Annotated in this window: 51 protein-coding genes and 4 pseudogenes (1 of these 55 cut by a window edge); 31 read left to right on the forward strand and 24 right to left on the reverse strand. The window is 64.5% G+C overall.

Translation table 11 applies throughout. From position 1 onward, the window contains the following. Positions 1-189 precede the first annotated feature (189 nt). A complete protein-coding gene (locus AB0M74_RS00005; RefSeq protein ID WP_364899863.1) occupies positions 190-387 on the forward strand; it encodes a hypothetical protein in 198 nt (65 codons plus the stop codon). A gap of 361 nt (positions 388-748) precedes the next feature. Here the strand turns inward: AB0M74_RS00005 and AB0M74_RS00010 are convergent, their stop codons facing one another. The 3 genes and pseudogenes from AB0M74_RS00010 to AB0M74_RS00020 all read right to left on the reverse strand — a co-directional run. Next, positions 749-892, reverse strand: coding sequence for a hypothetical protein (locus tag AB0M74_RS00010; protein ID WP_364899865.1), 144 nt, complete (start codon positions 890-892; stop codon positions 749-751). Positions 893-1,024: 132 nt separating this feature from the next. Beyond that, entirely contained in the window at positions 1,025-2,305 is a 1,281-nt protein-coding gene (locus tag AB0M74_RS00015; RefSeq protein WP_364899867.1) for a GNAT family N-acetyltransferase, read from the reverse strand. A gap of 671 nt (positions 2,306-2,976) precedes the next feature. Continuing rightward, positions 2,977-3,063, reverse strand: a pseudogene (locus tag AB0M74_RS00020) (CsbD family protein); the annotation flags it as partial. Between the two features lie 633 nt (positions 3,064-3,696). Between AB0M74_RS00020 and AB0M74_RS00025 the strand changes: the two are divergent. The 9 genes and pseudogenes from AB0M74_RS00025 to AB0M74_RS00065 all read left to right on the forward strand — a co-directional run. After that, positions 3,697-3,873 (forward strand): annotated as a pseudogene (locus AB0M74_RS00025) (IS110 family transposase); the annotation flags it as partial. A 291-nt stretch (positions 3,874-4,164) separates the two neighbouring features. Further along, positions 4,165-5,193: an MBL fold metallo-hydrolase gene (locus tag AB0M74_RS00030; protein ID WP_364899869.1), complete on the forward strand. Its 1,029-nt coding sequence runs from the start codon at positions 4,165-4,167 to the stop codon at positions 5,191-5,193. Positions 5,194-5,575: 382 nt separating this feature from the next. Then, positions 5,576-6,454: a GNAT family N-acetyltransferase gene (locus AB0M74_RS00035; RefSeq protein ID WP_364899871.1), complete on the forward strand. Its 879-nt coding sequence runs from the start codon at positions 5,576-5,578 to the stop codon at positions 6,452-6,454. A 1,618-nt stretch (positions 6,455-8,072) separates the two neighbouring features. Further along, positions 8,073-8,654, forward strand: a complete 582-nt coding sequence (locus tag AB0M74_RS00040) for a TetR/AcrR family transcriptional regulator (protein WP_364899873.1) — start codon at positions 8,073-8,075, stop codon at positions 8,652-8,654. Positions 8,655-8,691: 37 nt separating this feature from the next. Beyond that, positions 8,692-9,465 (forward strand): MBL fold metallo-hydrolase, encoded by a 774-nt coding sequence (locus AB0M74_RS00045; protein ID WP_364901885.1) that lies wholly within the window; start codon positions 8,692-8,694, stop codon positions 9,463-9,465. Between the two features lie 26 nt (positions 9,466-9,491). Continuing rightward, entirely contained in the window at positions 9,492-10,301 is an 810-nt protein-coding gene (locus AB0M74_RS00050) for an alpha/beta hydrolase (RefSeq protein ID WP_364899875.1), read from the forward strand. 116 nt (positions 10,302-10,417) lie between these two features. Next, positions 10,418-11,293, forward strand: coding sequence for a 2-hydroxyacid dehydrogenase (locus tag AB0M74_RS00055; protein WP_364899877.1), 876 nt, complete (start codon positions 10,418-10,420; stop codon positions 11,291-11,293). Between the two features lie 511 nt (positions 11,294-11,804). Continuing rightward, positions 11,805-12,215: a RidA family protein gene (locus AB0M74_RS00060; protein ID WP_364899879.1), complete on the forward strand. Its 411-nt coding sequence runs from the start codon at positions 11,805-11,807 to the stop codon at positions 12,213-12,215. A 215-nt stretch (positions 12,216-12,430) separates the two neighbouring features. Next, positions 12,431-12,592: a hypothetical protein gene (locus AB0M74_RS00065; RefSeq protein WP_364899881.1), complete on the forward strand. Its 162-nt coding sequence runs from the start codon at positions 12,431-12,433 to the stop codon at positions 12,590-12,592. Between the two features lie 238 nt (positions 12,593-12,830). On the opposite strand, the gene AB0M74_RS00070 is transcribed toward AB0M74_RS00065, so the two are convergent. Genes AB0M74_RS00070 through AB0M74_RS00095 form a run of 6 tightly spaced genes read right to left on the reverse strand, consistent with a single transcriptional unit; the run spans position 12,831 to position 19,114 of the window. Continuing rightward, complete coding sequence (locus AB0M74_RS00070) at positions 12,831-13,286, reverse strand: MaoC family dehydratase (RefSeq protein WP_364899883.1); 456 nt, start codon at positions 13,284-13,286, stop codon at positions 12,831-12,833. Then, complete coding sequence (locus AB0M74_RS00075; RefSeq protein WP_364899885.1) at positions 13,283-14,776, reverse strand: long-chain fatty acid--CoA ligase; 1,494 nt, start codon at positions 14,774-14,776, stop codon at positions 13,283-13,285. Before AB0M74_RS00075 ends, AB0M74_RS00070 begins: the two co-directional genes overlap by 4 nt. Before the next feature lie 47 nt (positions 14,777-14,823). Then, a complete protein-coding gene (pcaF, locus tag AB0M74_RS00080; RefSeq protein WP_364899887.1) occupies positions 14,824-16,023 on the reverse strand; it encodes a 3-oxoadipyl-CoA thiolase in 1,200 nt (399 codons plus the stop codon). After that, positions 16,020-17,177 (reverse strand): acyl-CoA dehydrogenase family protein, encoded by a 1,158-nt coding sequence (locus AB0M74_RS00085; RefSeq protein WP_364899889.1) that lies wholly within the window; start codon positions 17,175-17,177, stop codon positions 16,020-16,022. Before AB0M74_RS00085 ends, pcaF begins: the two co-directional genes overlap by 4 nt. Before the next feature lie 15 nt (positions 17,178-17,192). Next, positions 17,193-17,945, reverse strand: coding sequence for a 3-oxoacyl-ACP reductase FabG (gene fabG / locus AB0M74_RS00090; protein WP_364899890.1), 753 nt, complete (start codon positions 17,943-17,945; stop codon positions 17,193-17,195). A gap of 17 nt (positions 17,946-17,962) precedes the next feature. Continuing rightward, entirely contained in the window at positions 17,963-19,114 is a 1,152-nt protein-coding gene (locus tag AB0M74_RS00095; protein WP_364899892.1) for an acyl-CoA dehydrogenase family protein, read from the reverse strand. 127 nt (positions 19,115-19,241) lie between these two features. Here AB0M74_RS00095 and AB0M74_RS00100 point away from each other — a divergent pair, with 127 nt between their 5' ends. Then, the gene (locus AB0M74_RS00100; RefSeq protein WP_364899894.1) at positions 19,242-19,877 is read left to right on the forward strand and encodes a TetR family transcriptional regulator; all 636 of its coding nucleotides are present in this window, start codon (positions 19,242-19,244) and stop codon (positions 19,875-19,877) included. Between the two features lie 286 nt (positions 19,878-20,163). Next, entirely contained in the window at positions 20,164-20,499 is a 336-nt protein-coding gene (locus tag AB0M74_RS00105; RefSeq protein ID WP_364899896.1) for a hypothetical protein, read from the forward strand. 64 nt (positions 20,500-20,563) lie between these two features. Here AB0M74_RS00105 and AB0M74_RS00110 read toward each other — a convergent pair. The 3 genes and pseudogenes from AB0M74_RS00110 to AB0M74_RS00120 all read right to left on the reverse strand — a co-directional run bounded on the left by AB0M74_RS00110 (position 20,564) and on the right by AB0M74_RS00120 (position 23,110). Beyond that, positions 20,564-21,807: pseudogene (locus AB0M74_RS00110) on the reverse strand (transposase). After that, entirely contained in the window at positions 21,801-22,085 is a 285-nt protein-coding gene (locus tag AB0M74_RS00115) for a hypothetical protein (RefSeq protein WP_364899898.1), read from the reverse strand. Before AB0M74_RS00115 ends, AB0M74_RS00110 begins: the two are co-directional and overlap by 7 nt. Before the next feature lie 38 nt (positions 22,086-22,123). Then, positions 22,124-23,110, reverse strand: coding sequence for an AraC family transcriptional regulator (locus AB0M74_RS00120; RefSeq protein WP_364899900.1), 987 nt, complete (start codon positions 23,108-23,110; stop codon positions 22,124-22,126). A gap of 172 nt (positions 23,111-23,282) precedes the next feature. On the opposite strand from AB0M74_RS00120, the gene AB0M74_RS00125 reads away from it, so the two are divergent. The 7 genes from AB0M74_RS00125 (at position 23,283) to AB0M74_RS00155 (ending at position 29,579) form a co-directional block, all read left to right on the forward strand. Continuing rightward, positions 23,283-23,633, forward strand: a complete 351-nt coding sequence (locus AB0M74_RS00125; RefSeq protein WP_364901887.1) for a carboxymuconolactone decarboxylase family protein — start codon at positions 23,283-23,285, stop codon at positions 23,631-23,633. Between the two features lie 47 nt (positions 23,634-23,680). Then, positions 23,681-24,730 carry a 3-keto-5-aminohexanoate cleavage protein gene (locus tag AB0M74_RS00130; RefSeq protein WP_364899902.1) on the forward strand — a complete coding sequence of 350 codons (1,050 nt, stop codon included), beginning with the start codon at positions 23,681-23,683 and terminating at the stop codon, positions 24,728-24,730. A 125-nt stretch (positions 24,731-24,855) separates the two neighbouring features. Beyond that, the gene (locus AB0M74_RS00135; protein WP_364899904.1) at positions 24,856-26,190 is read left to right on the forward strand and encodes an MFS transporter; all 1,335 of its coding nucleotides are present in this window, start codon (positions 24,856-24,858) and stop codon (positions 26,188-26,190) included. A gap of 67 nt (positions 26,191-26,257) precedes the next feature. Beyond that, entirely contained in the window at positions 26,258-27,811 is a 1,554-nt protein-coding gene (locus AB0M74_RS00140) for a long-chain fatty acid--CoA ligase (protein WP_364899906.1), read from the forward strand. Positions 27,812-27,874: 63 nt separating this feature from the next. Then, complete coding sequence (locus AB0M74_RS00145) at positions 27,875-28,156, forward strand: hypothetical protein (RefSeq protein ID WP_364899908.1); 282 nt, start codon at positions 27,875-27,877, stop codon at positions 28,154-28,156. 49 nt (positions 28,157-28,205) lie between these two features. Further along, entirely contained in the window at positions 28,206-28,805 is a 600-nt protein-coding gene (locus AB0M74_RS00150) for an alpha/beta fold hydrolase (protein ID WP_364899910.1), read from the forward strand. A gap of 12 nt (positions 28,806-28,817) precedes the next feature. Continuing rightward, positions 28,818-29,579: a hypothetical protein gene (locus AB0M74_RS00155; RefSeq protein ID WP_364899912.1), complete on the forward strand. Its 762-nt coding sequence runs from the start codon at positions 28,818-28,820 to the stop codon at positions 29,577-29,579. A gap of 819 nt (positions 29,580-30,398) precedes the next feature. Here AB0M74_RS00155 and AB0M74_RS00160 read toward each other — a convergent pair. Continuing rightward, a complete protein-coding gene (locus tag AB0M74_RS00160; protein ID WP_364899913.1) occupies positions 30,399-31,778 on the reverse strand; it encodes a hypothetical protein in 1,380 nt (459 codons plus the stop codon). Between the two features lie 80 nt (positions 31,779-31,858). On the opposite strand from AB0M74_RS00160, the gene AB0M74_RS00165 reads away from it, so the two are divergent. The 6 genes from AB0M74_RS00165 (at position 31,859) to AB0M74_RS00190 (ending at position 39,818) form a co-directional block, all read left to right on the forward strand. Then, the gene (locus tag AB0M74_RS00165) at positions 31,859-32,314 is read left to right on the forward strand and encodes a hypothetical protein (protein ID WP_228003231.1); all 456 of its coding nucleotides are present in this window, start codon (positions 31,859-31,861) and stop codon (positions 32,312-32,314) included. A gap of 465 nt (positions 32,315-32,779) precedes the next feature. Further along, a complete protein-coding gene (locus AB0M74_RS00170) occupies positions 32,780-33,037 on the forward strand; it encodes a transposase (protein WP_364899916.1) in 258 nt (85 codons plus the stop codon). Positions 33,038-33,832: 795 nt separating this feature from the next. After that, positions 33,833-34,081 (forward strand): Tn3 family transposase, encoded by a 249-nt coding sequence (locus AB0M74_RS00175; protein ID WP_364899917.1) that lies wholly within the window; start codon positions 33,833-33,835, stop codon positions 34,079-34,081. Positions 34,082-34,498: 417 nt separating this feature from the next. Beyond that, a complete protein-coding gene (locus tag AB0M74_RS00180) occupies positions 34,499-34,888 on the forward strand; it encodes a hypothetical protein (RefSeq protein ID WP_364899919.1) in 390 nt (129 codons plus the stop codon). A gap of 1 nt (position 34,889) precedes the next feature. Then, on the forward strand, positions 34,890-37,574 hold the full coding sequence (locus AB0M74_RS00185) for a DUF4132 domain-containing protein (protein WP_364899921.1): 2,685 nt from the start codon (positions 34,890-34,892) through the stop codon (positions 37,572-37,574). Positions 37,575-38,405: 831 nt separating this feature from the next. Continuing rightward, positions 38,406-39,818 carry a PQQ-binding-like beta-propeller repeat protein gene (locus AB0M74_RS00190; protein WP_364899923.1) on the forward strand — a complete coding sequence of 471 codons (1,413 nt, stop codon included), beginning with the start codon at positions 38,406-38,408 and terminating at the stop codon, positions 39,816-39,818. Positions 39,819-41,075: 1,257 nt separating this feature from the next. Here AB0M74_RS00190 and AB0M74_RS00195 read toward each other — a convergent pair. The 6 genes from AB0M74_RS00195 to cynR form a co-directional block, all read right to left on the reverse strand. Next, a complete protein-coding gene (locus AB0M74_RS00195; protein ID WP_364899925.1) occupies positions 41,076-42,143 on the reverse strand; it encodes a hypothetical protein in 1,068 nt (355 codons plus the stop codon). A 354-nt stretch (positions 42,144-42,497) separates the two neighbouring features. Next, complete coding sequence (locus AB0M74_RS00200; protein ID WP_364899927.1) at positions 42,498-43,058, reverse strand: heme-binding protein; 561 nt, start codon at positions 43,056-43,058, stop codon at positions 42,498-42,500. A gap of 143 nt (positions 43,059-43,201) precedes the next feature. Further along, a complete protein-coding gene (locus AB0M74_RS00205) occupies positions 43,202-43,702 on the reverse strand; it encodes a nucleoside deaminase (RefSeq protein WP_364899929.1) in 501 nt (166 codons plus the stop codon). A 146-nt stretch (positions 43,703-43,848) separates the two neighbouring features. Next, positions 43,849-44,319 (reverse strand): cyanase, encoded by a 471-nt coding sequence (gene cynS / locus AB0M74_RS00210; RefSeq protein ID WP_364899931.1) that lies wholly within the window; start codon positions 44,317-44,319, stop codon positions 43,849-43,851. Between the two features lie 107 nt (positions 44,320-44,426). Continuing rightward, positions 44,427-45,017 (reverse strand): carbonic anhydrase, encoded by a 591-nt coding sequence (locus tag AB0M74_RS00215; RefSeq protein WP_364899933.1) that lies wholly within the window; start codon positions 45,015-45,017, stop codon positions 44,427-44,429. 138 nt (positions 45,018-45,155) lie between these two features. Then, the gene (cynR, locus tag AB0M74_RS00220) at positions 45,156-46,040 is read right to left on the reverse strand and encodes a transcriptional regulator CynR (protein ID WP_364899934.1); all 885 of its coding nucleotides are present in this window, start codon (positions 46,038-46,040) and stop codon (positions 45,156-45,158) included. A 106-nt stretch (positions 46,041-46,146) separates the two neighbouring features. On the opposite strand from cynR, the gene AB0M74_RS00225 reads away from it, so the two are divergent. The 3 genes from AB0M74_RS00225 to AB0M74_RS00235 all read left to right on the forward strand — a co-directional run bounded on the left by AB0M74_RS00225 (position 46,147) and on the right by AB0M74_RS00235 (position 48,722). Next, a complete protein-coding gene (locus tag AB0M74_RS00225; RefSeq protein WP_364899936.1) occupies positions 46,147-46,923 on the forward strand; it encodes an ankyrin repeat domain-containing protein in 777 nt (258 codons plus the stop codon). Positions 46,924-46,937: 14 nt separating this feature from the next. Beyond that, positions 46,938-47,411: a nucleoside deaminase gene (locus AB0M74_RS00230; protein ID WP_364899938.1), complete on the forward strand. Its 474-nt coding sequence runs from the start codon at positions 46,938-46,940 to the stop codon at positions 47,409-47,411. A 417-nt stretch (positions 47,412-47,828) separates the two neighbouring features. After that, a complete protein-coding gene (locus AB0M74_RS00235) occupies positions 47,829-48,722 on the forward strand; it encodes a class I SAM-dependent methyltransferase (RefSeq protein WP_364899940.1) in 894 nt (297 codons plus the stop codon). Positions 48,723-49,058: 336 nt separating this feature from the next. Here the strand turns inward: AB0M74_RS00235 and AB0M74_RS00240 are convergent, their stop codons facing one another. The 5 genes from AB0M74_RS00240 to AB0M74_RS00260 form a co-directional block, all read right to left on the reverse strand. Continuing rightward, positions 49,059-50,465: a selenium-binding protein SBP56-related protein gene (locus AB0M74_RS00240; RefSeq protein ID WP_364899942.1), complete on the reverse strand. Its 1,407-nt coding sequence runs from the start codon at positions 50,463-50,465 to the stop codon at positions 49,059-49,061. A 63-nt stretch (positions 50,466-50,528) separates the two neighbouring features. Beyond that, a complete protein-coding gene (locus AB0M74_RS00245; protein ID WP_364899943.1) occupies positions 50,529-50,996 on the reverse strand; it encodes a hypothetical protein in 468 nt (155 codons plus the stop codon). An 85-nt stretch (positions 50,997-51,081) separates the two neighbouring features. Next, positions 51,082-51,996 carry an SDR family NAD(P)-dependent oxidoreductase gene (locus AB0M74_RS00250; RefSeq protein ID WP_364899945.1) on the reverse strand — a complete coding sequence of 305 codons (915 nt, stop codon included), beginning with the start codon at positions 51,994-51,996 and terminating at the stop codon, positions 51,082-51,084. A 277-nt stretch (positions 51,997-52,273) separates the two neighbouring features. Further along, a complete protein-coding gene (locus tag AB0M74_RS00255) occupies positions 52,274-53,005 on the reverse strand; it encodes a hypothetical protein (RefSeq protein ID WP_364899947.1) in 732 nt (243 codons plus the stop codon). Continuing rightward, complete coding sequence (locus AB0M74_RS00260) at positions 53,002-53,754, reverse strand: GntR family transcriptional regulator (RefSeq protein ID WP_364899949.1); 753 nt, start codon at positions 53,752-53,754, stop codon at positions 53,002-53,004. The genes AB0M74_RS00255 and AB0M74_RS00260 overlap by 4 nt, the downstream gene beginning before the upstream one ends. 531 nt (positions 53,755-54,285) lie before the next feature. Here AB0M74_RS00260 and AB0M74_RS00265 point away from each other — a divergent pair. From AB0M74_RS00265 to AB0M74_RS00275, 3 genes and pseudogenes are all read left to right on the forward strand, one after another. Then, positions 54,286-54,516: a hypothetical protein gene (locus AB0M74_RS00265; protein WP_364899951.1), complete on the forward strand. Its 231-nt coding sequence runs from the start codon at positions 54,286-54,288 to the stop codon at positions 54,514-54,516. A 359-nt stretch (positions 54,517-54,875) separates the two neighbouring features. Then, positions 54,876-56,822, forward strand: coding sequence for a glycoside hydrolase family 15 protein (locus tag AB0M74_RS00270; protein ID WP_364899953.1), 1,947 nt, complete (start codon positions 54,876-54,878; stop codon positions 56,820-56,822). A 182-nt stretch (positions 56,823-57,004) separates the two neighbouring features. After that, positions 57,005-57,088: pseudogene (locus tag AB0M74_RS00275) on the forward strand (DUF4158 domain-containing protein); its annotated part runs 127 nt beyond the window's last position; the annotation flags it as partial.

Here is a 57,088-nt window from a genome sequence, read left to right on the forward strand (position 1 = left end):
CAGCTGATCACCGAACCGGGCCAAATCCTCCTGAAACGACACGATCGCCGCAACCTCTCAAATCGAGAGTGTTGCGACGATCGCGTGAACCCGCCGGGGGCATGGCGGGGCGGTTGCATTGACGGGCTCCTGCATCCTGCAACCGTAGGTAACGGTTTGATAAATGTCAGCGATGGGTAGCCCGCAGATATGACAGCGATACAGAACCAGCCAACCCGGATCATGGGCGTGGAATGGGGTACCGCAACCTTGGCGTTGATGGCCTGCCTGATATTCACCCTCGGAATCGCGGCACTGACCAACTCGATCGTTCTCGCGGTCGGCTCAGGGACGCTCTTCGGCGCTGGGGTCGTGTTGACCTCGAAGATTCTGCCCGCCGAACGCTGAGCACGCGCCCAACGATCTGCCGGAAAAGAATATCGGCCCGAGCCTCGTAGCTGGCTTTTTCCTCATGCGTCTCGACCACGCACCAGATGTTTCGCCGCAGGCCTCATCACCGATCACGGGACTATTACGATGGCCGTGTACATGGCATGCGAATTGGGAACACACGCCGATATTCAGGTGAGGTGGTTCCGCTGGACGGTGAGGCTCCAGCAATGAGCGAACCTCACCACAGCGATCGCGGGGGCTTGGGCGAAGCCGATCCGCTCTCCAACATCCCGTTTCCCCTGGGACGCTGACGAGCGTACACCAAAGCCGTTGTGCGCGGGCTGGTTTCGGCGAAGGCAACGTCAGTGATCGGTGACTACAGCGGGTAGGTCCACGGCTCGAGCACCGACGGCAGGCAGATCGTGTCGGCCAGCGGATCGATCCGCAGGAAGGTCAGAAACTCCTCGAGGGTGTGACCGGTCGCGAGAATGTCGGCCAGCAGTTTCTGGGCAGCGTCCAAACCGTCATCGCCGCCGGGCCCCGCGATCCGTCGCTACTGTCCCACGCTCCCCTCAGCCGGCCTCGAAGGCCGGTGCGGCGGACGCGGCATGCTGCTCCGGGGCGTGCGTCGGACGGAGTTGGTATCCGTCTTTCAGATGCGCAGGTTGTGCTCGATGTCCTCGTGGAAGCTGGAGAGCGCCTGGTCGGTCAGGGTGGGCCGGGTGTCGGCAACGGCCGCCAGGAAGTCGTCGGTGCCAGCTGGCTGACCGCTGCGATGGGTCACCTCGCGCTCGAAGGCGCGTTGAGCTCCCTTGCGGGCTGCGAATTCGATATCTGCTGGGGTGAACATCTCGCTGGCCTGCACAAGTGCGTCGAGGTCCACCGCCTCCCCGGCCGGGCCCAGGTAGCGCCTCCAGATGGCCTCGCGAGCCGCCGGGTCGGGCGGGCCGACCGGAATGATGTAGTCGAACCGTCCGGGCCGCAAGAACGCGGGGTCGAGGGTTCGCAACGAGTTGGTGGCGCAGATCAGCAGCCGGTCGGTGTGGTCCCGAAATGCGGGGATCAGTTTGAGAAGTTCGTTGGTGACGCCGTGGCCGGGGTCGAGGGCGACGCCGGAACGTGCGGCGGCGATCTCCTCGACCTCGTCGATGAACAGCAGTACGCTCTCCAGCTCGGCCAGGTCCGAGAAGGCGTCGCGCAGCGACGCAGCGAGGCCGCCGGCCCCGTCGGATGCCAACCTGGAGGGGAACAACTCCACGAACGGCCATCCCAGGCGGGACGCCACGGCTTTGGCGAAACTGGTCTTGCCGGTGCCGGGTGGCCCGAACAGGATCACCGCCTTCGGTGGCGTCACGCCGTACCGATCGGCGACGTCGGGCTCTGCCAACGGCAGCACGATCCGTTTCTCGATGGTCTCCTTTGCCTCCCGCATGCCGACGAGGTCCTCCCACAGGCCCCGTGGCAGGATCCGGCCGCCGAGTTCGGCCAGCAGTCCCGCGTCTCCCGCACCCAGGTGCTGGACCTTCTCATGGAAGACCAGTCCGCCGACTTGGTGGTACCCGGAGTTCTCCAATGCCGTTGCCCCGGTCGCCCCGGGTGCGAGCACCGCGCTGATGCGGCGCACTCCAGATCCACGCAGACGCCGCTCGATGTCCGCGATCAGCGTGCTGCCAAGACCTCGGTTGCGCCACGAGCCCGACAGCGCGATGAGCACGATCCACGCACGCTCCCCGTCCACACGTGCCACGGCAAGGCCCACCACCTGCTCTGCGACGAGCGCGACAACGGCGGGCTGACCGTTCCTGGCCGCAGACACGACCTCGGACAGGGGGAACACCGGCTGTGGCAGGTCGGACTGGCGGTTCTGGTCCCACAGCTGGATGGCTTGATCCAGGTCGTCATCGTGGAAGTCCCGCAGGCGCCAGACCGGCACGCGCACCCACTTTCCGGCCCACCGGCGAAGCGGCGGGTCACAACCCGTCGGGATGCCCGGCGGCGCGCCTCTCCGGCCCGCGCCGTGGTATCCATCATTCTCCCCCGCCAGCCGGTCATCCAGCAAGCCGAGCGAGCCCCTCCTGCAGTGCAACGCAGCACTGGCGTTCCGCGAAGGCCTCGTCGTCCGCGGGCCGGACGATGCGCCGCCCCGCTCGAGGCGGTCGCACCGACCGTATCCGAGACTGAACCGGAAGGGGGCGGTCCAGTGCCTTGGAGCGACGTGATGTGGACGCCTCCACAGCACGCTCGAATGGTGATTCGTTGCCCCATCGGCAATCCCGAACGTACCTGGCATAGTCGCGCCTACGGTCGGATCGATGGGAGTTAGGTGAAGGATTAGGGGATTGGTCAACTTCAGGTACGAATCAGCCGATTCGTACGGCGGATGTGCCCACCGAGATCCCCGGAGAAATCCGTGGCTTCGGACGCGTTTCGAGTGGGCGCCGGTGTGAGATCGTTGTTCGATCATCGCGACCTAGCACCGGAACCGCACCCACCTTCTGGCGGTTCCCGATCAGCCGATGCCCTGCGTGCGAGTATGCCGAGTGCGGACCGAGCGGATGACCCCGGAGGGTCACCCGCTCGGTGTCGACTCTGGCAAGCGTCGAGTCAGTGGCGGAATGCGTCTTTGACCTTCTCGCCCGCATCCTTCAGGTCGGACTTGGCCTGATCGGCCTTACCTTCGTGCTGCTGCTCCTCGTGGCGATCGGTTCGCCCGCTCGTGCCCTGCCAATCCGAGAGTACCGTCCGGTATGCATCTGAATGTGATGCTGTCAGGGGTATGGGGGTAGCGGTGGATCCGTACAGAGTCCGGCGCTTAACTCGAAATATGTTGTAGGACGCGGTGGTTCGATTCGCCTATCTCCCGTTCGTTCCGATACGGATATATTGGTGGCGCGCGCGTTCGCCCGCCCCGAACGGTGATCACGATCCAGTAGAAACGGGTTGATCAGTGGAACTTGCCCGCGCGACCGCGACGACGCCGAATACTTCGGTCGGGACTCGGCCTGCCCGTGACAGCATTCACGACTGGATCGCCACCCGATCCGGACTATCGCGGCTGGGCGCGTGTTCTGATCGACCAAGGGAGTTCACCGTCAATGTCACTCGCCTGTGACAGCGCCTGGATATGCGTGGCCTGTGGCCAGATCACCTGCCAGCGGCCGTCACGAAGCTCGTAGATGTCGGTGTGCCAATATCGCTGATTCCGAAATCGGCGGCGATCTGCTTGAGCTGGTGGCCCGGTTCCCGGTTACGGGCGACCCGGACGACGGCTTCGCGGAACTCTTTGGGGGTAGGGCTTGGGCACGGTTTACATCCTTCCAGCAGTCCGCGTTCACCGCGCTACACGACCCCGCCAGCCGCACCCACTACGACCGCAAACGCGCCGAGAGCAAGAAGCACAACGCCGCCCTCATCTGCCTGGCCCGACGACGCTGCGATGTCCTCTTCGCGATGCTCAAAACCAAACAGCCCTACCGGACACCGGAACCCGTTGCGGCTTGACGAAAACCATAGGGACACCCCGCCACAGACCCAGAGGCCGTCGGCGAGTCCCTGCGAATGCGGAGAGTGACAGTCGAACCTTTCCGATTCAATTCCTGTGCCGAGCCGGGCGTATCTGGTTGCGGACGTGCGGACTGCACCCCCTTCACTTGACTTGAACCGCGCTTCAAGTGTCAGGTTGACTCCCATGGAGATTCGCCGCCATGCCACGCAGCGTCGTACGCAAGACGGCATCCATCGTGACATGTCTCAGACAAAGGTCACGTCCCTGATCGCTGAGGAGGCTTTCCCATGACGGAATCGACAGACTGGACCGATGCCGAACTGGGTCGGGCCAAGCCCCTCCCGACGCTGCTCGCGTGCTGCGGCGCGCTCGCGGCAACGCCTGCCCGCATGTTCCGGCCCCGTCGCCCCGATAAAGGCGTCCTGGCGAGCATCAGCGACGCGGGTCTGCCGTTTGCCCGTGCTTCGGTCCGTCTTACCGCCCTTACTCAAACCGGGCAGACAGCCCCGACCGCCCTCATCGCCGAAGGCGTACGCGATCCTCGACACTTGCGTCTGGGGATGACGACCTTCCTCGTCGAGCATCCGAAGGCTCGATTCCTGGTCGATCCAGCGGTGTGCGCCGACGTTCACGAACGAGTGCTGCCCCAGCTGGCCAAGCCGTTGCAAAGGTTCGTTGCTCCGGAGAAGCCCGTCATCGGACTGGCCGACATGCTCGGCCGGGTAGACGTGGATGTCGCCGACATCGACTTCGCGTTGCCCACTCACCTGCACTGGGACCACGTGTCGGGTCTGCTGGAACTTCCGGCTTCGATCCCCGTGTCCACCAACGCCGTCGAACACGACTGGGCGCTGGCAGGACCGGTGGCGCCGCTCGGGGTCGCTCGAGGTCCTCTCCTCGGGCGCACCTTCCAACTGTACGAACTGGACGGCCCCCCGGTGTCAACCTTCACACGCAGCCACGACGTTTTCGGTGACGGGTCGGTCGTCCTCGTGGACCTTCCCGGGCACACCCCGGGAAGCGTCGGTGTTCTCCTTGCGGTTGACGACGGCAGCCGGGTTCTCCTGGCAGGCGACTCGATCTGGCACGGACTGCAAGCCACGCTCCTTCGCGGCACGGCGCCGTTCCTCGGCCGAATCATCGACCACGACCACGAGGGCGCGGCATTCGACACGATCCACCGCCTCCACGTCCTCACGAACGAAGTCACCGTTGTCGCCAGCCATGATCATGGCGCGGCCAGCCGACTCCCCAGATGGTATTCGGGCGTTTCAGCGGATTCGAACAACGAGCCGCCCGCTGGGCCGCAGAGGTGAAAATATGGCCAACACAATGAAATGGGCAGCTCCGGGGGTGTCTCAACCTGGAGCAATAATCAAGACCTGTGGCTGATCGGGAGGGAGTGCCTTCCCGATTATCTGAAGTCACTTGTTTCGATCAAATTCAGCCCGCTAACACCGGCGGGAAGATATCCCGCGCTCGGGATAGTTCAGGATTTCGTCGACTTCAACGCGAGCGGCATTGTTCGATGGCCGTTCGTTCTCGAAAGAGATCGTTTGCGGCGGTAGTTGCCGGCGGCGTTATTGCCAGCCGAGATCGCTGCCTACATCGAGCGGTTCACCTAACAAATCGGCGAGCAGGGCCTTCGGGAATTTCACCGCGAAATCCTGGCGGGAACACATGAAACAGAGTCGATCCTTGGATAACAAAATCGTACAGCTATTCCAGAAGCTCAAAAAGATCGTGGCCGATATGTTCGACCGGAAAACCAAGATGGAGGCCGAATCCGTCGAACGTTTCAGCGAGGCAGCCAAGCTGGCGGCGAAAAGGCTTGATGAGAACGATATTCGGGCCGCAGGCCGGATCACCTATGCCGCAGAGCCCGAATCGGTGCGGACGATGCGCTCGTCCGGTACACCGTCTCGATCCACGATCGGTGATCCCCACAACCGACTGCCGTCGGAATATCTGGATCTGACGCCGGACGAAGTCGGACCCGCAATTGTCGGACCCGCACAGGCGACGCACGGGCCGGGGATCGCTCGTGCGCATGTGCTGGCATCGCGCGCCGCCTACCTCGAACTCCTGGAGGCAATAAGGCGTGGTGATGTCCTGCTGGCCGACTTGGACCCGCGGATGATCGCAAACTGGTCAAAGAACCTCGATGATTTCCTGCTGGCCGACTTGGGCCCGCGGAAGATCGTGGACTGGTCCCGGCTGGCCATGGCGGGAGAGCCGGGGCTGTGGACAGCTTGCACGGCCGACAATACGGTTGCGGGATTAATTTGGGTGTCGACACGTGACGATGGCGCCGGAATGGTGAATGCATGGTACGTGCATCCGAATTGGCACGGCACCGGAGTCGGCCGAGATTTGATGCGGACGGCGCTCGGCCGGCTAGGGAACGTCGATGTCTACACTCAAACAACCATGGGCACCACGGCGGTCGCGCGCTATGAGCGGTATGGATTCAAAATATTCGGGGAACGGGGAGATACACCGCCACCGCTGCGACACGCAGGGTTGTGCGCACCCCAGGTGACCTTGAAGCTCTCTTCAAAAGCGGCCGGACAGTAACTCAGCCGACTTCTCAGGAATGGCTCGCAACCGATCAGGTGATAGGTAGTGCTGAGAGCGCCTTGCCGGGTCCCACCGCAATGCCATTTATTGAACGCCCGTGCGTTGGCCAAGTAGATTTAACGCGGACGGCCCTCCCTGATGCAAAAGAAATGACATGGCAGCCGTTTCCGCTACCGAATTCAAGTCACGCGATCTCAGAATAGAGCACCGAACCGTGCCAAACGATTTTCACCTGCACTATCTGCGCATTCTCGTCGACCCGACTCTGCCATATACCTTTGCTCTTCTCCGTCGGGCTCGCCACCATCTAGCGCGTCCTTTACCGCGCCGGATCCCAGTTCGCCGAGCAGTGACCAAACCGGGGATCAAACCGTACGTCTGGTCGGTGGTGATGTAGTGACCGGGCGGGTGGCCAAGTTGTTGCTCGAACTGCCCAGCGGCTGGCGGACTTGGGTCTCACGTTGGCCGAGGGTGCGGAGCAGATGCCTCGCCAGTCCGCTGGCGGACTCAGGCGGGTCAGCCACGGACCCTCCGTGGCCGACCGGGAAGGCAAAGATGAGATCGAACGTGCAGCCGGTGACCTCACCTCACCGAGCGCCACACTCGCGCGACAAGGCCACGCCACGCATCCACCGTCGTCGGCGACGACAGCGGACGCGCACCACAGCCTGCAAGCGAACCTGGTGGGGTCGCCCCCGTCGGCCAGGGTAATGAAAGCTGGCGCCGCAACCCCCTGTCGCTCGACTTCAGCGAAACGGCAACGGTCATGCTCCCCATCCCCAACTTCAATGGATGGAGCGGGGGCGTCCTCACTGCGAACAAGATCGACAGGAACGCCATAGAAATGTATGGCTTTGGGTCGTGCCACCAGCTGGCTGCCACGCTGCACCACATGACCGGTTGGCCCATCGTGACCATCGACCGACAGATCAAAGGGAAATGGGTCGCCGACCACAGCGCTGTGCGCACCCCGACCGGAGACCTGCTCGACATCTTCGGCCACAGAAGACTGGACACCGTCATGGACCAACTCAAAGAGTCAGTGACAAAGCTCGGAGACGGGCCGGTCAGACATCGGGTCGTGCCTGTGGAACGCATGCCCGGTGATGTGCTGTCCGACATCGACCATCTACGCGGCGACCCCCTCTGGTGGGCCGCCGAGTACGATATGGCCGCTGTCGCGGTAAACAACCATTTCGCGCGATGTGTACTGCGCGACAATGGATATCCCCACCTCGCAGGTCATACAAACCCGTGTGGACCAAGCAGCCATCCAAGACCTGCGGCACCTCACCATCTCGAACGCGAAGCCCAACTAGTTGTAGTCCCACGCCGACCCGCGATCAGCCTCCGGTCCCCATCATCGAGGTCGAAGAACCACTCCAGCTCAACGTGGCAGCCCGAACCGACCGGCGCCGCCCTCGTCGGTCACGACGACATGAAATCACCTACAGCTCAACACCGCTCGATGTTCCGCGCGGAGCGCCGGATCGGGCGGAGCCGCTCCTCAACCCCGTGAGCCCGCGAGCTACGGCCCACATTCGCCAAGCGGCGTCCTCAAAATAGGTAGACTGGTCTATTGCATCAGTAGACCAGTCGGTCTACTGTGCTGAACATGGCAATTGACACCAAGCAAAGGGTCCTGGAGGCGGCTGCCGACTTGTTTCAGCGGCAGGGTTACAACGCGACCGGATTGAACCAGGTACTCGCGCAGAGCGATGCCCCCAAGGGTTCGCTCTACTTTCATTTTCCTGGGGGTAAGGAGCAACTGGCGGTGGAAGCGGTGGCCTTGGCAGGCAACCGGCTAGGAGAGGACCTTCGCCTCGCGTTGGCGGATGCCCCTGACGCGCGGACGGGCATCCTACGGATCTTCGACCTGCTAGCGCGCAACCTTGAAAGTTCCCAGTTTCAAGAAGGCTGCCCTGTGGCAACGGTGGCGTTGGAATCCGCCGCCGAGAGTCAACCGATTCGGACCGCTTGCGACGGTGTTTACACCCGTTGGATGGACGGCCTCGTCGGTTATTTGCGTTCACAGGCGGTTTCGAGCCCGCAGTCAGAGCGGCTTGGCGCGCTCATCCTGTCGTCGTTGCAGGGGGCCCTGCTCCTTGCCCGTGTCAAGCACGACGTCACGTGGGTGCAGACAGTCGGCACCGAGATGGCCGATCTCGTAGCCAAAACCATCGACGAAAGCGAATGACATGAAGATTCACCACCTAAATTGCGGTTCCGTGCGGATGATCGAGCCCACTTACGAAGGTCTCGAATCCGCACACGCGGTAAACCACTGTCTTCTCCTCGAGACCGATTCGGATGGTTTGGTACTCATCGAGACCGGTTTGGGTCTCGACGACGTGCACGACCCGAATACAGTGCTGGGGTCCGCGTGGGTCGAGATGTCCCAGCCGGTGCTTTCCGAAGAAGAGACCGCCATCCGCCAAGTGGAGAGACGCGGGTTCTCGGCCGACGACGTAAGACACATCTTCCTTACGCACCTCGACATCGACCACTGCGGCGGCCTGCCCGACTTTCCTGATGCGCAGGTACACGTTCTGGGCGCTGAGAAGGAAGCAGCATTCGCCGAAGCGCCGAGTTTTCGGTATCGCCCCGGGCACTGGGCGCATGGACCGAACTGGGTGTCCTATGCCCCAGAATCCAACGACGAGTGGTTCGGCTTCACCGCTCAGCGGGCACAAGGACTGTCCAGCGAAATATTGATGATTCCACTTGGTGGTCACACCGCCGGTCATGCCGGCGTCGCCGTCCGCACAGGTGATGAATGGATCCTGCATTGCGGTGACGCCTACTACTACCACCGCGAAGTGGAAGTGGACCATCATCCACACCCCTTGCTCGACTTTGTGCAGACTACCGCCGAGGTTCATCACGACCTTCGGCTCGGCACCCAAGCGCGGCTGCGCGAACTGGTTCGCGACCACGGCGATCAAGTCACGCTCATCTCCGCTCACGACCCCTGGGAGTTGCAGCGTCTTCAGGCCAATGGGCGATGACACAGATCAAGCCGGAGAGAGACATCGTGAACAACGAAACAGCCAGCAACGGTATGGCGTCAGTCAATGGCACCGAGATCTACTACGAAGTTCGCGGGGACGGGCCGCCGATCCTCTGCATCTCCGGTGGATTCGGCGACGCAGGCGCATGGGAGACCGTCGCCACGATGCTTGCCGATAGCCACACAGTGATCAGCTATGACCGGCGCGGGCATTCGCGCAGCCCTCGCCCGGAGGGATGGACAACGACCTCGATAGACGAGCAGGCAGCAGATGCCGCAGGTCTGATCGATGCGTTGGGACTCGGGCCAGCGGTGGTTTACGCGAACAGCTTGGGCGGCGCCATCGGGCTGACATTGGTGCTGCGCCATCCGCACCTGGTCCGGCTCGTGATCCTCCACGAACCATTTCTGGCGTCACTGCTTCCGGATCCTGCGCAAGCACACGCCCCATTGCGGCAGGTAGCAGCACCATATATAGCGGAAGGTGACCTGCGCGGGGCGGCAGACGCGTTGCTGAGAACACTGAATGGCGAGGCCTACGGCGCTATGTCCGTCGACCAAGTCGAACGAATGCTGGGCAACGCCGAAACTCTATTGGGCATCGACAGAGGCTTGGCGACACTGACTGTGGACATCACAGAGCCGACCGTCCCGCTGACCATCGCTCACGGAACGGAGTCCCCGGAGTTCCTCGTTGTCGGCGCCCGCCGGCTTGCAGAATTGCTCAGCAAGGGTCTCGTTACCCTTCCCGGTGCGCACGTTCCGCAGATCACCCATCCGCAGGCGGTTGCGGACACCATCCGCCAAGCCGTTAGCGCGGCGGGGCCGGCGTGAACCAGATGCAGAATGGGCCGTCCGTATCCAGATCGAGCTCGGGGCGCTTCGAGGCTCAGAAAGGTGCTGGCATCGATGCGATCACCGTTCTGGTTCCAGATGAATACGGGCGGCAGGTGTTGTCGCGCATCAACGGGGTTCGGGCATTGCGTTTCGACCACGGCCAACCGCTGCCAGTGGACGCCGAAGATGCCGAGGTGCTCGTTCCGCGGTTTCTCGCCCACCCTTCCGAGACAGTCGAGTTGATATGCGGCTTGCCAAGGCTACGGCTGATTCAGCTGCTGACTGCCGGCGCAGAGGATTGGATCGGTCGACTGCCCGCGGGTGTGGAGCTGTCCAACGCTCGGGGAGCTCATGGGGGCAGTGTCGCGGAGTGGGTTTTAGCAGTGTTGTTGACGTTCTACTGGGACTTGACGGCGTTCGCCGACGCGCAGAGCAAACATCGCTGGGCGCATCACCAGACAGACGGTTTGCGAGGTAAACGGATTCTGGTTGTAGGCGCAGGTGATTTGGGTACGACCTTGCAACGGAGGCTGGAGGTGTTCGATGTCACCGTGACCTTGGTCGGCACCGTGGCCCGTGACCAGGTGCGCGCAGTGGACGAGTTGCCCGAGCTGCTCGGTCGATATGACGTCGTAGTGTTGATGGTGCCGGTGACTTCGGAAACGGTGGGCATGGTGGACGCTGAGTTCCTCGCCAGGATGGCTGACGGTGCCGTGCTGGTGAACGCCGCGCGTGGAACTTTGGTGGACACAGACGCATTGGTCGCGGAGCTGTCCTCCGGACGGCTGCGTGCTGCGCTGGATGTGGCCGATCCGGAGCCGTTGCCGTCCGATCATCCACTGTGGACAGCGCCGGGTCTGCTGCTGACACCGCATATCGGCGGTAGCAGTCGCGGCAACTTCGACCGCGCTTACGCCATCGTGGCCGATGAGATCACCCGATTTGCGGCGGGCGAGAGCCCTAAGAATCTCGTGCGTGGCGAATATTGATCGAAGAGTCGACCCGTATCGGCCGGTGGCGAGATTCGCTGCGACGTCAGCCGGTAACCACAGCACATCTACGGCGAGCCCGATGACCCGGGTGCTGAATTGGTGCCGGACCGACTTACCAGTGTCCGTTGCCGCGGCCAGCTGGAGAGTTCACCGAGACAATGAAGACTGTCGTGCTGCCCGCCTCGTTCGGGCGCCACCGGGAAGTCCAGCCGGATCGCTTCGAGCATGCTGTCCCCGGACATTCCACTGAACGCTGCGTACCTGCCATCTGGACCGTTGTGCACCGGCACTTCAGCGCTTCGGAACACATGATAAGCCGCCTGAGGCTCTTCCCCGACGATCTGCCCCAGCGACAACCAGATCTGTACGACCCCGCGCAGGCAAGCCAAATTGCGAGGCCCATCAAACGCACGGCTGCCAAGCCGAGCACTTCACCGAAAGATATTGCAACCATGAGAGTTTCGATACGGCAAAGACTTGCAGACCTGGGTATGAATATGCCGCTGTCATGATTCCACGTGGCGGATATGCCGCGACGACCGAAGTCGGAGAGTTGCTGTTCATCTCGGGCCAACTTGCTGTCACCGACGGGCAACTTGTGGCTTCCGGCATCGTCGGCGCCGATATCGATCTTGCCACCGCTGAAGCCTGTGCTCGCGCGTGCGCTCTCAATGTTCTATCCCAACTCGAAGCCGCCACCGCGGCAGGCAGCGCGTTGCGAATTGTCAAGTTGACAGTCTTCGTGGCGAGTTCACCGGATTTCATTCAGCAGTCCCGCGTGGCCGACGCCGCATCCCAGCTGATCAACGAAGCCATCGGCACCACGGGTGGACACAGCCGATCTGCGATTGGAGTAGCCGCGCTTCCACTTGGCAGCCCAGTCGAGGTCGAGGCCATCGCGGCAATCACCGACAGATGATTTCCGCCGAGGCTCCCCCGGTTCGCAACTGTCACCGAATCCGGCTATCACCGCTACGGAGCCACCTGGCACCCGTTCGGTCACTCCATGACGATGTGACGAACGTGATCCAGACACACCGGTCGAGCAGGTGAGCGCCGATGCACTCCGAACCACATTGCGAACGATTCTCTCCCCGACCTGGTGAACCTGACACCCACATTCGATTCATAGGGATGGCAGGTGTATTCGACTTCGTCGGATGTTCGACGGCGGTTCAGAATTTCCTCAACAAGTGGGCTGAGAGCCACCACCCCGATGTCTCGGTCGTCGAGATCAACGACGGTTGCATCGACTTCTGTCGAATGCCGTGCGAGGAACTGTGGCTGTTGCCGTGATCGAATCCGGAAGAACCCACACATCTGGCTGACTACCGGCGCTCTATCTGGTTTCGAACGCGCCATCGCAGACGCCGCAGTTGCCTGAGCGACACCATTACGACCGCCGCTCTCCATTCCGGTCGCCTCGACGATCAGATCGACAACCTCCACGCAGCCGGGCGCGGTGCCAACATCCGGTCGGCGCACAGCGCCTGATCGCCGCACAGCCTCCGGACAGGTTGCTATACCGGCACCGTCAGCGCAGGTAGCGGGCGATCGCGTCGGCGACGCAGGCGGGTCGCTCGGCGCCCTCGAGCTCGATCGCGACGTGGCGCAACGCCTGCACTCCCCCGGGCACATCGGTGACCGAGGTCAGTGTCACTGTGCCGCGGATCCGGCCGCCGACCGGAATCGGAGCGAGGAACCGGACCCGGTCGAGACCGTAGTTGATCGCCATGCGGGCCGCGCTGACGGTCATCACCTGACGGGTGATCGGCACCAGCAGCGACAGGGTGAGGAAGCCGTGGGCAATAGTCTGCCCATAGGGCCCAGCGGCGGCGCGTTCGGGGTCGACGTGGATCCATTGATCGTCGCCTGTCGCCTCGGCGAAACGGTCGATGCGCTCCTGATCGATGGTGATCCAGTCGCTGGCCCCGAGTTCGGTACCGACCGCGGCGCGCAGTGCGTCGAAATCGGCGAAATCCGTTGTCATACAGCTCCTCCGAAACGTCGGCGCAGTTCACGCTTGAGCACCTTGTGCGTGGGGCCCAGCGGGAGCGCGGTGACGAACTCGACGCGGCGAGGGTACTTGTAGCGCGCGACCTGCTCCTTGCCGAAGTCGATCACGTCCTGCTCGGTCAGTTCACCGTCCGGCACGACGACCGCAACAATCTCCTCACCGTAGTGCTCGTCGGGCACTCCGATCACCGCGACCTGTGCGATGCGCGGATGCCGGATCAGCGCCGCCTCGACCTCGGTCGGATAGACATTGAACCCACCGCGCAGAATCATCTCTTTGATCCTGTCGACGATCCGCAGGCGGCCGGTTTCGTCGCGCACGCCCATGTCACCGGTGCGGAACCAGCCGTCGACCACCGCCGCCACCGTCGCCTCCGGCCTTCCGGTGTACCCGCTGAACACGTTGTGCCCGCGCACCACCACCTCGCCGGTCTCCCCCACCGGGAGCAGCACGATCCGGTCCGAGATCCCGGGATCGGCGATCTCGGTGTCGACACCCCACACCGGGTGCCCCACGGTCCCAGCCTCGGTGCCGTAGATCGGCTGGTTCACCGCCGCGGTCGGCGAGGTCTCCGAGAGCCCGTAGCCCTCGAGCACTGGCGCGCGGAACACCCGCTCGAATGCTTCGAGCACGGCGACGGGCAGCGACGCACCGCCGCTGACGCACAGCTTCAGCGTAGGCAGTTGCGGGGCGTTCGCGGCGGCTTCGATCAATGCGAGGTACATCGTCGGCACCCCATGGAACAGATTCACCCTCTCGGCCGCCATCAGCGAAACAGCCTCGGCCGCATCGAATCTCGGCATCAGCACGAGCGTGCCGCCGACGCGCCAGTGCGAGTTCATCGACACCGTCTGCCCGAACACGTGGAACAGCGGCAGCGCGCCGAGGGCGATGTCGTCACGATGGATCTCGTTGGCGTCGAAGGCGTTCACCGTCGCGCACATGACCATGTTCAGATGGCTGAGCTCGGCACCCTTGGGGACCCCGGTGGTACCGCTGGTATAAAACACGACCGCGGTGTCGAGCGGGCTGCGCGAGACGAACGCCGAGATCGGTTCGCCGACGAGATCGCCGGGCGCGACGACATCGATGCCCGCGCTACTCGCCGCAGCGGCGCCCGTCGCGGCCACCTGCGGATGACAGACCAGCAGCGACGCACCGCTGTCACGCAGCACGTAGTCCATCTCGGCGGCGGTGAGCAGCAGATGCACCGGCACCACCGTCGCGCCCGCGGCGAGGATGGCGAAGTAGGCACGCGGGAAGTCCGCGGTGTTCGGGCACAGCAGCGCCACCCGGTCACCGGGCCGCACACCGCGGGCGATCAGGGCACCCGCTTGTTCGCGCGCCTGGCGCCACAGGTCGGCGAAGGTAATACGCGATTCGCTTTCGATCAGCGCGAGATGGTTGGGCCGGCGGCGGGCGGGTTCGGCGAGGATGCTCGCCAGGGAGAGGGTGGCATTCACGGGTGTTCCTAGAGTTCGGCAGCGATGGCGAGGTATGGCACGAATGCCTAGCGGTGGAGGTGGACGGCAAGGCCCTGACCGACGCCGACGCACAGCGTCGCGACGGCATGGCGCGCATCGCGCTCGGCAAGCTCGATCGCGGCGGTGAGCGCCAGCCGCGCGCCGCTGGCGCCCAGCGGATGACCGAGGGCGATCGCGCCACCGTTGGGATTGACATGGTCGGCGTCGTCGGGCAGACCGAGCCCACGCAGCACGGCAAGTGCCTGCGCCGCGAAGGCCTCGTTCAGCTCCATGACGTCGACCTCGCCGATCCCCAGACCTGTTCGCGCGAGCAGCTTCTCGACAGCGGGCACCGGTCCGATGCCCATGATCCGCGGCGGCACGCCCGCCGAGGTCACGGCACCGACCCGGGCCAGCGGCGTGAGACCGTAACGTCGTACGGCATTCTCGGAAGCGAGCAGGACCGCCGCTGCACCGTCGTTGATGCCCGAGGCATTGCCTGCCGTGATCGACCCGCCGGGTACCACCGCACGCATCGCGGCGAGCGCGGCGGCGCTGGTCTCGCGCGGATGTTCGTCCCGATCGACCACAACCGGCGCACTGCGCCGCTGGGGGACCTGCACCGGCGCGATCTCGCGGGCCAGCCGACCGCGCGCGATCGCCGCCGCGGCCCGCTGTTGTGAGCGCAACGCGAACGCGTCCTGGTCGGCGCGGGCGATGCCGTACTCGTCGGCGACGTGCTGAGCGGTCTCGGGCATCGTGTCGGTGCCGTATCGCTCTTCCATCCGCGGGTTCACCAGCCTCCAGCCGAGCGTGGTGTCGGCCAGCTGCGCCGAACGGTCCCACGGAGCTCCGGTTTTCGGTATTACATATGGTGCCCTGGTCATCGATTCGACGCCGCCGGCGATCACCAGGTTCGCGTCACCGGCCCTGATCGCCCGCGCGGCGTAGCCGACCGCGTCCAGCCCTGAGGCGCACAACCGGTTGACCGTTACGCCGGGCACCTCCACCGGCAGCCCGGCGAGCAGGGCCGCCATCCGGGCGACATTGCGGTTGTCCTCGCCCGCCTGGTTCACGCAGCCGAGCACCACATCGTCGACGGCGGCCCAATCCACACCCGGAAGCCGTTGTGTGAGTGCGGTGATCGCGTGGGCGGCCAGGTCGTCGGGACGCACGGCGGCCAGCGAACCACCATAGCGGCCGAACGGCGTCCGCACGCCGTCGACCAAGAATGCGGTGCCCGTCACAGTCCCATGTCCTTGGCGATGATCATCTTCATCACCTCGCTGGTGCCACCGTAGATCCGGTTGACCCGGTTGTCGGCGTAGAGGCGAGCCACGGGGTACTCGTTGATGTAGCCGTAGCCGCCGTATAGCTGCAGACAGCGGTCGATCACTCGGGAGGCCACCTCGGTGCAGAACAGTTTGGCCGACGCCGCGTCTGCAGGGGTGAGCTCACCGCGGTCCAGGGCGTCCAACGCCCGGTCGACCACAGCTTCGGCGGCGTCGACCTCGGCCCGGCAGGCGGCCAGCTCGAACTTGGTGTTCTGGAAGTGGGCGACCGACTCTCCGAAAACGGTTCGCCCCCTGGTGTATTCGAGAGCGAACCGAATCGCGGACCTCGCCTGGGCGTAGGCGCCGACCGCGATCGATAGGCGCTCCTGCGGCAGGTTCTGCCCCAGGTAGCCGAATCCCTTGTGCGGCTCGCCCAACAGGTCTTCGACCGGTACCCGCACGTCGTCGAAGGACAGTTCGGCGGTGTCGGACACCTTGAGGCCGAGCTTGTCCAGCTTGCGTCCAACGGTGTACCCCGGCGACTTGGTATCGACGACGAGCAGCGAGATGCCGTAGCGGCGGTCGGTTTCCGACGCCGCGGCGGTTCGCGCACACACGATCACGCGGTCAGCGTGCACGCCACCGGTAATGAACGTCTTCGAACCATTGAGCACGTAGTGGGTGCCGTCCGCGGACAGTTGTGCGGTGGTACGCATCCCGGCGAGGTCGGAGCCGGCGCCCGGCTCGGTCATCGCGATCGCGAACATGATCTCGCCGGCGACGAAGCCGGGCAGCCAGCGGTGCTTCTGTGCCTCTGTCGCGAGGTTCTTCAGATACGGCAGGCACAGCCCGACATGCACCCCGGAACCACCGAAGGACACACCGGCCCTTGCGGTCTCCTCCATGAGAATTGCCTGGAACTTGAACGAGTCGATACCGGCGCCGCCGAATTCCTCGGGCACCTCGATCCCGAACACGCCCAGCTCGGCCAGTGCGCGGTAGAACTCGCGCGGCACGATGCCCGCCGCGTACCACTGCTCGTACACCGGCACGACCTGCGACTCGACAAACGCGCGCGCCGTTTTGCGGAACGCTTCGTGCTCGTCGGTAAAAACTGTTCGTTGCATGATGATCTCCGCAATTCAGAGACGGCGTCCGCCGTCGACGTACAGGGTCTGGCCAGTGACGAACCCGGCGTCGTCGGAGGCGAGGAAGGCGACCACGTTCGCGATATCGGTGGGTGTGCCGACCCGGCGCAGCGGGGTGATATCGGCCGTCTTGACCTGCAGTTCCTCGGTGCTCACACCGATCCGCGCGGCGGTGGCCGCAGTCATCTCGGTGGCGATGAAACCGGGCGCGACCGCGTTGACGCGGATACCGAACGGGCCCAGTTCCATCGCGAGGGTGCGGGTCAGACCCTGGATGCCTGCCTTCGCGGCGGCATAGTTGGCCTGCCCGCGATTGCCGAGCGCCGATACGCTCGAGGTGTTGACGATGGCGCCTCGACCGTAGGTAATCATGTGCTGCCGGACGGCTCTGCTGCACAAGAACGCGCCACGCAGGTGCACCGCCATGACGGTGTCCCAGTCCTGCACCGACATCTTGAACAGCAGGTTGTCGCGCAGTACGCCGGCGTTGTTGACCAGCACGTCGAGCGAACCCAGGTCGGCGATGGTGTGTGCTACTGCGGCTGCCACCGAATCCTCATCGGTGACATCGCAGCCGATGCCGATCACGGTGCCGCCTGCGGCACCGATTCTTTCGGCCGTGCGGACGGCGGCGTCGGCGTCGATGTCGACGACCGCGACGGCGAGACCGTCGGCCGCGAGCCGGGCAGCGGTCTCGGCACCGATGCCGCGCGCGGCCCCGGTGACGAAAGCTGTTCTGTGGGGCATGAATCGATCTCCTGATGTCAAGCGATGGCATTCACGCCGGTGAGGGCGCGGCCGATGAGCAGTTTCTGGATCTGGGTGGTGCCCTCGTAGAGGGTGAGCACGCGCGCGTCGCGCAGGTACTTCGCCACGGGGTACTCGTCGATGTAGCCATAGCCGCCGAACACCTGGATGGCGTTGTCGGCGGCCTTCACCGCCGCTTCGGAGGCAAACAGTTTCGCCGTCGACGCGGCGGTGCCGAATGGTTCGCCGCGGTCGACGAGATCGGCTGCGCGCCAGGCCAGCAGCCGCGCGGCGTCGGTCGCCACGGCGATGTCGGCGAGCAGTTCCTGCACGAGTTGGTGGCCGGCGATCGGCTTGCCGAACTGTTGGCGTTCGCTCGCGTACCGCACGGACGCCTCGAGGCAGGCGCGAGCCAGGCCGACGCACCCGGCGGCGACACCGATCCGTCCCTTGTCCAGCGCCGACATCGCGATCCGGAAGCCCTGCCCCTGCACACCAAGGCGCAGCGCATCGGGCACTCGCACTTGATCGAGAACGAGCTCGGCGGTCGCCTGCCCGCGCAGACCGAGCTTGCCGGTGATTTCGGTTCGCCCGAAGCCGGGCAGATCGGTGGGGACCAGGAACGCGGTGACGCCCTTCGGTCCCGGTCCTCCGGTCCGCGCGAACACCAGAGCGAGATCCGCCCAGGTCCCGTTGGTGATGAAGATCTTCGTGCCGTCGAGCACCCAGTCGTCGCCGTCGCGGGTCGCGCGGGTGATCAGGCTCGCGGCGTCGGAACCGGTGCCGGGCTCGGTGAGCGCGAAGCAGCCGAGCTGCTCCCCCGCGCACAGCGGCGGCAGGAATCGACGCTTCTGCTCTTCGGTGCCGTACCCGGCGATCGACTTGCCGACCAAGCCGAGCGAGACCGAGACGATGCCGCGCACCGCGCTGTCGCCGCGGCCGAGCTCTTCGAGCAGGACGCAGTAGGCGAGCATATCGCCGCCCGAGCCGCCGTAGTCCTCGTCGATGCCGATCCCGAGAAAGCCGAGCGCGCCGAGTTTGCCGACGATCTCCGGGTCCACCGATTCGGCCCGATCCCAGCGCGCGGCGTGCGGCACCACTTCCTTGTCCACCCAGGCACGGGCGACCTCGCGCAGATCGCGCTGTGTGGGTGTGAGCTGGAGATCCATCGGACCACTCCTGAACCAAACGATGTTAGGTTTACTTGGCCACCATAACCTAACGATGTTCGGTTAAACAAGAGTCGAGTCCGACTTCGGTGATACGGTCGAATCCCGTCTCGATAAGGAGTGATGCATGGCAAGGCCGCGCGTTCCGCTATTGAGCCGCAGCCGCATCCGCGACACCGCGCTGGAGATGATCGATCGCGACGGGCTCCCCGAGGTGTCCATGCGCAAACTCGCCGCCGAGCTCGGCGTCCAAGCTGCCTCGCTTTACGGTCACTTCCCGAACAAGGAAGAGCTCTTCGACGACATCGCCACCGGCATCATGAGCCACGTCGACACCTCGGCCTTCGACACCGAGAACTGGGACGCCGCCCTGCGTGCTTGGGCGCGTAGCTACCGCAAAGCCCTGGTCGAACACCCGAATTTCGTGCCGTACCTGGCAGCGGGCCCGGGTAGGCGCGCGGAGAACCTGCGCGCCGCCGACGCCGTTCACGGCGGACTCGTCAGCGCGGGCTGGCCGCCGCGCTACGCCACCATGATCGGCGCGGCCACCCGCTACCTGGTGATGGGCTCGACGGTGGGTTCGTTCGCCGGTGGATTCGCCGACGACATCCAGGTCTACCGCGACCGCTACCCTCACCTGAACCAGGCGCACCTACTGCGCGCGGTCGCCGACGAGATCGACAACGACAGCTTCGAACTCGCCCTCACGGCTTTCCTCACCGGCCTCGCCGCTACCTACACCACCGTCGTCGGCACCAACTGACTTCGACGCCAGCAACCGATACTGCGCTCGCGATCACTACCGGACTGGCGATCCCACGTACTGGCGTTGGCGGATCATGACAGGCTCGATGAAGAGGAGTTGATCAGCCTCGCGTTCGCGATGATCATCGGTGGGTTCGCGATCGTCACCTCGCTTTCCTCTATCGTCCTAGACGAGGGTCGACCCAAGTACGCCAGAAACCTGCCGTCGGACCGCCTATCCGCCTGTTGGTCCAGGCCGAGAGATTGCACGGCTATGAGCGGCGGGTTGGGCTAGCCTCAGCGGTGTGAGCGACCGCGGTGAGCAGAACTGGTATCCGGTGTCGAGGATCGGGTTCTTCACCGACATTGCGCGGGAGTGGATCTCGATCACTCGCGGGCAGATCGAGCTGTTCGGTCCGGCGGTCGGGCAGCCCTACCGGTTGGACGAGACGACCGTGAACCGTGCTACCGAGGTGTACGGTCACGGCGTATTCCCGGCACCCTCCAGTATCGGTTCGGCGGAACCCGATGCGTGTTCGTGTCGTCGCACCACCAGCGAAGCGACCAGTCACATCCTGGTCCGCCGGAAACCGGCCGACCTTCCATCCTTTGGGAATACCGACTTCACACGCGTCTCTTGATGCGAAACCCGCTCAGTATGTCTGGCCGGGCGGCCTCGGTCAGCACCCGGCGAGCTGGGGGCCATCAGCCCAGGTCGGTCGGGAACAGAGCGCGTGGCTCGAGGTCCAGGCGGGTGACCGGCTCGGCGTCGGGTGGGGTGAGGTTGAGTACCCAGTCGCCGAAACGGCGGATTGTGCTGGTGATGTACGGGGTGATGGTGGCCAGGTCGTCAGGGTCGACCGGATGTCCTTGCACGGCCAGGGCGTTCGCGGCGTCGGTGATATCCAGGGCGGTGGAGTAGATCGCGCAGTTGGCGACGAGCTCGTTGAACTTCACCACCTTCTCCTGGTGGTCGGGGTCGTTGTGGCCGATCAGCTTGCCGCCGAACATCAGCCACGCGACGAACCCGTGGAACGCTTCCACCCGGTTGGTGACGGCCGTGATCTGCTCCCGCAACTCTGATTCCGACAAAAACCGCAGCAACGTGATCGTCCGCACGACCCGGCCCAGTTCCCGGAACGCCTTGTAGAGGCGGTTCTTTCGGGAGTGGTTGCCCAGGTGGCGTAGCAGGGTCACCGACGATAACCGGCCTTCCCGGATCGAGATCCCGACCCGCAGCAGATCGGTCCAGTGGCGTTCGATCAGGTCCCAGTCGATCGCGTGGTCTCCGAACAGCGAATCGATGTGCTGATACCTGGTTCCGGGATCGGGCCGGTAGAACACCAGATCGTGCCAATGCCGGATCCGTGGCAGCAGATCGAACCCGAGGAGTGTCGCGAGCCCGAAGACCGGCAGCGACTGGCCTTGCGTGTCGGCGTGAATCACTTCCGGCTGCACCTCCGACGTGTTCTGCAGCAGGCCCTCGATGATATAGACCGCCTCCCACACCCCGCACGGGATGAAGTGTGAGAACAACGCGATGTAGGTAGAGGAGATGTGGCGCATCGCGATGCCGCCGAACCCGCCGTAACGGATGTGACTCCTGCTAGAAGGTTGTTCTCCCAGGTGTCGATCTGGGAGTCGTCCGCGGCCACCACCTGCCCGTCGCCCCATACCCCGGCGACATCCAGGGTGGCGAACGCGTTGATCACAGCCGCGGACGCCTTGTGGATCTTGCCGGCATCAGCGTGCTTGTTGCCGGCGGTGTAGATCTCGTGCGCCGAGGTGTGTTTCATGTGCCGGGCGACCTCGGCGGCGGTCAGGTTCCCACCATGGGTGAACGCGGTGATCACGTACCGGGCCATCGCGTCACGGATCTTGGGATCCGACCCCGACGCCGGCCCGAAATGCCCCCACCACCCAGTCAGATACGCCACCCGGGTCAGCACATCCAGCAGGATGCGCGATGCGGAAGCCGCTCATGGATCGCAGCCTGCAGCTTCAACGCCTCCGGACGCCGGTCACCGCCTGTGCGCCGCTTCAGTACAGGTTTGCCTTCGTCGAGCACCAGATCGGTGTTCGACGGATACCCAGCATCCACCCGCGCCGCCGTGCCTGCCAGGCGCCGCTTGTAGAACGCGACCAGCTCCCCGTGACTGCGCTGACTGCCGAGCGGCTCGCCGAACACCCTGAGGTCGTACTCCAGCGGGGACACGACCAGCGACATCGTCCTGTTTGGCGGGGTCTGTCAGCTACCGAGGAGGATCAGCGGTTGCGGATCGTGCTGGGGCTGTGGCCGGTGTGGTGGCGGAACCATCGCGAGAAGGCGCTGAGTTCGGAGAACCCGAGGTCGGCGGCGATGTTGGTGAGGGTGCGGTCGTGGTGGGTGAGATAACGGTGGGCAAGGTCGAGGCGGGTGGTGTTGAGGACGGTGGTGAAGGTTTCCCCGCTGCGTGCCAGATGTCGGTGCAGGGTGCGACGGTCCATGCCGAGGCGGTCGGCGACGGTGGCGGCTGTGCAGGGGTGGGTGGGGAGCAGGGTTTCGATGACGGCGCGTGCTTGTTCGGTGGTGGATTCGCCGGTGGGCGCAAGGGAACGCAGATACTCACGAGCGTAGGGGCGGAGCAGAGGGTCGGCCAGGGGGTTGGCGGTATCGAGATCGTGGGTGTAGCACACGATCCCGTCGAAGCTCTGCTCGAATTCGACCGAGGGGCCGAGGATCCGGTAGGCGCTGTCGCGCTGCGAGGGCCCGCTGTGGCTGAAGCAGACCGACAACGGGTGCCAGTCCGAGCCGAGGAACTCCTGCAGGATGCGGCAGGTGGCACCGACGGTGAGTTCGGTGGACTGCCGGCCGAGCGAGGCTTCGGGAGCTGCCTGGATGCGGATGGTGGTCAGGCGATCGGCCTGGGTGATCCGGGTGCGCAGCGCTTCGTTGTGCAGAGAAATGTGGCGGAGCACGACGTGCAGCGCACTGCGAATGTCGGGTTCCTCGCGGGCCACCAGCGCGACGGGCCCGAGGTTGGCCAGGCCGCGACGCGCGGCCAGCAGCAGTCCGAACTCTCCGCAGTTCGTTTCGTGCGCAGATCGCTCCAGCAGTTGGTTCACCACCGTGGCGGGCAACCAGGTGTCGCTGGCGGTGAGCGCTGCGGCGCCGATACCGACCGATCGCAACAACAACATCGGATCGACACCCAGTGACAGCGTGAGATCGACGTAGCCGGACAGGACAGCGCTGCGGACCATCGGAGCCATCGGGGATCTCCTTCTTCCATCCATCGGTCCCAGATTGTCAAACATTGTGTCTCAATCAGTCAAGCATGATGTCAAATGCGCGCATACCGTGACGGCTATCACGTTCAAACGATCACAGGAGCCGCCGGTGAGCATCGAGTCCGTACCCGCATCAACTCCCGTCGTCGACGCGATGCGCGCACAGGGTGCATGGAATCCGCTGTGGGACAGGCTGTTCGACTGGGATCCGGAGTGGACCGAGCAGTTCATGTCCATGGGTTCGCTGCCGCTCCGCCGTGGTGTGTTGTCCCCGCAGTTCGTGGAGCTGCTGAGCATCGCGGTCGATGCCGCGTGCACGCACATGTACTCGCCGGGGGTGCGCCGCCACATTCGCGCCGCCCTGGAGCTGGGCGTGTCGCGCGAGGAGATCCTCGCCGTCCTCGAGCTGACCAGCGTGCTGGGCATTCATGCCTGCAACCTCGGGGTCCCGGTACTCGCCGAAGAACTCGACGCCTTCGAGCGTCGCCGCGCGGAGCAGCGCTGAATCCCACGTCGCACCGCATCACCCACAACGATCAGAAAGGGACGATCATGCACTACCTCGATGATTCGCTACTGCCGGAGACCCAGGAGAAACTGGTCATCCAGGTGGCCCCCTACGGCCCGGAGTTCCTGCCCGGCGATTCCGACGACATTCCGGTGACGATGGACGAGCAGATCCAGAAGGCGGTGGACTGCTACAACGCTGGCGCACAGGTGCTGCACGTGCACGTGCGCGAGGCCGACGGCCACGGATCGAAGCGGTTCGAGATGTTCAACGAGATGCTGGGTCGCCTGCGTGAGGCGGTGCCGGAGATGATTCTTCAGGTCGGCGGGTCGATTTCGTTCGCGCCGCCGGAAGGTGGCGACCAGGCGAAGTGGCTGGACTACGACACCCGCCACATGCTGGCCGAGCTCGATCCGAAACCGGATCAGGTCACCATTGCCATCAACACCAGCCAGATGAACGTCATGGAGCTGCTCAGCGATGATGACATCGCGGGCACGTCGCTGCAGAACCCGGTGCTGGCCAAGGCATACCGCGACATGGTGGTCGAAGCCGGGCCGGAGTTCTACATCGAGCATCTGTGTCGGCTGACCGCGGCCGGTATCCAGCCGCATTTCATGCTCGGGACGGTGCATCAGCTCGAGACGGTGGAGCGGTTGATTCGCCGCGGCTTCTACACCGGCCCGCTGGTGCTGAATTACGTGGCGATCGGCGGCGGCGCAGCGGGGCTGCATCCGGCGGACCTGATGGAGTTCATTCGCCGGACCCCGGACGGCGCGGTGCTGACCATCGAAACGATCATGCGCAATGTCACCCCGGTGTGCACCATCGCGATCGCGTTGGGCCAGCACGTGCGGGTCGGTATCGAGGACAACCTGTGGGGCCGCAAGGGCGAACGGCGTACCTCGGTCGAACAGGTCGAGCAGATGGTCCGTATCGCCGACGAGCTCGGCCGCGGGGTGGCCTCGTGTAAGGAGGCACGCGACATCTACCTGTTCGACGAGGTCTACTCCGGCACCGACGAGGCGCTGGCCAAGATCGGGTTCCCGCCCAACCGGCAGCCCGGCCAGCTCGGATTCCTGCACCACGCTTGATGTTTCACCGGTGAGTGGGTCGGCCGCGTATGCCCGCGGCCGGCGCACCGCCCACTGTTTGTTCGTCGACAGGTTCCGGCCGCGCCAGGTCGGTCCGTCGGATTCGCCAGGCTCGAGGAAGCGCCATGGATATCTCCACCACCACCGACTCGTCGACGACGACCACCGGGACATCGAGGATCCGCTCGCGGACCTTCCCCTGGGTCGTGTTCGCACTGACCTTCGGATTGATGCTGTCGGACTACATGTCCCGCCAAGTGCTCTCGGCGGTGTTCCCGCTGCTGAAATCTGAATGGGGACTGTCGGATTCACAGCTGGGATCACTGACCAGCATCGTGGCCCTGATGGTCGGACTGCTGGCGTTCCCCTTGTCGCTGGTCGCGGACCGGTGGGGACGCGTGCGCAGCATGCTGATCATGGCGACGGCCTGGAGCCTGGCCACCCTGCTGTGCGCGCTCGCCACCGGCTACGGCCAGATGCTGGGCGCGCGTTTCCTGGTCGGAGTCGGGGAGGCTGCCTACGGCAGTGTCGGCGCCGCGGTGATGCTGGCGGTGTTCGCCCCGCATCTGCGCGCCTCGCTGAGCGGAGCGTTCCTGGCCGGCGGTTCGTTCGGGTCGGTCCTGGGTGTCGCGCTGGGCGGTGTCATCGCCGCACACATCGGCTGGCGCTGGACTTTCGCCCTGATGGCCGGTCTGGGGTTGCTGCTGGTCGGCACGTTCCGCGTCCTGGTCACCGAATCCGCTTTGCGCCGAAACGCTTTCGTCGAATCCGCGGCGACCGAAGCAGTCGCCGCCACGTCGACCGGCAGTGTCGTGCGGGCACCGCTGTCGAGCCTGTTCTCGTCGGTGTCGGTGTGGTGTGCCTATATCGGAGGTGGCCTGCAACTGTTCGTCGGGGCCGTGCTGATGGCCTGGCTGCCGAGCTTCTTCAACCGCTCCTATTCCATGCCCACCGACCGCGCCGGTCTCGCGGCCTCGGGATATGTGCTGCTCATCGGGACCGGAATGGTCGTGTGCGGCATTCTCACCGACCGCATCGGCCACCACCACTCGGCACGCCAATGGAGCAGTGCGCTGGTCTACTGCGCGATATCCCTGATCTTGCTCACCGTTGCGTTCAGCCTAGGCACCGGTCCCGCCCAGCTGACCCTGCTGGCGCTGGGAGCGCTGACCGCGGCCGGATCGGCGGGAGCGACGACCTCGATGGTGGCCAGTCTCACCCACGCCAGCTTGCGGGCAACCGCTTTCGCCACGATCATCTTGGCCAACAATGTCTTCGGTCTCGCTCTAGGGCCGCTGGTCGTGGGCTTTCTCGCTGACCGGTATGGGCTCGCAGCCGCCCTGCAACTGGTGCCCCTCGCCTACCTCGGCGCCATCGCCGCCCTGACCATGGGCCGGTACGCCTATCCGGCCGGCCTGCGCCGCCTAGCCCTCCTGGAGTCGGGTCGCCAGGCTGTCTGACCGCACCGTCACGTTCTACCGTCCGGCCGGAACCGATCCGGTCCCATCAATTCCGTGAGGTCTCACCATGCTCAATCTCGCTGTGCTGCTGGAAGACACAGCCCGCCGCAACCCGGGCCGCGATGCCGTCGTCGCCAGCGATCAGAGACTGACCTATGCCCAACTCGACGCCGCCGCGAACCAGATCGCCCACCTGCTCGCCGCGCACGACATCCAACCCGGTGACAAGGTCGCGCTGACCTGCCCCAATCTGGCGTGGTTCCCGATCATCTACTACGGCATCCTCAAGGCAAGAGCAGCGGTCATACCGCTGAACATCCTGCTCAAGGACCGCGAAATCACCCACCACCTCGACGATTCCAGAGCCAAGGCGTTCTTCTGCTTCGAAGGCACTCCGGAGCTTCCGACCGGCGAGTACGGCCGCGCCGGGTTCGACCGGGCCCAGAACTGCCGCCACCTTTTCCTCATCGATTCCCCAGCCCCACGGGACGTCGACGAGCCCGGTGAACTAGCCGCCATGCTGCGGGCATATCCCGGTGAAATCGCCACGCGGGCAAGGAATCCCGACGACACAGCAGTCGTCCTCTACACCTCCGGCACCACCGGCACGCCCAAAGGCGCCGAGCTGACCCACGCGAACATGCTGCTCAACGCCCTCACCGCCAACCGGCAGTTCAGCAGCCATCCCGCTCAGCCCGATCGGCATCTGGTGGTGCTGCCACTGTTCCACTCCTTCGGGCAGACGGTCAACATGAACGCCGGGTTCTCCATCGCCGCAACCCTTGTCCTGCAACCTCGCTTCGACGCCGCGGCGACTCTGGAACTGATGCGCACCGAACGCATCACTCTGTTGGCTGGTGTGCCGACCATGTACTGGGCCCTGCTCGACGCCCTCACCGGCGCCGATAACGCGGCTGAGATCGGCGACAGCCTGCGGCTGGCGGTCTCCGGCGGGGCCGCGCTGCCCGTCGAGATCCACACCCGCTTCCGGCAGCGGTTCGGAGTGACCATCGCCGAAGGCTACGGACTCTCGGAAACCTCCCCGCTGGCGCTGTTCTCAGATCTGGCCGACGAGCCGCGCCCCGGCTCGATCGGGCGACCGGTGTGGGGCGTCGAGGTGTGCCTGGTCGACGAGGAGTGGCAGACGGTGACCGGCGACCACACTGTCGGCGAGATCGCTATTCGCGGCCACAACGTGATGAAGGGCTACCACCGCAAGCCCGACGCGACAAGTGAAGTCATGCGCGATGGCTGGTTCCGCACCGGCGATCTGGCCCACCGCGACGGCGACGGCTACTACTACATCGTCGACCGCGCCAAGGACATGATCGTGCGCGGCGGACTCAATGTTTATCCCCGCGAGATCGAAGAAGTTCTGATGACCCACGAAGCGGTGTCACTGGCCGCGGTCGTCGGAATCCCGCACAACAGCCACGGCGAAGAGATCAAGGCATACATCATCGCCGCGCCCGGCACGACACCGTCGGAGAGCTCGCTCATCGACTGGGTCAAAGAGCGCATGGCCGCCTACAAATACCCCCGCCACATCGAATTCGTGTCCGCACTGCCGATGACCTCCACCGGCAAGATCCTCAAACGCGAACTCCGCGCCCACCACTGAAAACACTTGCACCGGCAACCACGTCACCACTCAGGCGCGGTCAGCAACCGAGAGGAGCGCACCATGCCGCTATCCGGCAAGACCGCTGTCGTCACAGGCGCGGGCCAAGGACTGGGCACGGTCGCAATGGCCGGCGCAGGTGCCATCGTCTACGGCGGTGTCGCCACCCCGCCGTTCCTGGCATACCTCGCCGCGGCCAGCGACGAGCAGAAGAACAGCCTCTACCAGCTGATCCTCCTCGGGAGACTGGGCACACCGAGGAATACGCGTCGCTGGCCGTCTACCTCGCGGGCGAGAACCACTACCTCACCGGACAGATCATCAGCCCCAACGGCGGAGCCGTGATCTGACCCTCGAGCTCGCGAACATCGAAAAGCCGTACCGGAGCATCGCTTTGCAGTATTCCACCGAGCCCGTCGTCGTCATCGTCCCGGGACTCAACGACCCGCCCCCGGACCACTGGCTGCACCGATTGGCCGCCACCAATACCCGCGCCCTCACCGTCTCGCGTCCGCCCGAGGGCATGCACCTGGATCGGGACGCCTGGGTGGCAAGCCTGGAGGGCACCTTGTCGGCCATCCCGGACGACATCGTTCTGGTCGCACACAGCGCCGGGGTTCTCACCGTCGTGCACTGGGCGCTGCGGCCGAGCCGACCGATCCACGGGGCGTTACTCGTCACACCACCGGACTTCGAAAACCCGCCCACCGACGATCCGGGAGTTCGGCGAATCGGCACGGCACATGGCTGGTGCCCCATCCCGCGCGGTCGGCTACCGTTCCCAACCACTCTCGCGGTCAGTGCCAACGACCCGCTCGCCACCAGCCGACGAGTGATCGGGATGGCCGAAGCCTGGGGCAGTCGGCCGGTCGATCTCGGTCCGGTCGGGCACCTCGACCCCGCCGCCGGCTACGGGCCATGGCCGCGGGCCAACAGACTGCTGACCGGACTCATCTCGCGCGCAGAGCGTTCCACCACCGAAGTACCCCGATAAAAAGGAAAACCGATGAGGAAAACCACCACCGCCGTACTCGCCGCGACAGCCATCGCGCTTGCCACCGCGACAGCCAACGCGACCCCGCAATCCGGCGACGACAACAGCGCCGTGCACTACGAAGTCACCCGTGAAGGCGACGCTGCGGTTCTGAAGGTCAGCGGCGGCGAACTGCAAATCGCCGACGACCAAATAGTTCTCACCGACCACGACAATCGACCGGTCGCCGCGCTCCCACTGACCTACCGGATCGACAACACCGCCTACCCGATCACCGCCCGAATCGACGGCACCACCGCAACACTCACCCCCGACAAAACCACCGGAAAACCCGTAGAACAACCCGTCACCAGAGACCAGATCATCACCACAGATCAAGCCACCAAACAGGTCGCCGAGTCCTTCACCCCCCGCGACTCCCAAGCCCTCGGTGTCTTCGCCCAGCGCGCAGCCATCACAGCCGCCGTCAGCGCGGTCGTGGGTGCCGTACTCGGCGCGGGCGCCGGGTGTCTGGTCGGTGCGGCCGCCGGCGCCGCGATCGCCAGTCCTGTCCTGGTCCTGCTCGTCCCCTTCGTCGGCGCCACAATCGCGGGCTGTGTCCTCGGTGCCGCCACCCTCGGCGCCGTCGGAACCATGGGCGGACTCGTGCTGGCCGGCGGGCCCATCACACTGTTCTCCGCCATCCAGTACTTCTCCACGATCCTCGCGCCCTGCCCACCCGAACTTTCCTACTGCAAAGACCCCGCGCAGCAGCCCGCTCCGCCAGCCAAATAGCGTGCGCCACAGCCACACCCGGATCCCACCGGGTGTGGCTCCACGGCGGGCGGCTACACGGACCCCGCCACCACGCTCGCCAGCGATTTCACCGACCGAGGACCATGACACACCACCACACACCCGCGCCGACGAACCTGCACATCCAGCCCAGCAGACCACTGGGCACACCAGCCCGCCGCGAAAGCGATGGTCGCGCAGTCGGCTGGGTTCGTGAGCACTGGCCCGGAATCGCACTCGCCTTTGTCGCGGTCATCAACGTTCGAGGAAGTCGCGGCTTACGCCCCAAGGGTTCTGGACAAGATCGCGTCGAATCTGGAGCACAGCCTGCGCGACCTCGAACGCCGAGTGGGTTGAGTCACAACTCCGACGCCCGGATCCAGCAGTCTCGTCACCCGATCGGGACGAACGGCTTTGGCGATGCTGGTAATTCCGACGGCGGCTATCGGTGAACGCTGGCGTCGAACAGCGGGGCCGAGAGCTGTTGATATCGGCGAAATCTGATGCCGTCGGCGAGCGTATCTGGCTCCTTCGGCGTGTCCGACGAATGCACGCTCATGCCGACGAGCGGACGTTCTGTGGTGTGGCGGGGGCGACTGCTAGGGGACTGATCCTCACGATTCTGGCGTGGTCGCTAATCGAACTTTTCGCCGAGAACGAGGATTGGTCCTTCCCCCCACTTCGCCGCGGTGTCCAGATAGCTTCTGACCACGGCGAAGTTGATCAACTCCGGGTGGAAGTGCCCGCTGGTGCGGGATGTTGACCTTGACCCCGAGAAATGCATGTCGGAGGGACGCCTTGTCAAACACCAGTTCCTAGCTAGTTGCGCACGGCTCCATCGATTGCTCGATCGACTCCGTAGACACCAAGTTCGAGCAGGCGATCAAGGATATCGAGTAGCGCTGTGATGCGCTGTCGGTCGCGAGTCTGCGCCAACCCACGGACCACTAGATCCGAGATGTAATGAGCATCCCCGGCAGCACCGGTCCTGATGTCGGCCACGTCTTCACTATGGATGTTCAGAAAGTGGTGTGCAGCGAGGTCGATGAGATCGTCGACCTTGTCCGGCGCTTCCTGCAGCGTGATGAGCAGTTGCGTGGCCGCGTGTACGTAGCTTGGTGACACGATCAAGTCAGCCAGGAACTCGGCGTAAGGGCGCAGGTCGTCTCCACGCAGGTGACCGGCCAGGGTGCCAACCTTTTTGCGAACCTCATCGTCCTCGTCATGCATCAGGTGGCGCAGAGTAGACAGCACGAGTTCTGAATCGGCGGATCGATCAACCCTTGCGGCGCAGACCTCAGCCAGGCCGCGTCGAACTTCCACATCGCTGGCCAGAACTCGCTCCATTAGCGCTGGATGCCCCCATTGCAGCGCGGCAAATGCCGCCATGCGACCACCTGCTCTCCGAACCTCGGCATCTGTTGAGCTGAGCATGCGATTGATAACCGGATCGATCACTTCTGGATCGGCGTTGCCGATGTAGATCATCAGGTCGTCCAACTTGTCCGAGGCAAGTAGGAGATCGTCGGCGTCGATGAGGCGTTCGAAGGCTGCATAGGCCGTTGGCCGTGCATGCCGTAGGCAGGCAGCGATGGTGTGGGCGACACAGGCGCGGACGCTCAGTACTGGATCGCTCGCCAGCTCGGCGAGGTGAGGGGCAACGAGTTCCGTGCGCGTGCCATCAAGGTCGCGGACCAGGAGGTCACCGAGCGACTCAGCCAAGCTTCCTCGCGAGGTGTTGTATCCGTTCTGGAACATGTCACGTCCGGGTTGGTGGTCGTCTCGGCGTACGAAGACTGGCGAGTTGTCGACAGGGTCAGGAGCGTGCAGCGCTCGGTCGAGGACCATCTCAACGATGTCCAAAGGTGCCTCGGCATAGACGCGACGGACCGCCCAGCCAAGCCAGCGGTCACAGTCATCGAGGCCGAGGCTCATGATGTAACGGATCGAGTCGAAGACGGCGTGTTGTGCTTCTTCCGGAATAGATGCTTCTCCGAAGCCCCACAGGATCGCGCCGGGATAGGCTGCGTTGATCTCGGGCGTCAATTGCATGGCCAATCCAGCGAATCGAAGAGGATCCTCAGCCGTGTGCGCCTGCAGTTGCTGCGCCAACTCGCGAGCACCGCCTGCCTCGCTGCCGAAGTCACGGTCGTCGTTGTCGTGCTTTGCCATGGCCTGCAGCCACTGCGCGTTGCTCATCTTGCCTGTGGCTGAAGGTGATCGTGAACTACCAAATGCCCTGGAAATCCACCGCCTTCAAACTGTGAGGATAATTGGTAATGTTTAAAGATCGCGTACCGTCCAACTTCGCCGATGACGAGGTCGCCATCATCGAAAGAAGTACAGTCCGACTGAAAAGCGGCGAGGAGCGGAACGCTATCCAACTGGCAGACTCTTGGGAAGCTCACGTCGAGAAGATTGATCGCGACAGGTCGCTGCCGTGGTCAGACCGGTCGGTGTGGAACGAATACGACCTATGCGCCGCGATGTCTGTACGGGATTACCTGAAAAGTGCCATCAACACCCTGCCCGAGAAGCTGAGCGAAAAGATGGCAGCCTATGTTTCAGAGGCTGATGACGTATTTCGATCTATTACCGTCGACGATTCAGGTAAGCGCATGGCCGCTGTCGCCGACAGCGACACATCCGGACGCGGATGGTGGTGGTTTCGAGTGCCCGACTCGGGTCCAATTACTGAAGATTTGGCGCGTTGGAACCGATATGAGGACGAGTAGCAGCGAACCTCCACGATACATCGGTCCGCCGGAAACGGTACCTGCCCCCGATCTCAGGAACACCCTTATCGGTTGCCGTCGATTCGGTCCGATAGGAATTCTGTTATGTGGCGAATTCCTTCGGTGTAGCCGTTCTGGTGCACGCCGGTTCCGTAGAACTCCGCGGCTGCTGACCGGCTTTGCCTAGCTCGACGATGTCGGTGGTGATGTCGGGAGTGGTTGCGGCGGAGAGGTTTTCACTGGCTGTGGCGAGCGCAGCGCCGGCGAGGTCGACAGCAACAGGGACGAGGGTGGTGAATTCGAGTCCTGCGCCTACAGGGTCTCCGAGCGTCAGTTTTCGGTGGCTCTCCAGGCGGCTTCTTGTGCAAGGCCGATATTGGTGGTGGCCTGTCCCCAGTGAATGAGGCCGCCTGGTTTTAGAGTCCTTGTTGGCCCTGGTCAGGGCCGGAAGGGACACTGAAGGACATGTCAGGACGTAAGCGGCATTCCGCGGAGGACATCGTGCCGAAGCTGCGCCGTGCCGACGAGCTCGCAGCGGCGGGTCAGACGGGCGAGCAGATCGCCGCCGATCTGGGAGTGTCGGCCGCGACACTCTACAACTGGCGCCGCCAATACGGAGGCGTGGACACCGACGGCGCGAAAGAGCTCAAGGAGCTGCGGGAGATCGCCAAGGGAAAAATTCTGAGCCCAGCGGCCAACTGTCAAAGTCATCCAACTGGATGACCTTGAACCATTGACAGGAGTACCGGCATATAGCGATGCTGAAACTGTGTCAGGGCAGCATGATCCGACTCCAACTAGATGTAGGAGCAACACAGCATCGGCATTCGATCGCACGTGTGCTCCGTATCATGCAATCGGTTCCTTCCGCATTCGTACCTATGCATCAGCGATTGCGTACTCGGTCCAACCACGTTGCAGCACAGCGCATTTCGCCGATCCTCCTGGCTTCGCATTTGCGCCGCGGGGAAGGAATCCGACGACCTCTCTGGACACCGAAAACGTGTATGGTGACGGCATGTACACGAAAAGTGTGCATATCTGCCGCAATCATGGTGTCCTACTCCCCCTCCGGACACTCAATGACACGGTTCCGTGGCAAATCAGCCACGGAACCGTGTTTTTATTGGGTCTTTGACAGGGTCCGGACACGTTGGCGGGGGCAAAAATGCCGCGCGGTGGTGTCATTGAGAGGCCCGGACACCTTCCCGATGCCGACGTCGACGTCGGCTAGCACGGAGGGACCGTCGCCGCGGTCGGGCGTTGGCCTGGGTCGGCTCGATGCGACTACGTGTCCGAACCGGGCCAAGTACCACTCGATGACCTGGGCACGAGTCATCAAGGTGGGTATCTTCAAGATCTTGACCGTGGCCTGGCGAGCGTCGGATGATGGGTACCTGACAGTGGTGATGGTCGCTGCGAGCCGTGAAGTATTTCCGGTTCGAGCCAGGGCGGTCGATCAATCGGTCCAGCGCGTTCGGTGCTGGCGCTGTCGGTTTCCCGATCGTCTCCGAGCCGATGAGCAGTGCCGTTGTGCAGGCGCCGTTCGTCGCGTCGTCCCACATCCGCTACGGCGGATTCGGTGGGCTGGCGATGCGCCACATCTCCAGCACCTACATCGCCCTTTTCACCCACTTCATCCCCCGCGGGGTGTGGGAGGCGATCTACATCATCGAGGGCCAACTGCGCCATCTACTCCACCGCCCTGGACATCACCGACGCCGCCAACGTCCTTGCCGCGCAAGGGCATCCGATCGACCCGGATGACCTTGCCACGATCACTCCGTACATCACGCGCACGATCCGCCGCTTCGGCGACTGGGTACCCAACCTCACCCCACCCGAGGGGGAGCCGGTCACGCGCCTGGACCTCGAACCCCGCGCCCTGTTCCCCACAGGCACAGTTTGACACAGCCCGCCAGCGCCGTTCTTCGGGAAACCTCACCGGCCAGCTTCCAGCTCGACATGACTACCCGCCTGGATCTGAATCGAGAGCGGGAGGCTTATTCACAAGCGCCTTGATGGCCTCTGTCCGGGTGTAAGCGCTGTCCCAGCGGCCATCTGCCGTGGCGCGCGTTCGACCTCGGCCGAGGCCGGCACCGCGGCGGCGACGAATTCTTGGAGCAGGCCACTGGTGGGAAACTGTTCTCAAGTTCTGTCAGGGGTCGTGCCTACCCTGTCGTCATGGTGAGTGTGAAGGTCGTCGACGAAACGGCATCTGGGGGTCGCGACGACGGCTGGATGTTCGAGGTGACCGAGGAGCGGCTGCCACTGCGGGAGATCATCCGGCGGCGGGTATTCCAGGAGGTCGCCGAGCACAATGCAGGCGCGTCTTGTGGTGTCTTTCGTGGTCTGGTGCGGCCGGCGGATGCCGAGGTGGTGCGGGGCGGGTTCCGCACGACTGGTCGTGTCGATCCGGAACGTCAGTGCGAGGCGGCGTTGCAGGCTTTCGGGCGCAACGGTTTCGTGGTTCTGGTCGGCGATCGACAGATCGAGGAGCTGGACGAGGTCGTCGCGCTGCCGCCGGGTGTGGAAGTCACGTTCCTGAAGCTTGTTGTATTGGTGGGTGGCTGAAATGTCGAGGTCCGAGTACGAGACCGCGGCGCGGGACGCCATCGCCGCGGACGATATGGATGCCTTCTTCGACGCGTATCTGCAGGCATATCAGACGAAGACCGACCAGTACGTGTGGGGTGCGGTATTGGACATGGCACGCGTCCTGCCAGACGAGACCTCCGAGCGGTTGACTAGCGTCTGCGCCGCCGCGGCCCCGGCCGCTTCCGAGCACATCCGACACGGAATCGAGTACCTGAAGGGGATCCTCGTCCCTTCCAAGTACAAGAAAGCGGTCCTCGATGCCATCGCTGCGGACGATATGGGCAGGTTGTGCGCCGAGATTGTGCGGGTACACCAGATCGCCGAGTCCTCCCATATGGCGTCCGACTATGCCTTATGGCATGCCCTGTTCGCCAAGGTGCGTGAACTGCCGACCGAGACGGTCGAACGGCTTGCTCGCGCTTGCGAGGTTGCGTTCCCTACCGCTTCGGAGCGCGAGCAGCACTCTCTGCTGCTCTTGGTTTCGACCATCACACCCACCTTGCCGATCCTGGTTGACGAACGGCGAGCAGTGCTGGAAACCCTGTCGAACCACCACGGCAGGTTAAGCCTTTTCGCGGTCGATTCATCTCTGGCGCTGGCGGAACTGGCGTCCGGACGTATCTTGAGCCCTGAGGTCGTCGCGGTGTACCGCCGCGGAGCCTGCGAGAGGTACCTGGACTCTCGTGTTGCAGAGGTCGCCCGGCAATGTCCCGAACCAGTGGTCAATGTGGGTGAGCAATGGGCGGACCGAGCACTGGAGTTGGCGTGGTTGTCTCCGGGTTGGCACGACCTGCTGGCCTTCGCCGCAACCGCCACGATGGCAAGACCGAACGCCAAGTGGGAAAAGACCGGTCGAGCGCTGCTGGCGAAGGTGGATTCCTTCGACGAGAAGGTGCTGTCGTTGTTGGAACTGGTGGGCCGACCCAGGACGTTACCGCTGCGGCATCGTCTCGCCGAAGATCCCGGCCTCAACGACGAGTACGACCCGTTCAACGCGAACGCGGTGCGCGGTCTGCTGTGGCTGCTGACGTATCGGCCCCCGCAGCCGACGACTGCCCGCATCCTGGGCGGCCTGGTGGAAACGTCGCTGCGCAAAATCAAGGGTCTGGGACCACGTAACCCGAAGATGGCCAACGCTGGTGTTTACGCTCTGAGCCAGGTGAGCGGCGAGGCGGCGCTGGGTGAGCTGGCCCGCCTGGCCGCCACGGTGACTTACAAGGGCACGTTGAAGCTGATCAACGCCGCGCTGGAGACCAAGGCACACGCGCTCGGGCTGACCCGCACTCAGATCGAGGAGATGGCCGTGCCCACCTACGGCCTGACGTCGGTAGGCACGGCGGAATTCGCCTTCGGCGCTGCGTCGGCGACGGTGACCGTGGACGGTACCAAGGCGGTGCTGTGCTGGTTCACGAGCAAACCGGTGAAAAGCGTCCCGGCCGCGGTGAAACGCGACCATGCCGAGGAATTGAAAGAACTCGAGGCGACGGCCAAGGACATCGGCAAGATGCTGACCGCCCAAGTCGAACGGCTGGATCGCCAGTTCCTGGAGCGCCGCACCTGGGATTACCCCTCATGGCGGGAGTATTACATCGACCACCACTTGGTGGGCACGATCGCCCGCCGTTTGTTGTGGACAGTCGACGGGGTCGCCTGCGGCTACGCGGACGGCGCGCTGCGCGACGTGGCGGACAACCCGGTGGGTGGTGACGTCGTGGAGCTGTGGCACCCGCTCGGTCGCTCGACGGAGGAGATCCTCGCATGGCGAGACTGGTTGGAACGCAAGAATATTCGGCAGCCGTTCAAACAAGCCCATCGCGAGGTCTACCGACTCACCGACGCAGAACGCCACACCAGCACCTACTCGAACCGCTTCGCCGCGCACATCCTGCGCCAACACCAGTTCCACGCGTTGGCCGCTGTCCGGGGATGGCGCAACCAACTCTTGCTGGATGCCGACACCTCCGTGCCGCCACCGACCCGGGAACTGCCGCAGTGGGGTGTGCGCGCTGAATACTGGGTGGAGGGCGACCGCGGCGACACCGGGGACGTCGACAGAACGGAGTCCGGCAGCTACCTACGCCTGCACACCGACCAGGTGCGGTTCTACCCGATCGACGCACCACAGAACCTTGCCAACAGCGCATTCCACGGCGGCTTCCATGGGTCGGCCGAGCCACTGCCACTGTCGGACGTGCCCGAACTAGTCCTGAGCGAAGTACTGCGCGACGTGGACCTGTTCGTCGGTGTGGCCAGCATCGGCAACGATCCGACATGGTACGACGGTGGTCCGAACGGCAGGTTCGCCAACTACTGGACCGACTACAGTTTCGGCGACCTGAACCAGACCGCACAAACCAGACGTGATCTGCTGACCAGGCTGCTGCCCCGACTGGCCATCGGCCACCAATGCACCGTGGAAGACAGATTCCTGCACGTGCGAGGTACCAAGCATTCGTATCGGATCCACCTGGGCTCAGGAAACGTCCTGATCGACCCGAACAACCGCTATCTGTGCATCGTCCCCTCGGCACGAACAACCGAACCAGACTCGTTCCTGCCGTTCGACGGTGACCGGATGCTGTCGGTGATCCTCAGTAAAGCCCTGCTTCTGGCCAACGACACAAAAATCACCGACCCAACCATCCTGAGCCAACTCCCGTGACAATGCTTCAGGCGTGACAGTTGATCGAACTCGGTGCACCGATCGCCAACTCGTGGCGCACTTCCGCTCCTGACACGATCCTTACCTCACCCAAGACGAGGATGGGGCAGGCCTGTTTCATAGGTGGTCGCCTATGAAACAGGCTTCCTCTCGGCTCCTGTGCAGGTGCTTCACTGTTTCATAGGGCGTTTCAAATATCTGGACTTATGCAACGGACTCATGAAACAATTCCGGGGTGAGCTTCGTGGAGGCCCACGACTGTCCCATGTCGAGTTGCGCCGCTCCGGCGGGGTCGGCCTGCCGCACCGGCAAGGGCAGAGTCGCCGTCCAGCGATCTCGATCAGCGAGGGCCGCCTGTCGTCGGTGACGCTGCTGCGCCGCCTGGGCAACAACTCCCGCGGGGAACAGCGCCCCCGGCGCCTGCGCAGCAGATCGTTCCAGTGCGTCTCGATCAGTCCCAGTCGATCACGTTGTCGCCGAACAACGAGTCGATGTGCTTGGCAGCTCCACCCACACGGTTCCGGGCTTGCGCACCGCTGGGGTCGCGACGGTGACCGCTTTGGCGCGAGCGAGGGCACCAGACGGAACCGGGCGGTGTGGTACGAGATCGACTGCGGCGTCACCATCTGAAGCTCGTTTGCTTCCTCAGACGCGGCATCTCCAGGTCGGCGAATCCCACCGCGCCGAGAACTTGATCTTCGAGCTATGGGAAATCACCAGCGATGGGTCGTCCTCGCGATCGCCACCCTTCAACGATGGCTGATACCTTGCAGATTCGCACAGTTCGGCCAGTGCCTCGTCCAGATAGATGTATGAAGGAGACCTCTCCGCATGAACACGGCTGCACAGTGGTTCACCGGTCCGAACAGGCGTCGAAGTTGGATCGCGGTGCTGGTCGTGGCCGTCGTGGTGGGTGTCGCTGCGGTCGTATGGGCGGACCGATCACCACGGCAGTCCCAGCAGGCAACGCCGGTGGTGGGCGGCAAGTTTCGTATCGAGCCCACTCTAGGTTCCGCACCCACTCCTCGCTGGACGCTGCGCGCCGCCGATCTGTCCACTGACCCCGGCGCTGTTCTACTGTCCGCGCCGCACAGTCTGAACGTCTACTACGGAAACGGCACGCCGATGGATGCCGGGACCACGATCGTGGCGGCCACCGCGGTGCCGGACAGCGCGGGTGGCGGGGTCGGGCAGCCGGTCAGCGCGGTGCGACTGCACGGTATCGACCCCGATACCGGAAAGCCGCACTGGACAATCGATGTCGGCGCGATCGCCAGCTGCGCCGAACGGGTGTTTCAGGGCCTGCTGAGCTGTTGGGACACCCATCGGGTCCTGATCGTCGACAGCGCGACGGGCACGGTACTCACCGACCACATCACTGATTTCGAGGTGGAGCAGGTCGGTGCTCGCGACGGTGTCGTCACGGTGGCGGGGCGAACCGCGGATTGGCAGACCGCTGTCTTCACGCGAGGAACCGTCTCAGATATCGCCGCGAGCTGGCGTAAGACGTTTCCGACAGTGGTTCCCGGAGAGCCGGTCATACCCGTCATCAGCGCACCGGACTACTTCCGGTACGGGCGCTACGGCAACATTCGTGTCTACGATTTGCGCACTGGCGAGCCGCTTTTCACCGGACCGGTCGGCTATGTCTTCGACGGCGGCATGATCGCCTCGCAGGTGATCGATCGCAGCGGCACCGCGGGAAAGGTCGCGTTGCTCGGCCGCGACGGACACCGCATCACCGAGGTCGCCAATGCCAGCTTCATGCTCGAGTGGTACCCGGTCGCCACCGCGTCGCCACTGCCGATCCTGACCGGCGAGAGTGCCTACGAGCGCACGACAGGCCGAGTCCTGTGGACAAACCCCGAGATCGGCATCGACGACACAGCCGGGCGCAAGGACGCGATCGAGGGTGTGGTGCGAGATACCGTGATCATCCGATCACTCGATGGCACAACGCTTTCCGGGCTCGATCTCACCGACGGGCATCGAATCTGGCAGCGGCCCTCGCCGTTCGAACACGCCACGAAATTCACAAGCTATGACGGCATCACCGACGCAACCCATCTCATCTTGACCGACGGTGTCACCGTGCAGGCGATCGATGGCGTCGACGGAACTCCGGTGTGGTCGATGCTGTTGCCGCCCAGTGGTGATCCCAGAGTCCACTCGCAGGTGCGGGCGATGGGCGGTCGCATGGTCACCGTGACCGCGCGTGAATTCACCGGATACGCTGCAGCATAATGTGACTCGAACGTTCGGCGGCAGCCTTCATCGGCAAATTCAGTCGGCGACCGCAAGCGCCGGGTAGCCGGGTCGGTCGGTCCAAGGCCACCACCTGGGATACCTACGGCAGTCTTGCCACCCCGGCTGCGCGGGACAGCATCCACCTCGAAAGCCCCTGGAAGGAAACGTTCGAGGCGACTGGGAACAATGCCATCCCACTCGACCGGCTCGGCGCCTTCTTCCGTCACGAACGCTGAGCGGCCGCGGAGGAACCTTGGTGCGCTGGCTTGCCGCATGCGAGCCGTATCGACAAGTCCGGAACGATACGAAGGGCCGGTCGCCTGTCTCGGACCCCGATCATGCGTCTTACTTCCGCAGTGCCCCCTCGTGAAGGCGAAATCAGCGACATTAGACATGGTCTTAGCGGATGTCTCAATCCGCGGCGCGTTCCGCACTGCTCAGTCGCGCGCCCAGCGGCAATCGCGGGACGTCCTGGCCCCCAGAGGGTTTCACTCGTCCTCGGGAAGTCGTGGTTGCGTCGGGTGAAAGCCGTTCGCTGTCGGGAGGATAGATCGGCTCGGGGCGAGTTCCGAACAAGTAGTCGCGGAAGGCTCGCAGGTACTCGTCGAGTGAGCACCTGGAGAGCGATCGGTAATAGCCGATTATCGAGTGGTAGACGCTGATCAGCTCTGAGATCATCGCGGTCGGCGTTCGACATTGGTGCCGGTGGTAGGAAATCGCGGATGACCACGGTGCCGTGGTTCTGGATCGAATTCGACCCGCAGGAGTGCTCCGACGCCCAGTTCCCACCACGTGACTGCGGTCAAGAACTAGGCGCGGGCGTCCGCCCATGTGCGGCGCTGAACACGCACGCCCGCTCGATATGCGAGCACGAGGGACGACGAGTATTCGCCGAGCGCGATCGATGCGTGGACCGGGGTGGGGGTCGAAGCCAGCTACTGCACGGTCGAGACTCACCCCGTGCGGTTGTAACCGCTGGCGGGCGAGCAGGGGCTTCGGTCGACTCCGCTGTCGGGGTGAGGTTGTTGGATGCGACACCTCCCCCGACCCTCGGGCAGGCCCTGACTCGGCCTAGCCATTGATGAGGTGCGAGGTCTTCAGGGTGAAGGACGGTCGCGGCATAGACGCGACCGTCCTCGATGTCACACCACCCGACCCCGAATTGTTCTTCGTCTTCACGACGTTGCCCGGCCGGGCGGACCCGATGATCGTGATCCACCCGTCCGGACCCCGCACCGCTTACACCAGATGTTTCTACAGGTTGATGCGGAAGTGGATCGGCTGGGTGGTGCCGCCGATGGAGACGGTGCCCTCGGGGATCGTCGAGGCCTGGACGTCGGTGGTGTAGAAGCATGCCGTCGAGGCGGTGATCTCCGGCGCGGTGACGCTCACTGCCCCGTCGGGGCCGACCGTGACCGGCAGCGGAGTGTCGATGCCGGTGTTGGGGCAGCGATAGCGGACGATACCGCTCGGCGCCAGACCGACGCCTGAAGGGAAATCGAGGGTGATGGTCTGACCGGCGGTAACCGTGGTGTTCGCCGACACCGTGAACTCGAGTTGCGTGGTCACCCCCGCCGTCATCACCACCGGATCCGGTGGATCCTGAACAACTGAGAAGACGACAGCCTCCACACTCCGCACCCGATGGTTGATGGTGTCGGCGATATAGAGGTTGCCCGCCCCGTTCACCGCCACACCCTCCGGGACGTCGAGTTCGCCGTCGATGGCGGGCTGGTTGTCGCCGTTGTAGCCCTCGGTGCCGGTACCCGCCACCGTGGTGATGCCCCCGGCTGGATCCACCTTCCGCACCCGCTGGTTGTGGAGGTCGGCGATGTAGAGGTTGCCCGCCCCGTCCACCGCCACACCCTCCGGGACGTCGAGTTCGGCGTCGATGGCGGGCTGGTTGTCGCCGTTGTAGCCGCCGGTGCCGGTACTCGCCACCGTGGTGATAACCCCGGTAGCATGATCCACCCTCCGCACCCGATAGTTGACGCGGTCGACGATGTAGAGGTTGCCCGCCCCGTCCACCGCCACACCCTCCGGGTAGTTGAGGTCGGCGTCGATGGCGGGCTGGTTGTCGCCGTTGTAGCCGCTGGTGCCGGTACCTGCCACCGTGGTGATGACCCCGGTGGCATGATCCACCCTCCGCACCCGATGGTTGTAGCGTTCGGCGATGTAGAGGTTGCCCGCCCCGTCCACCGCGACACCCTCCGGGGTGTCAAGGTCGGCGTCGATCGCGGGCTGGTTGTCGCCGCTGTAGCCCTCGGTGCCGGTACCCGCCACCGTGGTGATGGCCTCGATAGCGATAGCTGCTGTGCTCATGCAAGCCTCCCTCTTCTCGAGTTCCGTATAACGACGGTGCATCGCAAGTGCTGTGAGGGCACCGCTTCGTGGTGCCCTCGCGCGGGGAATACCCCCCCGACTTCCCGAATACCCCACAGACAAGAAAGCCCGGAGAAAACGAGGGCTGACCTGTGATGATGCGATGGCTATACGGAAATGAAGTAGTACTGCCGATGGCCAGAACAAGATCATCAAGCTGTGCATCGGTGAATACCGATCGCGAACGTGCCCAGCCTTGGCTGACATCCGACTCGAGCCCTCACAATCGCGGGGGCTGCAGGCCTGATTGAGAGCGATGGGCACTTCGGCTCCGGCGCCGTGCCACGCTCGACCTCAGTCGCCGAGTGCTGCCACACCGGTCCGCGCGAATTTCTCGTCCAGGTCACCGCTGGGCGCACCCGCGACCCCGATGCCGGCGATCGGTGCGCCTTCGGTGACCACCGGGACACCGCCCCCCAGGAACAGGGTGCCGGGAATATCGGCCAGATGCGGGGCCTGGTCCAGACGCTCGGCCAACTGGGAGGTCGACGCGTTCCAGGATGCGGCGGTGAAGGCCTTCCGCTCCGCGGCCTCGTAGGACTGTGGTCCCGCGCCATCGCCGCGCAGCAGCACGATGGTGTTGCCGTCACGGTCGACGATTGTGACGCTGACCCGCTGGTTCTCCTGGCTCGCGGCGGCGAGCGCGGCCTGCGCGGCCTCGGTGGCGGCGGCCACGGTGAGGTGATCGGTCTGCCGCAGGCCGGCCGGCTCGACCTTGCCTGCCGGCGCCGGCGCCGGTGGCGCGGCCGCGCTGCCTCCAGCCCATACGCCGATGGTGCCAGCAGCGATGGCGGCGACGAGCGTTCCGCCGACGACGGCGCGGGCGCGCTTGCTCGTTTTCTTGTGTATGTCCATGTTTGCGTTCTCCTGTGGTAGGGCATCGATGGCGGCCGGCAGGTGCCACGATGGCCACCTACTGGTTGACGCCGGCCATCCCACGCCGGTTGCTGTCGACGGGCTGTTCGGGCGGCATAGGCAAGGGGGTAGTAGGTGAGGGGTCAGGTGGCGGTGGGGGCGCCCACGACGCGTCGCTCGCCGCCGTTGGTCTCTTGCCAGAGGCGGTAGACCTCGACCGCTTCGTCGCGGGGTTCGTGGCGCATGGGTAGGCGTCGCTGATCCCAGGGCTTGGCGACCTCGTCGTAGAAGGTGTTGAGTTCGAAGTACTTTCGGTCGTCGACGTAGTGCGGTTCGTAGGCGTCGCGGGTGGTGAGGAAGACGACCTCGTCGGGTGAGCAGTAGTAGAGCGCGCCCAGGCACATGGGGCAGGGCAGGGCGAGGATGTAGATGGTGGTGCCGGTCAGGTGTTCGGTACCGAGCTTGGTGCAGGCCTCACGGATGGCGAGGATCTCCGCGTGCGCGGTGGGATCGTTGGTCTGGGCGACCCTGTTCGGGCTCTCCGCCAGGATCTGGCCGTGCTTGACGATGACGGTAGCGAAGGGGCGGCCGCCCTCGGCGACGTTGCGGCGCGCGAGGTCGATGGTGTGTTGTGCGAAATCCATGAGTTTTCCTCGTACTGCGTTTCAGGCCACCGACCGCCCGTGAAGGCCGGACCGGGGAGGGATGTCCGCCAATCGCTGTGGCGCGGCTGCGCCTCTCCGGCGCAGGGCCCGGACCTTCGAGGTCGAAGGCTTGGCGACTGGTGTTGTCAGAACGGCTTCGTCGGCAGGTACTTTCCGTCCAGAGTGATGACGGCGCGCTCGCCGCCCTCGGGGTCGGCGACCTTCTTCACATCGAGCTTGAAGTTGATCGCGCTGATGATGCCGTCCCCGAACTGCTCGTGGACCAGGGCCTTGAGGGTGGTGCCGTAGACCTGCAGCATCTCGTAGAAGCGGTAGATCGTCGGATCGGTCGGGACCCCACCGGGGATCGACCCGCGGGTCGGGATGGTCTGCAGCAGCATCGCCGCGTCGCCGCCCAGGCCGAGCAGGTCGGCGACCGCCGCGGCGCTCTTCTCGGGCAGGGCGTGCTGGCCGAGGACAGCGGCGGTCACGAACGCAACCGACAGGCCGGCGGCATCCGCGAGCTCCTGCCAGGTGAGGTCCTTCCTCGTCTTGGCGTCCACCGCTGCGGCGGCCAGTGCCTGGCGGGCGGTGGGGTCGAACTGTGCGTGCACCATGATGTGTGGTTCCTTTCGGGTCGAATTCCGGCTTTGCCGGTGGTCGGGAGGTATCGGCGCAGTGGGGAGGTCCCGGGCGGCATACGCGCGGGACCCGAGACGGGAGATCAAGCAGCGAGCACACTGTCTGCTCCGGCGTCGTCGATGACGGTGATCGCGCCGGTGCCGATGTCGAACACCCATCCCTCGACGGTCGCGATGCCGGCGGCGACCGCGTGGGCAACCGAGGGGTGAGTGGCCAGGTTGGCCAGCTGTGCGAGGACATTCGCACGCACGAGCGCCGCAACGGCGTCGTCAGCGGCCTGGGCGACGGCGGTGTCCGCGTGACGTAGCCACTGGGCGATCGTCGGCGTTGCGCTCAGGTCGTGGCGTTCCGCCAGCGCGGTCATCGCCCCGCAGCCAGAGTGGCCGCACACCACGATGCGGGCAACCCTCAGCACGCCAACGGCGTACTCGATGCTCGCCCCGACGCCATCAGCGATGAGTGTGTAGGCGGGGACGAGGTTTCCCGCAGTGCGGATCACGAACAGCTCACCCGGCTCGCTGTGGGTGATCAACTCCGGGACCACGCGCGCGTCCGAGCAGCCGATGAACAGTGTCTCGGGGCGGTGGGTAGTGGCGAGGCGGGCGAACAGCTGCGCCTTGGCGGGGAAGACATCGCGTTGAAAGTGCGTGACACCGGCGGCGAGGTCGTGCATGGATCGCTCCCTTCGGGGCGCTTGGCCGGGATGGACTGACGAGATCCACCATGCACAACCTGTCGCTATAGAGTCCAATACTTACTTTTCATTGCAATGATTGGCTGCATCTATAGCCGTCGGGGGCGGCCGATACCGCTAGGTCGACCGTGCGGCGGCCTGGGCGGTCGCGGTGAATGCGCGGGCGGCCGCTGAGTGGTAGGCGCTGCTGCGACGCAGGAGTTCCACCGTCCGGGTGGGCAACGCGGGCGCTAGGGCGACGGGCAGCAGGTCGGGATGAGCGTGCGTGATGGCGTCGGGCAGGACGGTGGCGAGCGATCCTCGCCGAACGAACTCGACCAGCGCGCCGATGGAGTTGGCTTCGACCGTGATGCTCGGCGTGATCTCACAGTCATCGAAGTAATCGTCGATGTGAGACCGGGTCGCGAAGTCGCGACTGAGCAGCGCCAGTGGATGGTCCACGAGCTGCTGGACCGGTAGTGGCTCCGATCGCACAGCAAGGGCGTGGGCAGATCCGACCACCAGGCTGAGGTTCTCGGTGAACAGCGCGATGTTCTCGATCCCGGCGGCGTGGGTGCCGGTGAAGGCGATGCCGAGATCGACGCGGTCGGCGAGCAGGTCCGCCTCGATCCGGTCTTGGGTGGTCTCCACAACGGTGAGGGTCACGCCAGGGTGCGCTGCGTGGAACTGGTGCACCAGCGGGCCGATGAGGTAGGCGGTGATGGTCGGTGTCATCGCCACCCGCAGGTGCCCTCGGGAGAGGTCCTGCACGTCCTGGATAGCGCGCTCGCCGGCGTCGAGGTCGCGCAGCGCGAGACGGGCGTGATGCGCGTACGCCGCGCCGGCCTCGGTGAGGCGTACGGTGCGGCCGGACCGGTCGAGCAGCTGCACCCCCAGCGCTCGCTCGGCTTGCCTGACCTGCTGCGAGAGGGTCGGTTGAGATACGTGCAACGCCTCGGCCGCGCGGGTGAAGTTGCCATGATCGGCGACCGCCAACAGATACCGGATATGGCGCAGCTCCATGGCCACCACTATAGATGCGCTCTATCATGATGAGGGGAAGTAAGTCTTGGACTCTATCTCGCGCGCTGGGCACTCTGGAGATCAGCAACCAGTCAGGAGTTCTCAGGTGAACCAGCGTCCCCTCCGAAGCGCGTTGGCCGCGAGCGCATTCGCGGCGTTGTCCCTCGCAGCCGCGGCGTGCACGGCCACTTCCCCCGCCGCACAGACGGCAGCGGAAACCCCGCAGGCGCCGACCACGGACACCCCGACTGCTCCCGTCCCCGAGCCTGCACTGACCCGAGCCCCTCGCGATCCGGCCCTCGACCCGCAGCTGCTGCGGGCGGCGGCGGCCGACGACGCCGCGACCGTGCGAGAGTTGATTGCCCGCGGGGCCGACATCGAGACCCGAGGCGATCACGAGCGCACCCCACTGATCGCGGCCACGAAGAACCGGGCCGCCGCCGCGGCGCAGGCGTTGATCGGCGCCGGCGCCGACGTCAACGCCAAGGACGACCTCCAGGACTCGGCCTACCTTTATGCTGGCGCCGAGGGCCTCGACGACATCCTCGAGATGACACTGCGCCACGGCGCCGACCTGCGCAGCATGAACCGCTACGGGGGAACGGCGCTGATCCCGGCGAGCGAACACGGCTACCTCGCCACCGTCCGGAGGTTGATCAAGGCAGGCGTCGACGTCAACCACATCAACACACCGCGCTGGACCGCCCTGCACGAGGCGATCGTCTACGGAGATGGATCCGAGCGATACCAGCAGGTCGTGACCACCCTGCTCGACGCAGGCGCCGACCCGTCGATCCGCGATGGAGCCGGACGCACCGTGCTCGACAACGCGCAGCGCAGTGGCCAGACTGCGATCGTCTCGATTCTGCGCGGCCGCCCATGAGAGAAGGAGACGCGATGATCACGGGCGAGCAAGCCCATCTGCTGCGGGCGATCGCGCTCGCAGAACACGCCGGTCGCGAGGGCAACCGCCAGTTCGGTGCCGTGATCGTGGCCGCCGGCGGGGCCACGATCGCCGAGGGGCGCAACGAGGTAGCCAGTACGAGCATCGTCACCGCCCACGCCGAGCTGGTCGCGATCACGGCCGCGATCAAGGCCGGGCGCGCCGCGCAGCTGGACGGGGCCGCGATCTATGCCAGTGGCGAGCCATGCCCGATGTGCGCCGCGGCAGTCGTCTGGGCCGGGATCGCTCGCGTCGTGTTCGGCGCCGCCGAGCCGGATTTCACCGCGATCATCGGCGGGCACCCGCGATTCGGCCTGCGCTGCGCCGAGGTCATCGGGTCCAGCGACGCCGCGGTCACTGTCTGCGGCCCGAACCTGGACGACGAGGCACTCGCGCCGTTCCGGCGACACGCCGCCGCGAATCCATGACGCCAACAGCGCCATCGACAGTCCCTCGCCATCCTCTTCGACCGGGCCGACCGATTTCCGATCGTACGATTGAGGTCTTCCCTTCTGTCAGTGCGTCTTCCAGCTCGTCCGACTCTTGGTCGACCTCGGTCGAAGGTTCGGCGGCAAGGGAGCCCGGCAAGTGGGTGCGCCCTGTGCTTCGGCTCGACTTCCAGCGTTCCGTGCGACCGGCCACCAGCCCTGACGTATTCACGACGGGCGGCTACTTCCAGGTCGGAATTCCATTCGGTCGTTATGATCGAGTTCGTCGGTAGCTCTACCCATCGACAGCGGCATATTTGCCACGCCGACAAGAGGGCTCCGCCTTACGTTGCTCGAGCGCAACCCCGGATTCCGATTTGTCAGCCATGGCATTCAGGACACTTCGAGGAAAGCATTATGCGTACCGAAGGCGATACCTGGGACATCGTGAGCAGCGTCGGCATGACCGCGCTCGGCGTCGCGGCCGCGCGGGCGATCGAGACGAAACAACCGGATGCCCTTGTCCATGACGAGTACGCTGCCCTGTTCGTGGTGGCATCCGGCGATTCGGATATGAACCGACTGATCACCGATCCGACGTTGTGGGCGCAGATCCCGCTCACCTCTGGCTTCATCGGATATCGCAGTAGATTCTTTGACGAATTCTTCCTGTCTGCGGCGACGGCCGGGGTAACCCAGGCAGTGATCCTGGCCGCTGGGCTCGATGTCAGGGCCTACCGGCTGGATTGGCCGGCGGGCGAGATCGTGTTCGAGATCGACCAGCCCAAAGTGCTCGAGTTCAAACATCAGGTGCTCACCGAATCGGGCACCGCACCGAAGTCGGACCGGCGTGAGGTGGCCGTTGACCTGCGCGACGACTGGCCCGCGGCGCTTGTCGAGGCAGGCTTCGACCCGACCTCGCCCACCGCATGGTCGGCAGAAGGGTTGCTGCCCTACCTGCCAGGCGCCGCACAGGATGCCCTGTTCGCGCGAATCGGTCAGCTTTCCGCACCGGGTAGCAGGGTGGCGGCGGAGACCATCGACAATAACGTCGATGTGGGCCGCATCGCCGAGCAGCAGTCGGAATACCTGCAGGGCACCCCGTTCGGCAAGGTCGACCTCGCGTCGCTGTTCTATACCGACGACCGCACGGATCCTGCTGAATTGCTCACCGCGGATGGCTGGACTACATCGAGCCTGCACTTGCAGGAACTGGCCGCCCGCTACGACCGTCCCATGCCAACGGTCCCTGAGTCGCTGGCGCAAATGTTGGAAAGCACGCGATATCTGACAGCTATCAGGCCGTCCTGATTCAACGCCGGTTCAGCACAGCGCGAGCGGCATCCTGCTGTTCGCGCCGCTCGGCACCATCGCGGCGAGACGGATCGCGCACACCCTGCATTCGACCGACGTCACCCCGGTGGCGGTGCCGAGTGTGCCGCCTACGGCCGCGGCGCAGCGCGATCGCGGACGAGCGCGCAGCTGCGCTACACAGCGGGTTCGCGACCGATGGCAGTGTCCCGGACTGGCGCATCGGTGGACTACATCGGGCATAGCTATTTCTGGCAATTACCCCCGTGTGTCCGACGTGCGCGGAATTCGCCGACCGGGCGTAAGCGGTTGATCAGTGGTCTGCGCCCGACCCGACTACCGGTAGCAGTAGGAGTCGGAGGAGGCGTCGCCGCCCTGGAGGCGCACCTGGTGCACACGCAGACCCCGAAAGTCCTTGTCGTGCGGGAAGAACGACTCATCGATGGTCATTCCGCCGTCGGGATCGGTGTGCATCACGGCCATCCAGGCGCCGACACCGTCCGGGTAGAACTGGTCGTCCCACGCGCCATAGAGCGAGTTGGTGAGGAAGACCCGCCGACCGTTACGGCTGATCTCGACCATCTGGGGGCCGCCGGCGAGCGGCTGGTTCGGTGCGGCAGGGTGGGGGGTGCGTCCTACGATCCCGCCGAGCCGGACCGAACCGGTCTGTTTCGGGTTAGCCGGATCGCGCACATCGAACTGCTGGAGCTCCCCGGTTCCCCAGCACGAGACGTAGAGGTATGCGTCGTCGACCGATAGGTCGATGTCGGTGACCAACGGCGGCACCGCGCCGAACGGTTTCAGTGCCGGCGGCAGCAGGTCGGGATCAGCTGGCTCCGCCGGGATGGTGATCACCTTGTCGACCGCCCACTCGCTACCATCGCGGTGCCAACGCCACACGGAGGCCGACAAATCCTCGGTCGAGATCACGACGCCGACGAACCCCCAGGTGGCCTCCGGATCGTGCGAAGGTCGCAGCTCGAGTGCCATCTGGTATTGCGCGCCGAGATCGATCCGCTGCTGGTGCCGACCGGCGGCGAGGTCCCAGAAGTGGATCGCGTGGCCGTACTTGTTGGCCAGCAGCAGCTCCGGATTCAGCCCGTCCTCGATCATGGACGGGGTGCCCCACTCGCTGCTGATCAGCGTGTTCTGGTTGAGATGCCACCAGGCGTCGTACGCGAGGTACTGCGGCCCTCTATCGGTCTCCCATTGCCGCAGCACATCGAACGTAGCGTGATCGAGCAGCGCGATCCCGCCCGGCCCGTCCGATCCGTCTGCCCCACCGAGGCAGGTCATGAACACACCGTCCGGCCCGCAGTGCAGCGTGTGCGGGCGGGAGTACCCAGCCTTCGCTGCGAGCTCGGAGCTGTCCACGATCTTGGACAGGGTGGGCTGGCGTGGGTCGGGCTGGGTATCGAACACGTACAGGCGTGACGAGCGCAGACCCGGCACGATCAGGTACCGCCGAGCCAGACCCTCGATGTGGTGGCCCTCGTGCTTCAGCGCGCTGCTGCAAGCATTCCAGCCGAAATGGTGCAGCTCGTTGCCCAGGTGGGGCACCTCGGTCCAGCCCACCACCTGGCTGTAGGTGGCCGAGCCCGGATCGACATCGACTACTGACAGCGCATCCGGCTGCTGCGCCGCGGGGTCGAACGCAACAACGTACGCGAGCTGCTCCGGTAGCGCGGCCGCCGCCTCCGCTGCGCTCCGATAGAAGGTCGGGTCCATGTCTGAGCGATTCATTTCCAGCCTCCTTCATGTCGATAGGCGCAGACCCACACACCTCGCCCGATCTGGCGGGTCCGGTTACGAGCCTGTCGCCGTTCCCTTGCCGTTGTTCCGGGCTTCGACGGCCTTGACGGTCTTGTCGAGCGCATGTTTCAAGACGCCTTTGCCGACGGTTCCGACCACTACGCCGAGTACCCGTCCCCGGAGGTTCTTGCCCTCGCGCACCACGACAACATCCACATCGGTCGTCCCGTCCGGCCGGCGTGCGAAGGTGTAGGTATGGCCCGAGTGGCCGCCCCACACGTTGGAGTCGGTGGTCGTCATGACCACGCGGTTGGGGTCCGACCAGTCGTAGTGCAGGCGTTCCCAGATGCCGTGCGAGCCCTCCGTGACGTCGGCCTCGCCGAGACCCCTGGCGTGCACCTCGAGGTATTCGTCGGTGCTGTTGCCGAACAGTTGTGCGCGGCCGGGCCCGAAGTCGGTGAGCGCGGCGACAAACTGTTCGGGCGTCGAGTTCGTTGTCTCCTTGAAGTGAATGGTGGACATGTTTGCTCCTTTGTCTTCGGCGGTGACGTGCTGGTGTTCGTTCGTCGACGACGTTCCTGCCGCAGAGCGACGGCAGCGGCCGCGATCAGACGGGGAACGTCACTCCGGTCAATTTCTCCGAGACCGTCCACAAGCGTTGCTGAATCGCCACGTCGTGCGATTGTGAACTCGAATCGACGACTTTCGGGTAGCCGCGGGTCTCCAAGAATCCACCCGGTCCGTAGTACTGGCCGCCGAGCACATCGGGGTCGGTGGCGGCGCGGAGTATCGACAGGGCGCCCATCGCTGGGCTCTGCGTGGCGATGGGCGCGACCACAGGCATGAGCGCGCGGAGCGCAGCAGGCATGTTGCGCATCAAGTCGGTGTTGGCGGCACCGGGGTGCGCCGCGACCGCGATCGTCTTGCCGATGCCGGACAGGCGACGTTGCAGCTCGTAGGTGAACATCAGATTCGCCAGCTTGGACTGGCCGTACGCCGCCACTCGGTTGTAGGACCGTTCCCCCTGCAAATCGTCGAAGTTGATCCGCGCCCGGATGCGATGGCCGACGCTGCTGACCGTAACGACCCGCGAGCCCGGTACCGGCAGCATCCTCTCGAGCAACAGCCCGGTGAGGGCGAAGTGCCCCAAGTGATTCGTACCGAATTGCAGCTCGAACCCGTCGCTGGTGATCTGCCTCGGCGGGTACATCACCCCAGCGTTGTTGACCAACAGATCGATCGTGGAATACGCGGACCTGAGCTGCTCGGCAGCATTGCGCACGGATTTCAGCGAGGTCAGATCGAGCTGTTGGACGGTGGTGTCCGCGCCTGGGACAACGTCGGCAATCCGATCTGCGGCATATTTACCCTTGTCCACATCCCGCACCGCCAACACCACCGATGCGCCGTGTGCCGCGAGCGCTCGTGCGGCCTCGAACCCGAGTCCACTGTTGGCGCCGGTGACGATCGCCAGTCGGCCCCTCTGGACTGGTATGTCTTGCTCTGTCCACCTGTTCGCCATATTTCCTCCCAAAGATCGGTCGGTCCGTCGATTCATCCGACGAGCCTGGCGGGGACGAGACTTGTATTCCCACCGTTGCGCTCTCGGTGCGGTTGCGCAAGGGGCGACAACTGCCACGCACGCGCGCGCGGCGGATCGCCCAGGTCGTCGGCACCGTTGATCAGGCCGGCAAGGGAATCGACGGTTCGGGTACCAACGCTTTCAGGCTCGGAGGGGCCTCGTCATATCCGTTGTTTTGCGCCATTGCTACTGGAACCCCTCTCGGTGTTCTGCAATGTCATTGGGATGCAACGGATCCCAGCGGATGCAATGACCAAGGCATTGCCTCGATCGGGACTGCGACAGCGGATTTGTCCATCCGGCTCGTCCTGGATCCGGTCGTGAATTCGGGATCGGTTCCCATAACGACGCGGCCGTCGTCGTTGACCAGCACTACCCGCCGACCGAATGCCTGGAATCGCGGAAGCAAGACCTCCTCGATCACGGCAACCGGCACATCGGCACCGGCGATCCCGAGGAATATTCCGGATGTGGACGTGACCGGTATCGAGAATGTGCAGACATACTCGGCGGAGCACGCGTAATCGAGGTGCGGCCCCTGTACCCATCGCCGACCCTGCTCGCGCGGAACCGTGAACCAGTCCATTCCGGTGTAGTCGTAGAAATATTCACTATCGGGATTCAAATCCAACAGCAGCCGTTGCGCCTCCGGAAGCCACCATTCCAGGTGGCGGGGGCGATCAGCGAGGACGCCGTCGGCCATCACTACGCCGGCGCCGTTGAACAGCTTTCCGCGCCGCTCGAGCTCGCCGGCAATGGTCTCACGCAACGGCGCCAGATCGGTCGACTCGGGGGCAGACCGCAGCTTCTCGCTGAGACCATCCCACAGGGTTGTCAGCGCGGTTCCGATGGTTGCCAGCGACAGGTAGATCTCGTCGGTTAATTTTGCGACGAAATCAGCGAGCGACTCGATGGTCGTCGAGGCTGGAAAGCTATCGGTATCCCTCATCGATCACTGAGCTCCAAGCGTAGGGCGACGAGGCGGCGGATGCGTGATTCTGTCTGTGATTCTGCCAGTTCTCTGGCCTGGGCATCGTCTTCTCGTTCGATCGCGTCCACCAGGTCACGATGGGTGGCCGCCTCGGCCGCCGGGTCCAGTTTCAGCCGAGGCAGCCAGAGCAAGGCGGAGAGCTCGGCCTGCAGACCGACTTCGGCGCGGGTCAACCGGGTGGACTGCGCGCAGACCGCCATCTCGATATGGAAGCGGCTGTCGGCGCGGCGGGCGGAGACGAGTTCGGTGCTGTCCTTCAGCCGGTCGGTCAGGCTGCGGAGCCGGACTATATCGGCCCGCACCCCACGGCGCGCGGCGAACACAGCAACCGCTCCGGCGACGGCGAATTGCTCGTCCCCCAGGTCGCGCAGCTCCTGGATGCTCATCTGTTGCAACCGCGCCTGCGAGGTGTTCTCGAAGACCTCCGCCGAAGCGCTGATGAAGCTGCCACCTCCGCGCCCACGCTTGGTGTGCACGATGCCCTGCTGCCGAAGTACGACCAGCGCCTCCCGCAGGGTCATCGTCGATACGCCCAACTGATTGGCTAGATCGGTCTCGCTCGGCAATTGCTGGCCGTCGGCCATCACACCGAGGCTGATCGCAGCAGACAACCGCTGCACCACAGCCTCGGTTTTCGGACCGCCGCCCTCGAGTGGTGACAGCACGGCGCCGAGGGCGGTCAGTCCGGCCCTCTCCTGATGGGGCAACGCAACTCCTCGGGTGGCGGGGATGTGACACGATTCTAGCCCAATAACACTTGAAATATGAACTATGAAGTTAGAGGTACGCTTCTGCTGTTGCGGCCCTCGGGATCACCCTGGCAATCATCAGGCGATGGGTAGTGGACGCGAAGAACGACCATCGACCGCCTCGGCATAGGTGCGGCGACACAGGTGGGCGTCAGGGCATCAAACTGGTCATACGATTCAAAACAAGTCGTTTCTTAATCAGTGAGACTTAATGCGATATTTACGGAGAAAAGCATTGAACTATGAAATCTAATGTCTTATGTTATTGCAGTGTGAACTGCCCCACCGGACACCTCGACGCGCCGACGTCACGATCGAAGCAGGAATGCCCTATGTCCGAAGACCCGACCTGTCTTAGTCCGCACCTCCGGCGGTGCATCCCGGACCGTCGAGCGCAGCCGGTTGCTGGTGGTCGCCAAATGCACAAGGTAAGCGCACGACGACGGGATCTCGAAGATGGATGAGATGCGCCGAACGGAAGTTGACGGAATGCGTGTGACGTGGCGCTTCGTTCAGCATCATCTGATCGCAATTGTCGCCGTGCACAACGCATATGACGCTCCGGTAGCCTCCTTCTGCCCCAGTAACTACCCGGATCTCGCGCAAGCGCGAGAACTCCTTCCGGAACTGGCGAGGTTGTGGGATGCGGTCCGTCACGAATTCTGGACGAGACTCATCCCGCCGCTGCCCTTGGTGACCGAACAGCAGGTATTCGCATAACGTCGCCGAGTGCCGACCGTTCCGGCTCGGCCAGGGCGCAGGGCGCGCTCTGTCTCGATGCCGTCGAACCAGTCGTCGAAATACCCACCCGCTGCATGGGCAAGGTCTTCCTATGCGATGTTCAGCCGTTCGGACTGCTTCCCGTCGGCGATGCGGTTGCACTCAGGGGACCTCACTCATCAGTCGCGGCGCACGCCGGGCTTGCCGACAGGACCGGCAAGGTGGTGGGCTGTTCAGGTACGGCACATCGGTCATGTCCTGATCGGCTCGCAGTCCGGTCGCGACAGTAGGCGGTTCACCAGGCAATCGCTGGGAATAGCCGGCCGGACATCAGCGCAGAGACGACCATGGAGCGACACATGGACGACGAGACCGAACACGCGCCGCGGCTTACGGCATTCCCGCGCATCGACGACTACGGATTCATCTCCGACTGTGAGGTCACTGCACTTATCGCCCCCAGTGGAGCCATCGAGTGGATGTGTCTGCCCCGCATGGATTCTCCCAGTGTCTTTGCCGCCATCCTCGATCGTTCCGCTGGTTCGTTTCGATTCGCTCCTGCCGACTTCATGGTGCCCACCGATCGCCGTTATGTCCCCGGGACGATGGTCATGGAAACGAGTTGGCGCAGTGGCGAAGGGTGGGCGACGGTTCGCGATGTGCTGTTGGTCGGGCCCTGGCGGCACCAGACACCCGGCCGTAGTGCCCATCGTCGAACCCCCACCGACTACGACGCCGAGCACATTCTGCTGCGGACGGTGCACTGTGAGACTGGGCAGGTCCAGTTCGGACTCGACTGTCAGCCGTCCTTCGGCTACGGCAGGCATCGCGCTCACTGGGAGTACCTCGACAGCTACCACCTCGCGCAGGCCAGCGCTGACGGGATCGATCTACAGCTGACGCTGAGCACCGACATGCGCTTGGGACTGGAAGGGACGCACGCGCTTTCGCGCACCTTGTTGAAGGCGGGCGACACACGCTTCTGCGCGCTCTCCTGGGGTAGTCGTGATGCCCCCCGTGCCGTTGAGGAAGCCGATGAACGGCTGCTGCAGACGATCCATCATTGGCGGCACTGGCTGGCCGGCGGGCGGTTTCCGGACCATCCATGGACTGCCCAGCTCACCCGCAGCGCGTTGACCCTCAAGGGCCTGACCTTCGCCCCCACCGGCGCAATCAGCGCCGCGGCCACCACGTCACTACCCGAAACCCCAGGCGGACAACGCAATTGGGACTATCGCTACTCCTGGATACGCGACTCCGCCTTCGCGCTGTGGGGCCTGTACACACTGGGCTTCAGCTGGGAGGCGAACGACTTCTTCTCCTACATCATCAGCTTGACCGAAGACGTCCGGGATATGCAGATTGTCTACGGCATCGGCGGCGAAACCGATCTCACCGAGCGGACCCTCCCCCACTTGCGTGGCTACGAAAATGCCGGCCCTGTGCGCATCGGCAACGGCGCGTACCAGCAACGCCAGCACGATGTATGGGGCGCTGCGCTGGATGCGGTCTATCTCTACGCACGCAACCAAGACCAAATCGACGCACGAGCCTGGCCGCTGCTGGGGCGGGCGGTCAAAAGCGCTCTCACCTACTGGCGCGAGCCCGACCATGGCATCTGGGAAGTACGCGGGGAGCCCCAACACTTCACCTCCAGCAAGGTCATGTGTTGGGTTGCTGCCGATCGTGGCGCCCGGCTGGCCCGCATCCATCAGGACTTCGAACGCGCGCATCGCTGGCAACAGGCCGCAGACGAAATCCACGCCGATGTCTGCGCCCATGCGGTCGACTCCCGGCAGGTGTTCACCCAGTACTACGGCAGCACGGCGCTGGATGCGTCGACTCTGCTCATCCCGCTGGTTCGTTTCCTGCCCGCTGACGACGATCGGGTACGCAACACGGTGTTGGCCATCGCCGACGAACTGACCGAGGACGGCCTCGTGTTGCGGTACCGCGTCACTGAAACCGACGATGGATGCGCAGGGGAAGAAGGCGCTTTCACGATCTGCTCGTTCTGGCTGGTCTCGGCGCTGTCGGAGATCGGCGAAAAGGAACGAGCCAAGCAGCTGTGCGAGAAACTGATTGCCTACGCCAGCCCGCTGGGACTCTACGCCGAGGAGATCGACCCCCGAACTGGCAGGCACTGGGGCAACTATCCCCAGGCGTTCACCCACCTCGCGCTGATCAATGCCGTAATGCACGTCATTCAGGACGAACAAGCCGTACTGCGGCAGGAACTCGGCGGTGAATCGATCGCCCCACGACTGGGCGATGCCTCATTCACTCCGGGATATATGCACCGCTGACCCAGACGTTCGGCTTGACAACAACGGCTCGACCACACGACGCGAGACGGTGTGGTTCGCCGATCGGGCTTCCGGTTCGGGCTGCGGTGCATCGTAATTGGTGATCGGCTGGCTGCCGATGAGGTTGATCGGCCTGCTGGAGGACGGGTTTCGTGGCGATTCAGGTGTTCGCGGACTAGGAGTTGGCGCGTCTGCGGGAGTTTCCGAATATCAGCCGTGAGGAATTGTTCCGGTTTTTCACGCTCACCCAGCCGATATCGCGTTCC

The sequence above is a fragment of the Nocardia sp. NPDC051463 genome (assembly GCF_040681975.1).
GTDB lineage: Bacteria > Actinomycetota > Actinomycetes > Mycobacteriales > Mycobacteriaceae > Nocardia.

What these genes read in the sequence shown, in the direction of transcription:
- AB0M74_RS00005 (WP_364899863.1), top strand. Translation starts at nt 190, where the DNA reads ATGACAGCGATACAGAACCAGCCAACCCGGATCATGGGCGTGGAATGG.
- AB0M74_RS00030 (WP_364899869.1), top strand. Translation starts at nt 4,165, where the DNA reads ATGACGGAATCGACAGACTGGACCGATGCCGAACTGGGTCGGGCCAAG.
- AB0M74_RS00040 (WP_364899873.1), top strand. Translation starts at nt 8,073, where the DNA reads ATGGCAATTGACACCAAGCAAAGGGTCCTGGAGGCGGCTGCCGACTTG.
- AB0M74_RS00045 (WP_364901885.1), top strand. Translation starts at nt 8,692, where the DNA reads ATGATCGAGCCCACTTACGAAGGTCTCGAATCCGCACACGCGGTAAAC.
- AB0M74_RS00060 (WP_364899879.1), top strand. Translation starts at nt 11,805, where the DNA reads ATGATTCCACGTGGCGGATATGCCGCGACGACCGAAGTCGGAGAGTTG.
- AB0M74_RS00065 (WP_364899881.1), top strand. Translation starts at nt 12,431, where the DNA reads ATGGCAGGTGTATTCGACTTCGTCGGATGTTCGACGGCGGTTCAGAAT.
- AB0M74_RS00070 (WP_364899883.1), bottom strand. Translation starts at nt 13,286, where the DNA reads ATGACAACGGATTTCGCCGATTTCGACGCACTGCGCGCCGCGGTCGGT.
- AB0M74_RS00085 (WP_364899889.1), bottom strand. Translation starts at nt 17,177, where the DNA reads ATGCAACGAACAGTTTTTACCGACGAGCACGAAGCGTTCCGCAAAACG.
- fabG (WP_364899890.1), bottom strand. Translation starts at nt 17,945, where the DNA reads ATGCCCCACAGAACAGCTTTCGTCACCGGGGCCGCGCGCGGCATCGGT.
- AB0M74_RS00095 (WP_364899892.1), bottom strand. Translation starts at nt 19,114, where the DNA reads ATGGATCTCCAGCTCACACCCACACAGCGCGATCTGCGCGAGGTCGCC.
- AB0M74_RS00100 (WP_364899894.1), top strand. Translation starts at nt 19,242, where the DNA reads ATGGCAAGGCCGCGCGTTCCGCTATTGAGCCGCAGCCGCATCCGCGAC.
- AB0M74_RS00115 (WP_364899898.1), bottom strand. Translation starts at nt 22,085, where the DNA reads ATGTCGCTGGTCGTGTCCCCGCTGGAGTACGACCTCAGGGTGTTCGGC.
- AB0M74_RS00120 (WP_364899900.1), bottom strand. Translation starts at nt 23,110, where the DNA reads ATGGCTCCGATGGTCCGCAGCGCTGTCCTGTCCGGCTACGTCGATCTC.
- AB0M74_RS00125 (WP_364901887.1), top strand. Translation starts at nt 23,283, where the DNA reads ATGCGCGCACAGGGTGCATGGAATCCGCTGTGGGACAGGCTGTTCGAC.
- AB0M74_RS00130 (WP_364899902.1), top strand. Translation starts at nt 23,681, where the DNA reads ATGCACTACCTCGATGATTCGCTACTGCCGGAGACCCAGGAGAAACTG.
- AB0M74_RS00135 (WP_364899904.1), top strand. Translation starts at nt 24,856, where the DNA reads ATGGATATCTCCACCACCACCGACTCGTCGACGACGACCACCGGGACA.
- AB0M74_RS00140 (WP_364899906.1), top strand. Translation starts at nt 26,258, where the DNA reads ATGCTCAATCTCGCTGTGCTGCTGGAAGACACAGCCCGCCGCAACCCG.
- AB0M74_RS00145 (WP_364899908.1), top strand. Translation starts at nt 27,875, where the DNA reads ATGCCGCTATCCGGCAAGACCGCTGTCGTCACAGGCGCGGGCCAAGGA.
- AB0M74_RS00155 (WP_364899912.1), top strand. Translation starts at nt 28,818, where the DNA reads ATGAGGAAAACCACCACCGCCGTACTCGCCGCGACAGCCATCGCGCTT.
- AB0M74_RS00160 (WP_364899913.1), bottom strand. Translation starts at nt 31,778, where the DNA reads ATGAGCAACGCGCAGTGGCTGCAGGCCATGGCAAAGCACGACAACGAC.
- AB0M74_RS00165 (WP_228003231.1), top strand. Translation starts at nt 31,859, where the DNA reads ATGTTTAAAGATCGCGTACCGTCCAACTTCGCCGATGACGAGGTCGCC.
- AB0M74_RS00170 (WP_364899916.1), top strand. Translation starts at nt 32,780, where the DNA reads ATGTCAGGACGTAAGCGGCATTCCGCGGAGGACATCGTGCCGAAGCTG.
- AB0M74_RS00175 (WP_364899917.1), top strand. Translation starts at nt 33,833, where the DNA reads ATGAGCAGTGCCGTTGTGCAGGCGCCGTTCGTCGCGTCGTCCCACATC.
- AB0M74_RS00180 (WP_364899919.1), top strand. Translation starts at nt 34,499, where the DNA reads ATGGTGAGTGTGAAGGTCGTCGACGAAACGGCATCTGGGGGTCGCGAC.
- AB0M74_RS00185 (WP_364899921.1), top strand. Translation starts at nt 34,890, where the DNA reads ATGTCGAGGTCCGAGTACGAGACCGCGGCGCGGGACGCCATCGCCGCG.
- AB0M74_RS00190 (WP_364899923.1), top strand. Translation starts at nt 38,406, where the DNA reads ATGAACACGGCTGCACAGTGGTTCACCGGTCCGAACAGGCGTCGAAGT.
- AB0M74_RS00195 (WP_364899925.1), bottom strand. Translation starts at nt 42,143, where the DNA reads ATGAGCACAGCAGCTATCGCTATCGAGGCCATCACCACGGTGGCGGGT.
- AB0M74_RS00200 (WP_364899927.1), bottom strand. Translation starts at nt 43,058, where the DNA reads ATGGACATACACAAGAAAACGAGCAAGCGCGCCCGCGCCGTCGTCGGC.
- AB0M74_RS00205 (WP_364899929.1), bottom strand. Translation starts at nt 43,702, where the DNA reads ATGGATTTCGCACAACACACCATCGACCTCGCGCGCCGCAACGTCGCC.
- cynS (WP_364899931.1), bottom strand. Translation starts at nt 44,319, where the DNA reads ATGGTGCACGCACAGTTCGACCCCACCGCCCGCCAGGCACTGGCCGCC.
- AB0M74_RS00215 (WP_364899933.1), bottom strand. Translation starts at nt 45,017, where the DNA reads ATGCACGACCTCGCCGCCGGTGTCACGCACTTTCAACGCGATGTCTTC.
- cynR (WP_364899934.1), bottom strand. Translation starts at nt 46,040, where the DNA reads ATGGAGCTGCGCCATATCCGGTATCTGTTGGCGGTCGCCGATCATGGC.
- AB0M74_RS00230 (WP_364899938.1), top strand. Translation starts at nt 46,938, where the DNA reads ATGATCACGGGCGAGCAAGCCCATCTGCTGCGGGCGATCGCGCTCGCA.
- AB0M74_RS00235 (WP_364899940.1), top strand. Translation starts at nt 47,829, where the DNA reads ATGCGTACCGAAGGCGATACCTGGGACATCGTGAGCAGCGTCGGCATG.
- AB0M74_RS00240 (WP_364899942.1), bottom strand. Translation starts at nt 50,465, where the DNA reads ATGAATCGCTCAGACATGGACCCGACCTTCTATCGGAGCGCAGCGGAG.
- AB0M74_RS00245 (WP_364899943.1), bottom strand. Translation starts at nt 50,996, where the DNA reads ATGTCCACCATTCACTTCAAGGAGACAACGAACTCGACGCCCGAACAG.
- AB0M74_RS00250 (WP_364899945.1), bottom strand. Translation starts at nt 51,996, where the DNA reads ATGGCGAACAGGTGGACAGAGCAAGACATACCAGTCCAGAGGGGCCGA.
- AB0M74_RS00255 (WP_364899947.1), bottom strand. Translation starts at nt 53,005, where the DNA reads ATGAGGGATACCGATAGCTTTCCAGCCTCGACGACCATCGAGTCGCTC.
- AB0M74_RS00265 (WP_364899951.1), top strand. Translation starts at nt 54,286, where the DNA reads ATGCGTGTGACGTGGCGCTTCGTTCAGCATCATCTGATCGCAATTGTC.
- AB0M74_RS00270 (WP_364899953.1), top strand. Translation starts at nt 54,876, where the DNA reads ATGGACGACGAGACCGAACACGCGCCGCGGCTTACGGCATTCCCGCGC.